49 protein-coding genes (1 of these 49 cut by a window edge) are annotated in these 57,671 nt (G+C 71.0%); 18 read left to right on the top strand and 31 right to left on the bottom strand.

What is annotated here, in order from left to right:
* The 4 genes in view from ACQEU1_RS03775 to ACQEU1_RS03760 are tightly spaced (at most 38 nt apart) and all read right to left on the bottom strand, a layout consistent with a single transcriptional unit that may run on beyond the window.
* Positions 1-97: the 5' portion of a TrkH family potassium uptake protein gene (locus ACQEU1_RS03775; RefSeq protein WP_433196232.1), read on the bottom strand. It extends 1,229 nt beyond the left edge of the window; only the first 97 of its 1,326 coding nucleotides appear in the window; the start codon lies at positions 95-97; its stop codon lies off the left edge, out of view.
* A gap of 20 nt (positions 98-117) precedes the next feature.
* The gene (locus ACQEU1_RS03770; RefSeq protein ID WP_433211298.1) at positions 118-1,329 is read right to left on the bottom strand and encodes a glycosyltransferase; all 1,212 of its coding nucleotides are present in this window, start codon (positions 1,327-1,329) and stop codon (positions 118-120) included.
* Entirely contained in the window at positions 1,329-1,913 is a 585-nt protein-coding gene (locus tag ACQEU1_RS03765) for a TetR family transcriptional regulator (RefSeq protein WP_433196230.1), read from the bottom strand. Before ACQEU1_RS03765 ends, ACQEU1_RS03770 begins: the two co-directional genes overlap by 1 nt.
* 38 nt (positions 1,914-1,951) lie before the next feature.
* The gene (locus ACQEU1_RS03760; protein ID WP_433196228.1) at positions 1,952-2,362 is read right to left on the bottom strand and encodes a hypothetical protein; all 411 of its coding nucleotides are present in this window, start codon (positions 2,360-2,362) and stop codon (positions 1,952-1,954) included.
* Between the two features lie 519 nt (positions 2,363-2,881).
* Between ACQEU1_RS03760 and ACQEU1_RS03755 the strand changes: the two genes are divergently transcribed.
* Positions 2,882-3,829 (top strand): hypothetical protein, encoded by a 948-nt coding sequence (locus ACQEU1_RS03755; protein ID WP_433196226.1) that lies wholly within the window; start codon positions 2,882-2,884, stop codon positions 3,827-3,829.
* Here the strand turns inward: ACQEU1_RS03755 and ACQEU1_RS03750 are convergent.
* The 4 genes from ACQEU1_RS03750 to ACQEU1_RS03735 form a co-directional block, all read right to left on the bottom strand.
* Complete coding sequence (locus ACQEU1_RS03750) at positions 3,817-4,596, bottom strand: ABC transporter permease (protein ID WP_433196224.1); 780 nt, start codon at positions 4,594-4,596, stop codon at positions 3,817-3,819. The two genes, ACQEU1_RS03755 and ACQEU1_RS03750, sit on opposite strands and share 13 nt — an antisense overlap.
* Entirely contained in the window at positions 4,593-5,504 is a 912-nt protein-coding gene (locus tag ACQEU1_RS03745) for an ABC transporter ATP-binding protein (RefSeq protein ID WP_433196222.1), read from the bottom strand. Before ACQEU1_RS03745 ends, ACQEU1_RS03750 begins: the two co-directional genes overlap by 4 nt.
* Positions 5,501-6,355 (bottom strand): SAM-dependent methyltransferase, encoded by an 855-nt coding sequence (locus ACQEU1_RS03740; protein WP_433196220.1) that lies wholly within the window; start codon positions 6,353-6,355, stop codon positions 5,501-5,503. The genes ACQEU1_RS03745 and ACQEU1_RS03740 overlap by 4 nt, the downstream gene beginning before the upstream one ends.
* A 164-nt stretch (positions 6,356-6,519) precedes the next feature.
* Positions 6,520-7,617 carry a hypothetical protein gene (locus tag ACQEU1_RS03735; RefSeq protein WP_433196218.1) on the bottom strand — a complete coding sequence of 366 codons (1,098 nt, stop codon included), beginning with the start codon at positions 7,615-7,617 and terminating at the stop codon, positions 6,520-6,522.
* A gap of 657 nt (positions 7,618-8,274) precedes the next feature.
* Here ACQEU1_RS03735 and ACQEU1_RS03730 point away from each other — a divergent pair.
* From ACQEU1_RS03730 to ACQEU1_RS03720, 3 genes are all read left to right on the top strand, one after another.
* The gene (locus ACQEU1_RS03730; RefSeq protein ID WP_433196216.1) at positions 8,275-8,667 is read left to right on the top strand and encodes a hypothetical protein; all 393 of its coding nucleotides are present in this window, start codon (positions 8,275-8,277) and stop codon (positions 8,665-8,667) included.
* Between the two features lie 406 nt (positions 8,668-9,073).
* Positions 9,074-9,523, top strand: coding sequence for a hypothetical protein (locus tag ACQEU1_RS03725; protein ID WP_433196214.1), 450 nt, complete (start codon positions 9,074-9,076; stop codon positions 9,521-9,523).
* A gap of 169 nt (positions 9,524-9,692) precedes the next feature.
* The gene (locus ACQEU1_RS03720; RefSeq protein ID WP_433196212.1) at positions 9,693-9,836 is read left to right on the top strand and encodes a hypothetical protein; all 144 of its coding nucleotides are present in this window, start codon (positions 9,693-9,695) and stop codon (positions 9,834-9,836) included.
* Positions 9,837-9,931: 95 nt separating this feature from the next.
* On the opposite strand, the gene ACQEU1_RS03715 is transcribed toward ACQEU1_RS03720, so the two are convergent.
* The 3 genes from ACQEU1_RS03715 to ACQEU1_RS03705 all read right to left on the bottom strand — a co-directional run bounded on the left by ACQEU1_RS03715 (position 9,932) and on the right by ACQEU1_RS03705 (position 12,828).
* On the bottom strand, positions 9,932-10,141 hold the full coding sequence (locus ACQEU1_RS03715) for a hypothetical protein (RefSeq protein WP_433196210.1): 210 nt from the start codon (positions 10,139-10,141) through the stop codon (positions 9,932-9,934).
* Positions 10,141-11,028 carry an RHS repeat-associated core domain-containing protein gene (locus tag ACQEU1_RS03710; RefSeq protein ID WP_433196208.1) on the bottom strand — a complete coding sequence of 296 codons (888 nt, stop codon included), beginning with the start codon at positions 11,026-11,028 and terminating at the stop codon, positions 10,141-10,143. The genes ACQEU1_RS03715 and ACQEU1_RS03710 overlap by 1 nt, the downstream gene beginning before the upstream one ends.
* Positions 11,029-11,175: 147 nt before the next feature.
* On the bottom strand, positions 11,176-12,828 hold the full coding sequence (locus tag ACQEU1_RS03705) for a hypothetical protein (protein ID WP_433196206.1): 1,653 nt from the start codon (positions 12,826-12,828) through the stop codon (positions 11,176-11,178).
* An 876-nt stretch (positions 12,829-13,704) separates the two neighbouring features.
* Here ACQEU1_RS03705 and ACQEU1_RS03700 point away from each other — a divergent pair.
* From ACQEU1_RS03700 to ACQEU1_RS03685, 4 genes are all read left to right on the top strand, one after another.
* On the top strand, positions 13,705-14,448 hold the full coding sequence (locus ACQEU1_RS03700; RefSeq protein ID WP_433196204.1) for a class I SAM-dependent methyltransferase: 744 nt from the start codon (positions 13,705-13,707) through the stop codon (positions 14,446-14,448).
* A 95-nt stretch (positions 14,449-14,543) separates the two neighbouring features.
* Positions 14,544-15,374, top strand: coding sequence for an SDR family oxidoreductase (locus tag ACQEU1_RS03695; protein WP_433196202.1), 831 nt, complete (start codon positions 14,544-14,546; stop codon positions 15,372-15,374).
* A gap of 58 nt (positions 15,375-15,432) precedes the next feature.
* The gene (locus ACQEU1_RS03690; protein ID WP_433196200.1) at positions 15,433-15,696 is read left to right on the top strand and encodes a GlsB/YeaQ/YmgE family stress response membrane protein; all 264 of its coding nucleotides are present in this window, start codon (positions 15,433-15,435) and stop codon (positions 15,694-15,696) included.
* Between the two features lie 148 nt (positions 15,697-15,844).
* Positions 15,845-16,804 (top strand): DMT family transporter, encoded by a 960-nt coding sequence (locus ACQEU1_RS03685; protein ID WP_433196198.1) that lies wholly within the window; start codon positions 15,845-15,847, stop codon positions 16,802-16,804.
* Positions 16,805-16,847: 43 nt separating this feature from the next.
* Here the strand turns inward: ACQEU1_RS03685 and ACQEU1_RS03680 are convergent, their stop codons facing one another.
* Genes ACQEU1_RS03680 through ACQEU1_RS03625 form a run of 12 tightly spaced genes read right to left on the bottom strand, consistent with a single transcriptional unit; the run spans position 16,848 to position 28,793 of the window.
* Positions 16,848-18,107: an aspartate aminotransferase family protein gene (locus ACQEU1_RS03680; RefSeq protein ID WP_433196196.1), complete on the bottom strand. Its 1,260-nt coding sequence runs from the start codon at positions 18,105-18,107 to the stop codon at positions 16,848-16,850.
* A 13-nt stretch (positions 18,108-18,120) separates the two neighbouring features.
* On the bottom strand, positions 18,121-18,915 hold the full coding sequence (locus ACQEU1_RS03675; protein ID WP_433196194.1) for an enoyl-CoA hydratase-related protein: 795 nt from the start codon (positions 18,913-18,915) through the stop codon (positions 18,121-18,123).
* 11 nt (positions 18,916-18,926) lie between these two features.
* Positions 18,927-19,415, bottom strand: a complete 489-nt coding sequence (locus ACQEU1_RS03670; RefSeq protein ID WP_433196192.1) for a flavin reductase family protein — start codon at positions 19,413-19,415, stop codon at positions 18,927-18,929.
* A gap of 21 nt (positions 19,416-19,436) precedes the next feature.
* The gene (locus ACQEU1_RS03665; RefSeq protein WP_433196190.1) at positions 19,437-20,771 is read right to left on the bottom strand and encodes a TrpB-like pyridoxal phosphate-dependent enzyme; all 1,335 of its coding nucleotides are present in this window, start codon (positions 20,769-20,771) and stop codon (positions 19,437-19,439) included.
* Positions 20,768-21,616, bottom strand: coding sequence for a 4'-phosphopantetheinyl transferase family protein (locus ACQEU1_RS03660; RefSeq protein ID WP_433196188.1), 849 nt, complete (start codon positions 21,614-21,616; stop codon positions 20,768-20,770). Before ACQEU1_RS03660 ends, ACQEU1_RS03665 begins: the two co-directional genes overlap by 4 nt.
* Positions 21,613-22,803 (bottom strand): acyl-CoA dehydrogenase family protein, encoded by a 1,191-nt coding sequence (locus ACQEU1_RS03655; protein WP_433196186.1) that lies wholly within the window; start codon positions 22,801-22,803, stop codon positions 21,613-21,615. Before ACQEU1_RS03655 ends, ACQEU1_RS03660 begins: the two co-directional genes overlap by 4 nt.
* Positions 22,800-23,060, bottom strand: coding sequence for a phosphopantetheine-binding protein (locus ACQEU1_RS03650; RefSeq protein ID WP_433196184.1), 261 nt, complete (start codon positions 23,058-23,060; stop codon positions 22,800-22,802). Before ACQEU1_RS03650 ends, ACQEU1_RS03655 begins: the two co-directional genes overlap by 4 nt.
* Before the next feature lie 13 nt (positions 23,061-23,073).
* Complete coding sequence (locus ACQEU1_RS03645; protein ID WP_433196182.1) at positions 23,074-24,378, bottom strand: type III PLP-dependent enzyme; 1,305 nt, start codon at positions 24,376-24,378, stop codon at positions 23,074-23,076.
* Entirely contained in the window at positions 24,375-25,856 is a 1,482-nt protein-coding gene (locus tag ACQEU1_RS03640) for a class I adenylate-forming enzyme family protein (protein ID WP_433196180.1), read from the bottom strand. The genes ACQEU1_RS03645 and ACQEU1_RS03640 overlap by 4 nt, the downstream gene beginning before the upstream one ends.
* A complete protein-coding gene (locus tag ACQEU1_RS03635) occupies positions 25,853-26,131 on the bottom strand; it encodes an acyl carrier protein (protein ID WP_433196178.1) in 279 nt (92 codons plus the stop codon). The genes ACQEU1_RS03640 and ACQEU1_RS03635 overlap by 4 nt, the downstream gene beginning before the upstream one ends.
* Complete coding sequence (locus ACQEU1_RS03630) at positions 26,131-27,801, bottom strand: amino acid adenylation domain-containing protein (protein WP_433196176.1); 1,671 nt, start codon at positions 27,799-27,801, stop codon at positions 26,131-26,133. Before ACQEU1_RS03630 ends, ACQEU1_RS03635 begins: the two co-directional genes overlap by 1 nt.
* The gene (locus ACQEU1_RS03625) at positions 27,798-28,793 is read right to left on the bottom strand and encodes a hypothetical protein (RefSeq protein ID WP_433196174.1); all 996 of its coding nucleotides are present in this window, start codon (positions 28,791-28,793) and stop codon (positions 27,798-27,800) included. The genes ACQEU1_RS03630 and ACQEU1_RS03625 overlap by 4 nt, the downstream gene beginning before the upstream one ends.
* Before the next feature lie 498 nt (positions 28,794-29,291).
* On the opposite strand from ACQEU1_RS03625, the gene ACQEU1_RS03620 reads away from it, so the two are divergent.
* Genes ACQEU1_RS03620 through ACQEU1_RS03600 form a run of 5 tightly spaced genes read left to right on the top strand, consistent with a single transcriptional unit; the run spans position 29,292 to position 34,021 of the window.
* Positions 29,292-30,590: a glutamate-5-semialdehyde dehydrogenase gene (locus ACQEU1_RS03620; protein ID WP_433196172.1), complete on the top strand. Its 1,299-nt coding sequence runs from the start codon at positions 29,292-29,294 to the stop codon at positions 30,588-30,590.
* Positions 30,587-30,865 carry an acyl carrier protein gene (locus tag ACQEU1_RS03615; protein WP_433196170.1) on the top strand — a complete coding sequence of 93 codons (279 nt, stop codon included), beginning with the start codon at positions 30,587-30,589 and terminating at the stop codon, positions 30,863-30,865. The genes ACQEU1_RS03620 and ACQEU1_RS03615 overlap by 4 nt, the downstream gene beginning before the upstream one ends.
* Positions 30,862-31,836, top strand: coding sequence for a hypothetical protein (locus ACQEU1_RS03610; RefSeq protein WP_433196168.1), 975 nt, complete (start codon positions 30,862-30,864; stop codon positions 31,834-31,836). Before ACQEU1_RS03615 ends, ACQEU1_RS03610 begins: the two co-directional genes overlap by 4 nt.
* A complete protein-coding gene (locus tag ACQEU1_RS03605) occupies positions 31,833-32,870 on the top strand; it encodes a saccharopine dehydrogenase (RefSeq protein ID WP_433196166.1) in 1,038 nt (345 codons plus the stop codon). Before ACQEU1_RS03610 ends, ACQEU1_RS03605 begins: the two co-directional genes overlap by 4 nt.
* Positions 32,867-34,021, top strand: a complete 1,155-nt coding sequence (locus tag ACQEU1_RS03600) for a saccharopine dehydrogenase family protein (RefSeq protein WP_433196164.1) — start codon at positions 32,867-32,869, stop codon at positions 34,019-34,021. Before ACQEU1_RS03605 ends, ACQEU1_RS03600 begins: the two co-directional genes overlap by 4 nt.
* A gap of 114 nt (positions 34,022-34,135) precedes the next feature.
* Here the strand turns inward: ACQEU1_RS03600 and ACQEU1_RS03595 are convergent, their stop codons facing one another.
* The 3 genes from ACQEU1_RS03595 to ACQEU1_RS03585 form a co-directional block, all read right to left on the bottom strand.
* Positions 34,136-34,564, bottom strand: coding sequence for a hypothetical protein (locus tag ACQEU1_RS03595; RefSeq protein WP_433196162.1), 429 nt, complete (start codon positions 34,562-34,564; stop codon positions 34,136-34,138).
* Between the two features lie 105 nt (positions 34,565-34,669).
* Complete coding sequence (locus ACQEU1_RS03590) at positions 34,670-37,510, bottom strand: hypothetical protein (protein WP_433196160.1); 2,841 nt, start codon at positions 37,508-37,510, stop codon at positions 34,670-34,672.
* A gap of 220 nt (positions 37,511-37,730) precedes the next feature.
* Positions 37,731-38,744, bottom strand: coding sequence for an aldo/keto reductase (locus ACQEU1_RS03585; protein ID WP_433196158.1), 1,014 nt, complete (start codon positions 38,742-38,744; stop codon positions 37,731-37,733).
* A 213-nt stretch (positions 38,745-38,957) separates the two neighbouring features.
* Between ACQEU1_RS03585 and ACQEU1_RS03580 the strand changes: the two genes are divergently transcribed.
* Entirely contained in the window at positions 38,958-39,719 is a 762-nt protein-coding gene (locus ACQEU1_RS03580; RefSeq protein WP_433196156.1) for an alpha/beta fold hydrolase, read from the top strand.
* 126 nt (positions 39,720-39,845) lie between these two features.
* Here ACQEU1_RS03580 and ACQEU1_RS03575 read toward each other — a convergent pair whose 3' ends face one another.
* The 4 genes from ACQEU1_RS03575 to ACQEU1_RS03560 are packed head-to-tail and all read right to left on the bottom strand — an operon-like array spanning position 39,846 to position 48,986.
* Positions 39,846-42,998: a DUF2961 domain-containing protein gene (locus ACQEU1_RS03575; protein WP_433196154.1), complete on the bottom strand. Its 3,153-nt coding sequence runs from the start codon at positions 42,996-42,998 to the stop codon at positions 39,846-39,848.
* An 11-nt stretch (positions 42,999-43,009) separates the two neighbouring features.
* Complete coding sequence (locus ACQEU1_RS03570; RefSeq protein ID WP_433196152.1) at positions 43,010-44,506, bottom strand: FG-GAP repeat domain-containing protein; 1,497 nt, start codon at positions 44,504-44,506, stop codon at positions 43,010-43,012.
* 25 nt (positions 44,507-44,531) lie between these two features.
* Entirely contained in the window at positions 44,532-46,067 is a 1,536-nt protein-coding gene (locus ACQEU1_RS03565) for an FG-GAP-like repeat-containing protein (protein WP_433196150.1), read from the bottom strand.
* Between the two features lie 24 nt (positions 46,068-46,091).
* Positions 46,092-48,986: a BTAD domain-containing putative transcriptional regulator gene (locus ACQEU1_RS03560; RefSeq protein ID WP_433196148.1), complete on the bottom strand. Its 2,895-nt coding sequence runs from the start codon at positions 48,984-48,986 to the stop codon at positions 46,092-46,094.
* Positions 48,987-49,352: 366 nt separating this feature from the next.
* Between ACQEU1_RS03560 and rph the strand changes: the two genes are divergently transcribed.
* From rph to mycP, 4 genes are all read left to right on the top strand, one after another.
* Entirely contained in the window at positions 49,353-51,947 is a 2,595-nt protein-coding gene (gene rph / locus ACQEU1_RS03555) for a rifamycin-inactivating phosphotransferase (RefSeq protein ID WP_433196146.1), read from the top strand.
* A gap of 791 nt (positions 51,948-52,738) precedes the next feature.
* Positions 52,739-53,059: a hypothetical protein gene (locus ACQEU1_RS03550; protein ID WP_433196144.1), complete on the top strand. Its 321-nt coding sequence runs from the start codon at positions 52,739-52,741 to the stop codon at positions 53,057-53,059.
* Positions 53,060-53,108: 49 nt separating this feature from the next.
* A complete protein-coding gene (locus tag ACQEU1_RS03545) occupies positions 53,109-55,625 on the top strand; it encodes a M48 family metalloprotease (RefSeq protein WP_433196142.1) in 2,517 nt (838 codons plus the stop codon).
* 207 nt (positions 55,626-55,832) lie between these two features.
* Positions 55,833-57,275 carry a type VII secretion-associated serine protease mycosin gene (gene mycP, locus ACQEU1_RS03540; RefSeq protein WP_433196140.1) on the top strand — a complete coding sequence of 481 codons (1,443 nt, stop codon included), beginning with the start codon at positions 55,833-55,835 and terminating at the stop codon, positions 57,273-57,275.
* Here mycP and ACQEU1_RS03535 read toward each other — a convergent pair.
* Entirely contained in the window at positions 57,214-57,648 is a 435-nt protein-coding gene (locus tag ACQEU1_RS03535) for an STAS domain-containing protein (protein WP_433196138.1), read from the bottom strand. The genes mycP and ACQEU1_RS03535 overlap by 62 nt on opposite strands.
* Positions 57,649-57,671 lie beyond the last annotated feature (23 nt).

Here is a 57,671-nt window from a genome sequence, read left to right as displayed (position 1 = left end):
CGGCGACGGGAAGCATCAGCAACGCCGTGCCGAGCACGACCGCGGCCAGGAAAGCGAGGACGACGAGGCGAGCCGGTTGCCGCCAGCCAGAGATCACCGTGACACCCTATCCGTCCACTACGGATGCACGACCGACTCCAGCGCCTCCACCGCGTCACCCACGCCGTTCTCGGCTCGGATCACCGCACCGAGCTCGGCGGCGGGCAGGTCGACCGCCGACCTGATTGCCGCCGCGAGGCCTTCCGCCGTCAGCTTCTGCTGCCGCAGTGGAGAAGGAGCAACCCCGACCTCGTGCATCCGCCGCGCCCAATGCGGCTGGTCCGCCACGAACGGGCACACCACCTGCGGCACGCCCGCCGCGAGCGCGGCCGCCGTCGTTCCGCCACCTCCGTGGTGCACCACGGCGTCCACGCGCGGGAACAGCCAGTCGTGCGGCACCTCGTCCACCACGAACACGTCCGGCGACGACGCCGCGGCGATCCCTCCCCACCCGGTCGCCAGCACCGCACGCACACCCGCGAGCCGCACCGCTTCCAGGACCAGTTCGCCCATCCGCTGGGCGTCCCGTCCCGCCATGCTGCCGAACCCGATGTACACGGCACCCGGCGCGACGAACTCCTCGAGATCACCGGGTGGAGTCCAGTCCGTTGGCAGGTACCAGAAGCCGGTGGTTCGCACGGTGTCCGGCCAGGCCGGGTCGACAGGGGTCACCGTCGAGCTGAACGCCTGCAACACCAAGGAGTGCGGTGCCGATCCACGCGGCAGGTCGAGCTGTTCGGCGCGCCAGGCGTTGATCACACCGGCGTAGCTGCGCAGGGTCGCCGACACCACGAGGTAGGTGGCGCGGTTGAGGAACTTCGGCAGCCGCGGCAACGGAACCATCGGGCACGGGAACGCCGAGGTGGGCACCCATCCCGGCTGCAGGGTGGCGAGCACGGCGGGCACTCCCAGCATGAGCGCCGCGTGGTGCGCGGGCACCGAAGGAGAGTGCACCACCACGTCGGCGCGGGAATCCCTTGCCACAAGCCCAACATCCCGCAAGACGTCGGCCATGAGTGGTTTGATCCGCTTCACCGTCCGAGCCGCGACGAGCTTGCCGCGCATCCCGCGATAGCCGAGCTCGATGGCCTCCTTGACCACCGGGTCGTTCATCAGCCGGTTCGGGCCCTTGTCCAGCGGCGCGAACTCGACGCCGTGTTCCGCCGCTTGGGCCGCGAACGACTCCGGGGCCGCGAGCAACGCCGAGTGCCCGCGTTCACGCAACGCCACCGCGAGCGCCAGGAAAGGCTGCACGTCACCACGTGTGCCATGGGTGACCAGCAACGCCATCATCGGACGTCGACATCGCGGAACGCCGAGAGCCAGCGGTCGTCCGCGAACAGGCCGTGTGTGAGCATCTCCAGGCCGGCACGGGCACCCCGCACCGCCGTCGCCGTCTCGGCCGGATCGCCGCCGAGCAGCCGGCCGACGTGGTCGCCCAGCAACAACGGCGCCAGCATCCACGACACGTAGGTCACCGCGCGGGCCCGTTCGTCGGCGGCCGGCCGCACCCACCCCTCGGTTTCGCCCGCGGCAAGCCACGCCTCGGTCCGCGTCACGATCTCGTCGAACAGAGCGGAGGCGCTCTCGGAGCCGTCGAGCAGCGCCCGCGCCAGGTAGCGCCGCGCGGGAGTGGCCGCGCTCAGCAGTTCGCCGAGATCGGCCTCGTCGCCGGACTTCATCGCGGCGAGCACGTGCTCGTCGCAGGCCTGGCGCAGCCCTTCCTTGGAACCGAAGTGGTGCAACACCAACGCAGCCGACACCCCGGCGTCACCGGCGATCGCCCGCACCGAGGTCCCCGCGATCCCGTCCGCCCCGAACCGCGCCAAGGCGGCGTCGCGGATGCGCGCACGTGCCGTGAGGTCTGAACGCATGTTCAGATTATTGAACAGTTGTTTAGTCCGGGTCAAGGTCACCGAACGGGCGTCAGCACCTGCGGGACGCGCTGCTTCGGCAGTTCCGGAACGTTGCGGTCGTACTCGCAGTCGTGCAGCGGTGCGGTGGCCGCGCGCAACGTGGACACGAGCAAGACTCCGGCGAACGCACACCCGCCGATCACCAGCGCGTCGTGCCCCGACTGCGCCGTGAAGGTCAGCTCGCCGAGGCGGCCGAGCACGAATCCCGAGTGCAGGCACCAGCACAGTGCGGCGGTGGCGAGCGTCGCCCAGGCGGTGCTGAGCACGGCCATCAGGTCGACGACCGCGACCATCGCCACCACGAACACCACCGGTTCATGACGCGCACCGGCGACGAGGAACGTCAGGGCGACGGCCAGTGCCGCCCCCAACGGGAACGCGAAGCCTCCGGGAACGGGTGTGCGCATACCTCCATTCCACCTGGCACCAAAGGAAAAGAGGAGAGCTCATGACGTTGTCCGAACGCGGGGCCGGCACATCCTTATGCGGTCTTTTCGGACGTGGAACCGGTCGACCCACCGCCGGGGTGTCAGGCGGCCGTTGAGCGGTCCGCGGACTCCTCCACCGTCTCCATGAACTCCTCGACGCCCTGTACGGAAAAGGCTCTTGAAGCCGTGCGAACCGGCGCGTTTTCATGGAACCACGAACGGCCTTCACTCCGAGCCGCCCTTCCCTTGGACGGACCATGTCTCTCCAGCGCGCTCTCGTGACCGCCGCGAAGGTCGAACGGATGGGTGACCTCGCCCGGCACGGCACCGTCTCGGGCGTCGACGCCGTCCTGCTCAGTCGCTACTACGAACGGTTCACCGACCACGCCGTGTCGGTGGCCCGCCTCTTTCCCCCTGCGCCCCAACGACCTACTCTGAGTACCGGTGTGCCGGGAAGTCTGGTCGGCGTGACTGCCTCTTCGTGCGAAGGAACAGGTCATGCCCACCAGAAGAGCTCTTGTCATCGGCACGGGTGTCGCGGCGCTGGCGACCACGTACCGCTTGCTGCGCAGTGACTGGGAAGTGACGCTCGCAGACGAACAGAACCCACGGCCCGCAGACGAGTTCCCGTTCCCGCTCACCGGCATCGGCTTCGAGGCCGCGGAACGCTTCGGCCTCCTGCCCGCACTCTCCGAACGCCGGCAACCTCCCTGCGCGCTCGTCCGGGTCGACGCGACCGGCTTGCCTCTCGCGGTACGGCCACGACCGGGCCGTCGCTCCCCCGTGCTCCGTCCACAGGATGTGATCGAGGTGCTGCACGAGGCGCTCGGCCCACTGCCGACCCGTTCCGCACCGATCTCGCTGACACCGGATTCCTGGGGCGTCACAGCGGAGTTCGCGAACCACGACGAGGACTGGTTCGACCTGGTCGTGGGTGCGGACGGTCCTGACTCCCAGGTCCGGCAGGCGCTGTTCGGTCCCGCACCCGCGCCCGTCGGCTGGTCGACGCTCTCCGACCGGATCGCGATGCGCCCGACCTGTGCCGTGGCGATGGACCTGGAGACCAGATCGGTGCGCCTGCATCCGTTGCACGACGGCAATGCGGCCGTGTCGTTCCGGTGGCCGGCCGGCATCGCGTGGCCGGACGCGTTCACCGACCTCGGCTGGCTCGTCCCTGAACTGCTGTCCCTTGTGGACGGTTCGCACCGGGTCAGGACACCTCAGGAACCACCGTCGCGGTGGACCCACCGCCGTGTCGTTCTGATCGGTTCGGCGGCCTGGGGCACGGACGCCACCGCCGCACTGTCCCTGGGCGCCGCGGAACTGCTCGGTGACGCCCTCGACATCTTCCCCGACGAGGACACCTCGCTGCGGTGGTGGGACCAGACCCTGAGGCCCTGCGCGCGGCGTGCCACCAAGCGCCTCGTGGCAGTTCACCGATCGTGATCCGCCTGCCGCCACCACATCGCCGTCGCCACCACACCGGCCGTGCCCACGAGCAGCACCAGGCCGTTGCCGACCAGACCCGGCGCAGGTTGGTCGGGACCGGCCAGCCCGCTCAGCACGGCGGGTACCGACCACGGGAAGAACTCGCCGTAACCGAGCGCGGCGACGATCTGGGCGCAGAACACCGCCATGATCATCACGCCGACTCCCGGCAGGTAACCACGCCCCACGCACGCTGCGAGCGCCACCGGTGTCGTCAGCACGATCGTCATGAGCGCGACCACCGCTACCCGCACCAGCCCGGTCAGGACCACTGCGGCGGACCAGCCGGGCAGGCCGAGCAGAGAACCGGTGGCCAGCCCCAGCAGGAACAGCTGCGTGGTCAGCACCAGACACCAGGCCGTCGTCACGGCGAACTTGGCCGCGACGATCACGACGCGCGACGTCGGCAAAGCCAGGAGGTCCTTCACCGTGTTCTGGCTGTACTCCCGGCCGAACGTCCAGACGGACACCATTCCGAACACGATCATTCCGCCGATCGCGGTGCTCTGCGACAGGAAGGCGAGGTAGGTCGGCCAGTCCGCCTGACCACCGGCCAGAGCCGCCTTGGTGCCGATCAGCCCGAGGGAACGGGCGCGGTCCTGGTCCTGCAGGATGAACATGAACATGCCGCCCACCAAGGCGACCACGGTGAACGCGACGGCCGTCATCCACGGCATGTGCGAGCGGCGTGCCTTCATCGCCTCCGTCACCAGCGCGGCGATCACGCGTTCACCACCCGCAGGAAGAACGCTTCCAGGTCGTCCTGCTCGACGAGCAGGCGGTACGGCGGACAACCGGCCTCGACCAGCGCGGTCACCACGGCCTCCGGCTCGCTGATCGCGCGAACGTCGGTCAGCACGAGCTGATCACCCTCAGACCTCGAGATGTCGAACCCCGCCGCGCGCAGGGCGTGCCCGGCCCGTTCGTGATCGCGGGCCGACACCACCAACCGCTGCTGGACTTGCTCGGCGAGCTGGTCCGCGGCGATCTCGCGGACCAGGCGTCCGTGGTCGATCACGCCAACGCGAGTGGCGAGCCGCGCGACCTCGGTGAGGATGTGGCTCGACAACACGACCGTGACGCCGTGCTCCTGGTTCAGTTCCCGCAGCAGGTCCCGGATCTCGACGACGCCGGCGGGGTCCAGGCCGTTGGCGGGTTCGTCGAGGATCAGCAGATCCGGCTGGTGCAGCAAGGCTTTCGCGAGCCCGAGCCGCTGAGCGTTGCCCAAGGACAGAGTGCGTGCTCGCTGACGCGCGTACGGCGTCAACCGCAGCCGGTCGATCACCTCGTCCACAGGTGCGCGACCGCGCAGTCCCCGCAAGCGCGCCGCGACCGTCAGGTTCTCCTCCACGGTGAGCTCCGGGTACGCCGCGGGCGTCTCCACCAGGTAGCCAACCCGCGACCAGACCGCATGCGCGCCCGGCCGCACCACGCCGCCCAGGACCGCAACGCTGCCCGCAGAAGGCCGGACCATGCCCAGCAACATCCGGATGGTCGTCGTCTTGCCCGCCCCGTTGAGCCCCAGCAACGCGTAGATCTCGCCTGAGGCGACGTGTAGCGACACGTCGTCGACCGCGGTCACCGCGCCGTAGCGCTTGGTCAGCCCGTTCGCCTCGATCACCGCAGAGCTCACGACTTGACCTTCACGCAGTACACGGTGCGTTCGATCTCGGACACCGGCAACGCGCGACCGGAAGGCTTCACGTAACGGCTGGAGAACTCCTCCGGCCCGAGCTGCTCGACCTGCTCCCAACCGCACGGCCGAAGGAAGTCCTCGACCTCGTCCGGCATGAGCCCGAACTTCCACATCCGACGCTTCGTCACGAACTCGCGGTGTCCCGCCTCCGCGCCGAACATCGCCCCGCCGTCCAGGAAGTCCTTGCGCAAGAACGTGAACACCAACTCGCTGCCGACCGGCGCCTCGGCCAGGAAGCCGAAGGTCGCCCGAACCGCTTCCTCCGTCAGGTACTGGGTGACCGCCTCCCACACGAAGAACACCGGCTCGTCCCCGCCGTACCCGTGCTCCGCGAGCGCGTTCGCGAGGTCCTGCCGCTCGAAGTCCACCGGCACCAGGGTCAACCCAGACGGCACAACCTTGAACAAGGCGACAAGACGATCGCGCTTCGCCTGCACGTTCGCCGGCAGGTCGACCTCGAACACCCTGCCGTCCCAGCTCCCACAACCGCGGGTGTCGAAGCCCGCACCGAGCACGACCGCCGTACGCGCGGCGGTGACGTCGAGGCGATCGTCGATGTACCGCTTGCGGCACAACATGCTCGCCCACAGGCCTGGGACCTTCTTCTCGGTGGCGGACACCAGGGCATCCCGCACCGGTCGCCAACGAGCGGCTGCCACCGCCAGCCGGCCGCTGGTGGGCAGAATGCGAGCCGCGAGTTCATCTCGCACCAAGGGATGTTTCTCGAACTGGTCCACAGCGGCGATGACCATCGGCCCGACGGCCGTACCTGTGACAGCGGTGTCCACGAAAGCTCCTCGAAGTCAGCGTCGATCACTTCGCCGACCAGGCTTCCCGGCACACCCTGCGCACAGATTACCGTCACTCCCCTGGTGCGGAACAAGGCTCTCCAGCGCCCCAGAAGCGGTCCGAGGAACTCGGTCGGCCAGGCCGGCTCGACGGACCTGTGCGTTCAGCTGATCGGGAAGCGCCCGCCCTCGGCGGTGATGACCCTCGCCGCCAGCGCCTCGAATTCGCGGCGAGTCCGTTTCCTGTGCTCGCCGCTGGTGTCTCCGAGCAGTAGCTCGGCCAGCTCGTCGAGCCCCCACGTGACGAGGACTCCGTGCCGCGCGAGATAGAGCCCCACCGCACGGACGTGGTTGAGGTCAGTGGTGTCGAGCCACGCGTACAGCAGGATCTGCCACAACCACCGCGAGACCCTGTCCGGGTCGGCCACCGACATCACGGTCTTGACGTCGACCAGCAACGTCTCGCTGCTCGTGCCCACCAGCAGGTCGCCATCAGCCCAGTTCGGCACGAAGGTTGGGGCAGCAACTCCGAGAGGAACACCTGGTCCGGGGTTGCCGGCAAGACGCCGGAACTCGTCGAGCGCGGTGTGCCGGGTCAGCTTGACCAGCTCGGCCACCGCCTGCTCGCTGGGCAGGGCACGCAGGTCCTCGGGACGGCCACCGGTGCGCAACACGCCGGCCAGGCGCTCGTCGACCTCGCCGGAACGGTAGATGCCCTCGCACGCGGAGATCACCCAAGCCGAGCGCGCCAGCCCGGCCTCGGCGCCGTCCGAGCCGAATTGCCCGACCGGAGCGTGCGCGGCCTGGTAGGCGCGGGTACGGGCGAGAAGATCGCGCAACGCGACACTCGCGGACTGCTCGGCGCCGCGGACGTCGCCAGTCCGCCCCAGGTCGAGCCAGCCGTCCGGGGTACGGCGCAAAGACAGCGCGCGGGCGCGGTGGTCAGCGTCGAGCTCCTGATGGCTCGGATACGCGGCGGCCTCCGCGTGCGCCTGAGCGAACGACAACCATCCAGCCCGGATCATGCCCAGCAGCGCGCCGTACGGCGGGGCGGGGTCGACCAGGTCCGCCAAGCGTTGACCGAAAGCTCCCCCGATGTCAGCCCAGTGGCGCCTGTCGGGCCGTCCGGCAGGCCGGACGAGGCCCTGGCCGGCGGCCTTGGCGGCGGCGGTGACCTGGCCGACGGCCTCGGGCGTGCCGGTGAACGTCACCGCACACCAGCGGCCCAGCTCGCCGCGGTTCAACTGACTGGTCAGGCTCACCGGTGCACCAGCCCCTGCATCCGGGTCGCTTGCTCCGCGCCTAGCACTCCGGGAATCTCGTGGGAGATCACGATGATTTGGCTCATCGCCTTGCGTTGCCCCCTTCTCTGCACTTACGGCAAATTGGCGCTGGTTTAAGCATTCTCCATGGCTGCGAGGTGCTCCCCAAGAACATCGCCAGGATTAGAGGCTCAGGCTGCAGCAGCGTGGTACGCCCAGGCGGTAGTCCCGTCGTAGGTTATCCAGTTGGCGAGACGCCCGTGGAAGATGCCGAGGAGGCGGTTGGTGAGGTGGCGCAGGGTGGCGTTGTGTCGCACGCCCTGGGCGCGTCGGCCGTCGTAACGGGCCCGTTGCCGGGTGAAATGTTCAACGCGCTCATCGGCTACGCAGAGTCCGTCCCCGTTCGACGCATACCCGGAAGCCCTCTAAACTGGTGCGGCCTGTAACAGTCGGCCCAACTAGCCGCCTGGAGGCTGCCGCGCCGAAACATTCCGCCTTCTGTCGCTTCATCTCTTGATGATTGGCACTCTAGCTATGCGGCGCGCGCCGCTCCGCGGACTCTCCGTACGCCTGAAGCTGGCTGCCGACACACACGTCCACCCCTCTGAGCTATTCGAGACGTTTGATGGTCTCATCCGAGTCGGTGACGGCCCTCGCGTGACCGCCGGACTCGCGCTCTACCTCAGCAGATCCAAGTCTCGATTGGTCATCATCGACAACTACATGAATGACGAGGTGGTTCGCTGGGCCGCTGCCCCTTCTGGAGATCCCAAGATCACCTTAATCGGCAAATCGTTCGATGCCACGGCAATGAGCGAGGCCAGTGCCATCGCGAGCAGCGGAAAGACTGTGACGTTGATCCGACATCGAGAGATAGACGATCGCTGGGCTGTAAGGGACGGAGACTGGCTACACTCAGGGCACTCGTTCAAAGACATAGGAAAGAAGCGATCGAGACTCAGCCCTATCACTAATCCTGCCGAGATCGCTGAGCACGAGGACATGCTCCTGGATCTAATCTCCACCGGAGAGAAGGTTCAACTTCCCTAGTTTTCTGGGCGCGCATACCGGTCAGCAGACTTCAAGCAGCTCGAAGTCTGCGCACTTGCGCACTCATCGTATGGGCCGAGCTCGACGCGAGGACATGTAGGGCACGTGCTGCCCGTCCCGTCAGGAGACACACTCCACGGAGTCGCATGGGTGCCAGGACCGCTGGAGTGGGACGGGCTTGCGTCCCCGTCCCACTCCAGCATGCCGACACTGTCTTCGCAGGCAGCTGCCCTGATAACCGCCGTCCTGGGCACCCGTCCCAACCGGCAGGCCCGTCGAGGAGCTGGGACAGGATGACTAACGCACATCAGTCCAGCTCAAGGCGTAGGGATAAAGAGCAACTCGGTCCTCGGACACCGAAATATCGCAAATTTGCGACGTCTACGTGGCAGGTGCTCAAGTCCACTTGAGCACCTGTTTTGCGTTCCCGTGCCACCTGCGGGTGGCGTTCGATGACCGTTTCCTACATCCGCCCGATCGTCCCGGACACGGCCCCAGGAAAAGCGCCGGACACCGCGTCCCGCGCCGCTGCGCAGCCTCTTCCACTCATCGCGGTCCCCGCGTCACACCACAGCGGCTGACGAACGTCCTGTACCGGATCGCCGCTGTCGACCACCGTGGACGAGCCACAGACCGCCACGTCACAGCAGCGCTGGACTGGAACGCGGGCACCCGCCTCAGCATCCACGAACACAACGGCCTGCTGGTCGTCAACGCCGACCCGCACGGCCTGTTCACCCCGACCAAACAGAGCTACCTCCGGCTACCCGCCGACGCACGACGCGTCGCGGGCGTGAGCGTGGGCGATCGGGTGCTCCTGACCGCCCACGTCGACCGTCAGACCGTGACGGTGTGATAGCGCACGAGCGGCGCACCGACCATGGCCGCCGCTATTCACCCTTGGCCTGGGCCACGTTGTGATCGTCTCCGGTCTGGTGACCGCCAGCATCTTTGCCGCGGTGCTGCTGCTCATCACCTGGTAGTTCGTACCTACAGGGGCTCGGCGGCGGATCCGGCACGCGCTGGTGGACGAGGCCGATCTCGCGTTCTATCCCGACAAGAACGTGAAGGCAGGGCTGGCGGCCCCGCGAATGCTGCACAACGACATGGGCTACCGGTACCTGTTCAGGGTCGAGGAAGAGCAGCTCGTGCGGCGATTCGGCACGTAGGCCTTGTTGGTATCCCTGGTCGAGCCTGATGCCGGCTGATCAATGGAGTTGGCCGGAGTCCCGCCGCCTGACGACGACGGGACTTCGGCCGGAAACTACTTTGCTCGGTCAGGGTTGGACGGGCGGCGACGCCACCAGCCCACAAGTGCGGCCAGGACCATGCAGCCGCCCAGCGTCCCCACGCCCGCGCCCATCCACGGAGCCCGGTCGTGCAGCAGGACGGTCGCCACGACCAGCGCGACGTACACCGCGCCTGCAACGAGCCAGAAGCGCACCCGCTGAGTCTTGGTCGCACGTTCGGTCATCAGAGAAATCCTTTCAGTCCTGCGACGAACTTGCCGGCACCGCCGGTGAAGCCGGTCGTGATCGCCGTCAAGCCGTCGTCGCGCACCTCCTGCGAGGTACCGCCGCCCAGTGCGGAACCTAGCCCGGCACCGGCGCCGGCACCCAACGCGGTCATGACGCCGCCTGCTGCGATGCAGCCCGCTCCCGCCGTCGCGGGACAGGTCGCGGCGAGTGCTCCGACCACGATGCCGCCGGCGAACCCACCGATCGCCGCGCCCCATGCGGAGCCCGTGCTGGCCCCGGTGGGATCGCTGTTGTTGATCGGGTCCCCCTGGGCGTAGTTGTACGGGTTGGGCTCGTGGCCGGTGGGGTCCGGTGACCGGAAACGCGCGAACGAGCTGTCGTAGACGCGGTACCCCATGAAGTAGGTACCCAGTCGGAGTTGGTACGTACCAACGTATCGGAACGGGTTCGAGCCGGCTGCGCTGCCGGTCGCGGTGACTGTTCCGTAGGGGGTGTACGCGTACTCGGCGGCCAGGTTGCCGGACGTGTCGACCAAGCCGATCACACTGCCTTGCTGGTCGGTGACGGCTCCGTACCGTGAGCCGGCGGCGTCCTTCAGTCCGACGAGCAACCCCTTGGTGTCACGGGTGAAACTGGATCGCTGGCCGTTGTCGACGGTCTCCGTGACGCCGAACGCCGTGTGCGTCAGCACGTGCGTGACCTGAGCTCCGGCCGCGGTTTCGGTGATGGTGCGGGGTTGTGTCTGGTTGATGGTGTCGTAGCGGACGTCGAGCACCTGGTTGGTGCCGGCGTGGCCGGTGAGCACCTGGTTGGTGGGGCTGAACGTGTAGCGCGTGTCCGGGTTGGTCGTGGAGGCGAGATTGCCGGCTCCGTCGAATGCCACCGCGGTGTCGCCGGCCTTCGTGTACTGGTCAGCGGCGTTGACGGTGTACGTGCGACCTTCTCCGCCGAGCAGGTTGGACGCGTTGTCGTAGCTGTAGCTCGCGCCGGATGCCGTTTTCAGGCGCCCGACGGCGTCGTAGGTGAAGTCCTAGGACGCCGACCGGGATCTGGTCCTGCTCTGGATCTTGTCGGTGTCCGCGCCATTCGGTTTGGTGTACCGGTTGGTCGCCTTGAGCAGTTCGGCCCCACCTGGCTTGGTGACCGTGATGGACGTCTGGCGGCCGGCGTTGTCGTAGCCGTCGGTCTGCACGGCGCCACCGGGGAACGTCGTCGTGGTGCGGCGATCTGCGTTGTCGTGGCCGAAGGTCGTGGTGCCGCCGCAGGCGTCCTGCAGCGTCTTGAGACGGTCGGCCTCGTCGTAGTCGAACCTGGTCACACCGGTGGGGGTGGTCAGAGTCTTGACGTTGCGGGCTTTGTCGTAGGAGTAGCTGACGACCTCGGTGCCGCGGGTCACCTTCTGCAGCTGGTTGCGAGGGTCGTAGTCGAGGGACCTCGTCGCGTCGGTGGTCTGTGTCCTGGTGATGTTGCCGTTGGCGTCATAGGTGTTGGTCTGCAACGTGGTGCCGTTGTGCTTGACCGTGGTGACGCGGTCGAGCCGGTCGTAGCCGTACTCGACGCGCTTGCCGTTGCCGTCGGTCTCGGCGGTGATCCGGGACAGCTCGTCGTAGGTGAACGTGGTGGGCTTGGCGGGCGAGGGCGGAACGACCTTCGTCAGGTTGCCGCGGTCGTCGTACTCGTATTTCGTCTCGGCGTTCTTCCCGTCGGTCGTGGACGCGACGAGCCCCATGCGTTCGGTGTAGCGGATCACCTGCAGGTCGGCGTTCAACCCGGTGGAGCGGACCTTCGTGACGTTGCCGTTGCGGTCGTGCTCCCGCGTCACCTGGTTGCCGGACGCGTCGGTGATCTGCGTGGGCAGGTGCGGGTGGCCGGAGTCGGTGTAGCCGACGACGGTCTGCGCGCCGGTGGCCAGCTTCGTGCCGATCAGGTTGTTCTGCGGGTCGTAGTCGTGGGTGGTGGAGTGCTCCAGGCCGTTGGTCGTGACGTTGACGTCGCTGTTGGCGGTCCAGGTGCTCGACTGCGTGTGCCCCAGTGCGTCGGTGGCCTTCGTCTGCCGGCCGGGAAGCTCGAACTCGTGGACGGAGCTGTGCTCGTTCGGATCGGTGACCTTGGTGGCGTTGACGCCGTGATCGAAGTACTTCGTCGCCGCACCCGTGCCGTCGGCAGTCGGCTCGGTCACCTTCGAGACGTCACCGAACTGGCCGTATTCCAGGCGCCACACGTTGTTGCGCGCGTCGGTGACGGAGACGAGCTTTCCGTTATCGGCGTCGTAGGCGAACTTCACCTTGTTGCCGGCGCGGTCGGTCAGCTCGGTGAGCTTTCCGTCCGCGTCGTAGGCGTAGTTGCCGAAGGTGAGGTTGGTCGGGTCGGTGATCGAGGCGTCGCGGCCTTGGGCGTCACGGTTGAACGTGGTGACGCGCCCCTGCGAATCGGTGATCGACGCGAGCGACCCGTCGGGACGGTAGCGGTTGGTGTTGGCGTTGCCGTTGCGGTCGGTCTGGCCCACGAACCAGCCGCTGCCGGTGAACAGCCACCGCTCCCCCGAGGAGTTGAACGTGACGACGTATCCGCCTTCCGGCGTCTTCGTGAGCGAGGCGTGGAAGTGCTCCGCGGGCGCGAAGGTGCCGTCCGCCTTCTCCGGGAACGAGACGCAGTATCCGTTGGGACCGTGCAGGATCCGCATGTTCCCCGTGGAGAAACCCGGGTCCTCGAGGCCGATCGGTACCGCTGTTGATCCAGTTCGGCAGGTCCTGCGCGTTGTAGAACCGGTTGAACGACATGTTCAACCCGGTCCCCTTCACCGTCAGCTCCCGATAGGACACGACGACGTTGAAGTTGTACAGGTTCACCAGCAACTCGAGCCGGTCGGAGATCGGGTGCCGCTCCATCGGATACCACGGCAGTACGCCGAGCTCGTCGTTCAGGCAGGTCGACCGCATGACGCCCGGAGCACGCGGCGGTTGCCACGTTCGCGCCGGCGGAGCCCCACCCACTGGCGTCCGGTTCACTTCCACCTGCCGAACACCTCCGGCAGGGTCCGCTGTCGCGGTGGAAGTAAGTCCACTTGCGACGATCGCAGTGATCGTGGCGATTCTGAACGCGCGCAGCACACAGCCGCGCAACAGTTTGCGCTTCAAGTCTGACCCCCAGGTCGAGCCGGCCGCCCCCGCGTCCGGCATCACCGGCATTGCCGGCGCAAGCTCAAGCTATCGACAGATCAACAACCATCCATGCCGCCAAGGGAAGCAGCCTTTCGGCCGAATGCCGTTAAACATCCTTGCGGCACCAATTCTTGACTGCATACGGACGCAGCGCGCAGGGCGCAATGCTGCTCGTGCCGTCGAGCGGCTTGGGAGCAACTCCCCCGCGTCAACGCGCCAGAACGGTCCCAACAGAGGACGGACGAGCCTGTTGATGAAGGTGCACGCTGCCCTGATGAGTGGGCGGACGGTCGCCGATGAACTCGTCAGGAACCCGCTCATAGCGGTCCCCACGTCGCGTCCGCCCGGATGGAGATGATCTCCTGGCGCCCTGGTTGATCACTGGGCAGTATGGGACCATGCCTGCCATTCCCGAGAGTTCTGCCGCCATCGCCGATGTAACCGTGGAGAACGACTACGACGGCTTCGCCGAGGCGTACACGGCCGAGAACGAGACCAGCCTCCTCAACGCCTACTACGTGCGGCCCGCGATCGTGGACCTGGCCGGCGACGTGGCCGGTCGACGCATTCTCGACGCCGGCTGCGGTGCTGGTCCTGTGTCCGCGGCGCTTCGTGATCGGGGAGCCGTCGTGAGCGGCTTCGACCGCAGCGCCAAGATGGTGGAGCTGGCACGGCAGCGGCTCGGCGACGACGTGGACCTGCGGGTCGCCGACATAACAGGTCCGTTGCCGTACCCCGACGGCGCGTTCGACGACGCCGTCGCCGCTTTGGTGCTGCACTACCTGGAGGACTGGAGCGCGCCTCTGGCTGAGCTGCGGCGGGTGCTGAAGCCCGGTGGCCGGCTGATCGTGGTCGTCAACCACCCCGTCCTCCTCAAGATGGTGCATCGCGAGACTGACTACTTCGCGACCACCAAGTGGTCCGAGGAGTACGACTTCAACGGCCAGAAGGCCGTGCTCACCTACTGGCACCGGCCGCTGCACGCGATGACCGATGCCTTCACCGCGGCAGGCTTCCGCACCGCCGTCATCAGCGAGCCGCCTCCGGCGCCGGAGGCCCACGAACTGTTTCCCGACGAGATGGCGAGTTTCCCCTCCGGGGCCTTCCTGAGCTTCATGTTCTTCGTCCTGGAGGCCGCCTGACTACGGCGTGGCACAGGCATGGCCTCAAGGTCGCGGCATGCTCGGGCGCGGTGACGGGGTCGATCGGAGGCCTCGCGGGCGCGATACTTCCTTTCATGGCAGCGAAAGCGGGCGCGGTCGTGACCGGGGCCGGGCGTGGTGTGGGCAGGCTGGTCGCGCGGATGCTGGTCGACCGCGGGTACACGGTGCTGGTCACCGACGTCGACGAGGCCACCGCGATCGCGACGGCCGCCGAGATCGGTGCGGTCGCTCGGGTGCTCGACGTGCGCGATGACGCGGCCGTGCAGGCGGTCCGCGACGAGATCGTGGCCAGAGCGGGCCGGCTCGACGTCTGGGTCAACAACGCCGGGGTCCTGGTCACCGGGCCGGCTTGGGAGCAGGACGCCGCCACCCGCAGGCTGATGGTCGAGGTCAACACCCTCGGGACTATCAACGGGACTGTCGCCGCGATCCAGGCCATGCGCGGGCGCGGTGGCGGGCACGTCGTCAACGTCGTGTCGCTCGCGGGCATCACCGCTGTCGTCGGCGAAGCGGTGTACGCGGCCTCCAAGCACGCGGCCACCGGCTTCAGTCTCAGCACCCTCGCCGACCTGCGCCAGGCCGGGGTCGGGGACGTCCACATCTCGTGCGTCTGCCCGGACGGCATCTGGACGCCGATGCTGCACGACAAGCTCGACGACCCGGCCGCCGCGCTCTCGTTCTCCGGAACCCTGCTGCGGCCCGCCGACGTCGCCACCGCCGTCGCCGCCGTGCTCGACCGGCCGAAGCCCGTCACCACGCTCCCGAAATGGCGTGGCGCGCTGGCCCGGCTCGCCGACGCGTTCCCGCGCTTCGGGCTGCGCGCGATTCCGTTCATGGTGGCGCAGGGCCGTCGCAAGCAGCGCAGGCTCGCGGGTGTGATCCACAAGACTGGTCACGGCGGTTGAGCGGCTGAATGGTCGGGTAGACCTGGTGAGCAAGCCATTCGACTTACAGGAGGCTGACGTGATCGGGTTCATCGTGGCCGGACTGATCATCGGCGCGCTCGCCCGACTGATCAAGCCCGGCAAGCAGAACCTCGGCATCGTGGCGACGCTGCTGCTGGGGCTGGTCGGTTCCGTCATCGGCGGCACGATCGCCAACCTGCTCGGCACCGGAGACATCTTCGAGCTCAACGTGCTGGGCTTCATCGTTTCCGTGATCGCCTCGGTGCTGCTCATCGGTGTCGCGGAGGGCATCGCGGGCCGCAACCGCTCGAGCGTGCGGTAACCACCGACTGTTTCCACGGCCCCGGTCACCACTCAGGTGATCGGGGCCGTTCGCTGTCCACGTCTGCCCGAAAGGACGAATGCCAGGTCGTTTGGTGCCCGGCGGATCCGTGCAACCTCTCCCAACGGACTCAGGGGGAGGACTCGTCATGACCTTCGGCCGTGGTTCGGGCGCGGTGGCGCTCGGGGCCGGTGTCAGCGCAGGACTCGTCTGGGGTCTGGCGTTCGTGCTGCCGGACCTGCTGACCGGGTGGTCGGCGGTGGCGGTGACAGCGGGCCGGTACCTCGCGTACGGCGTGCTGTCGCTGGGATTGTTCGTGATCGGCGGCGCCGCGGTGCGGCGGATCGCGCGGCGGCACTGGGCGCCCGCCCTCGGTTTCGGCATCGCGGGCAACGCCGGGTACTACCTGCTGCTGGTCATCGGCATCCAGACGGTCGGCGCCCCGGTCACGAACATGGTCATCGGCTGCATCCCGGTGGCGATGGCGCTGGTGGGCAACTGGGTGTCCCGGTTGTGCCCCTGGCGCAGTCTGGCCTTGCCCGTGGCCCTGGTGGCGGTCGGCCTGGTGGTGGTGAACGGCCTGGAGATCTCCGGCGCGCAGGCCACCGAACCGACATCGGTGGCGACGAAGGTGTTCGGGCTGCTCGCCTGTGCCGCCGCGGTGGCGTTGTGGACGTGGTACGGCATCGCGAACGCCAGGTTCATGGCGGAGAACCCCGACGTGCCCGCCGGGCAGTGGGCCACCGTGGTCGGTGTCGCGACCGGTGCGGTCACGGTGGTGGCCCTGCCGCTGGCCGCGGTGACGGGGCAGCTGAGCGTCGCTCCCGGCGGCACGGGGGTCGCCGGGTTCGTGGTCGTCGCGATCGTGCTCGGCGTGCTGGTGTCGTGGGTGGCGACGTGGCTGTGGAACGCCGCTTCGGCGAAGCTCTCCCCCACTGTCGCCGGGATGCTCGTGAACGTGGAGACGTTGTCCGGCTACACCTACGTCTACGCGGCCCGGCAGGAGTGGCCACCGCTGGGGCAGGTGCTGGGGTTCGCGCTCATCATGGTCGGCGTGGTGCTCGTCATCCGCGTGCAGCAACGGGCCGCCGAGCCGGTACCGGCATGACGACGGGGGGCGTGCCCGGCGGCACGCCCCCCGTCGTGGTGGATCAGCCCGCGAACGAGGCGACCCTGGTGGGCAGCACGGCCTTCATCGACCGGTCGAGCCTGGCGACCAGCTCCTCGCAGTCCTCGGCCGTGATCACCAGCGGCGGTGTGAGGACGACCGTGCTGCCGGCGGTGGACAGCAGCAGGCCTTCCTCCCGGCAGCGCAGACGCAGCGCGGCCACCGCCGCGGCGTCCGCGTCGAGGTCGACGCCGATCATGAGTCCCCTGGCGCGCACCGCACGCACACCGTCCAAAGAGGACAGTGTCCGTTCCAGCTGCTCGCCCCGTTCCCGCACGTTGGCCAGCACGCCGCCGTCCGCCAGTTCGTCGAGGACGGCCAGCCCCGCGGCGGCGGCCACCGGGTTGCCGTCTCCGGTGGAACCGTGCGGCAGCACGACATCCGGCCGTGCGGTGGCCGCGGCCAGCACGTCGGCGGTGGTGGCGATGGCGGCCAGCGGGACGTAGCCGGAGCTGATCCCCTTGCTCAGCAACAGCATGTCCGGCTGCAGCCCGAGCTCCCCGGTGACGGTGAGCGCACCGGTGCGGCCGAACCCGGTGGACACCTCGTCGACGATGAAGTGGATGCCGTGTTCCCGGCACAGGCGTTGCACCTCGGCCAGGTAGCCGGGTGGCGCCTCCACCACACCGGTGCCCAGCACCGGTTCCAGCACGATCGCGGTGACCCGGCCGGGGCCGATCCGCTCGACCTCGGTGCGCAGGTGGTCCATGTCCCACGGCCGCACGTGGTGCACGCCCGGCGTGAGCGGTCCGTGCAGCGCGTGCACGTCCGGCTCGCCGGTGATCGCCGTGGCCAGGCCGCCGATGCCGTGGTACCCGTCGAGGTGGGCGATCACGTGCGTCCGCTCGGGGTCGCCGCCGACGATGCGGGTGAAGCGCGACAGGAACACGGCGCCCTCCACGGCCTGGGCGCCCGTGGTGCACAAACGGACGTGCCGCAGGTGTTCGGGCAGCACGGCGACGAGGCGTTCGGCGTAGCGCAGGGTGGTCTCGGCCGGCTGGTCGTGCCGGATCGACTGGGCGACGGGCAGCGTCGCGAGCTGGCGGGCCACGGCCTCGGCGACGGCCCGGTTGCCGTACCCGAGGCTCGCGTTCCACAGCGCCGAACGCGCGTCGAGGTACTCCCGGCCGCTCGCGTCGGTGACGCGGCAGCCCTCACCGGACACGAGCGCCCGGCCCCGCACCTCCTCCGGCGAGGTGTCGCGGGTCAGTGCGCTGAACCACAGCGCGGTGGTCTCGCTCATCGTTCCTCCTGGGTCAACGTGACGACTTGAGCGCGTCGGCGAGCAGGCCGGGCAGTTCCGGGGACGGCAGGAACGCCGCGTTCCACAGCGCGACGTGGCGCAGTCCGTCGGCGACGGGCAGGTCCCTGGTGCGGTCGAGCACGGCCTTGACTCCCGCGACGGCGGCGGGCGGGTTCCCGGCGATCTGCCGGGCGGTGGCGAGGGCGTCCTCCCGGAGCGCCCCGGCGTCGGGCGCGACCCTGGTGACGAGCCGCAGTGCCAGGGCCTCGTCCGCGCCGACGTCGCGGCCGGTGAGGGCGAGCTCCCTGGTCGCCGCAGTGCCGATGACGTGCGGCAGTCGCTGCAGGCTGCCGAGGTCGGCGACGATGCCGATGCGCACCTCGCGCAGCGAGAAGGACGCCGAGGCCGAGGCGAGCCGGATGTCGCACGCCGAGGCGAGGTCGAGCCCCGCGCCGACGCACGGCCCGTGGACGGCGGCGATCCACGGCAGCCGGCTGCGGTTCACCGCTCCGATGGCGTCCTGCATCGAGGTCGCCTCGGCGAGCAGCCGCGCGGGCAGGTCTGCCTGACGAGTGAGCCTGCGGTGGTGCGGGAGGTACCACCGCAGGTCGAGCCCGGCGCTGAAGCACTCCCCCGCGCCCCGCAGCACGACGGCCCGCACGTCCGCGCCGGCGTCGAGCGCGGCGACCACCGCGGGCAGCTCCGTCCACACCAGACCGCCCATGACGTTGCCGTCTCCGGTGCCGGTGAGCACCACCTCGGCGACACCGCCGCCGAGGTCGTCCACCGAGAACGTCCGGAAGTCCACTGGCACCCCTCCTAGTTGAGCGCGCGGAACGCCCGCTGGTGCAGCACGAGCGGTGGGCTGGCGGGGTCGGTCTCGTGCCACAGCGGCATGCCGACCAGCAGCACGTGGTCGCCGTAGACGAGCTCGTCGCGCAGGTCGCAGACCATCGCCGCGGCGGCCTCGGCCAGCACCGGCACGCCGCGCACGACGTGGGTCGGCACGTCCTGGAAGCGGTCGGCCTGCGCCCCCGTGGCGAAGCGGCCGCACAGGTCGGCCTGCCGCGAGCACAGGACGCTCACGCCGAACAGGCGCGATCTGCGGATGGCGTCGAGGGTGCCGCTGCACGTGGCCAGCGAGACCAGCAGCGTCGGTGGCTTCACCGACAACGAGATCATCGCGTTGACGGTGCACCCCACGGGTGTGGCGCCGTCGCCGGTGGTGATGACCGTGACGCCGGTGGGCCACTGGGTCATGAAGTCGCGGAACTCGGTGCCGGCGGCGAGCCGGTCCTGGGTGCGCATGACGTCCTCCTCCAGCGGGCGTCAGACGCCGGCCGTCTGGTGTTCTGGTTGCGGCGGCAGGTGTTCCAGCGACCGCTCGATGTCCTCGTCGGTGACCACGACCTCCTCGTCGACCTGACCGTCCAGGTAGGACCGGTAGGAGCTCATGTCGAACAGGCCGTGCCCGCTGAGCGAGAAGAGGATCACCGGCGAGGTGCCGTCGCGGTCGGCCTTGGCGGCCTCGACGATGGCGCCGTGCACGGCGTGCGCGCTCTCGGGCGCGGGGACCAGTCCCTCGCTGCGGGCGAACAGCACCGCGGACTCGAACACATCGCGCTGCTGGTAGGCCGTCGCCTCGATCATGCCCCGCTCGTACAGGGCGCTGACCACCTTGGCGGTCGCGTGGTAGCGCAGCCCGCCCGCGTGCATCCGGGGTGGCGTGAACCGCGAGCCCAGCGTGTACATCTTCTGCAGCGGGTTCTGCTCGGAGCTGTCGGTGAAGTCGTACGCGTACCGGCCCCTGGTGAGCTTCGGGCACGCCGCAGGCTCCACCGACACGCACCGGACACGCCCCTGGTCCGGCCGCAGGAACGGGAAGGCGAGCCCGCCGAAGTTGCTGCCCGCCCCGAGCCCCGCGACGACGACGTCGGCCCGTTCCCCGAACTCGGTCAGCTGGTCGATCGCCTCCAGCCCCATGACCGTGTTGTGCAGCAACGAGTACGTCTCACCGCTGCCCGCGCAGAACCGCGTGCCGGGCTGCCGGGTGGCCTCCATCGCCTCGGCCAGCGCGATGGACAACGTGCCCGCGTGCTCGTGCGCGAACCGCCGCCCCGCCGCGGTGCCACCACTCGGGCTCGCGATCACCTCGGCGCCCAGCATCTCCATGATCGTGCGCCGGTGCGGCTTGTTCTCGAGGCTGGTGCGGACCATGTAGACCACGCACTCCAGTCCGAACATGTGGCACGCCGTGGCGACCGCCGTCCCCCACTGCCCCGCGCCCGTGGCGACGGCGAGCCGCTTGGCCCCGGCCGCCTTGTAGTAGTGGGCCTGGGCGATGGCGGTGTTGAGCTTGTGGCTGCCGGACGGGTTGCCGCCCTCGTACTTGTAGTAGACGCGGGCGCGGGTGCCCAACGCCCGTTCGAGCTCGGTGGCACGGCGCAGCGGCGTGACGCGCCACTGGGCGTAGCGCCGGGCGACCTCCTCGGGGATCGGCACCCACCGCTCGCGCGTGACCTCCTGCCGGATGAGGCTGAGCGGCACCTGAGGGTCGAGCCGCGCGTCGGCCGGGCGTGTGGGCGGGGGCAGGTCCGGGGGTAGCTCGAAGTCGAGGTCTGCCAGGACGTTGTACCAGGCTGCGGGCGGGGTGGGCGTGGTCACCGTGGCTCCTCGGGGTGGGCGGTCGGGCCTGGCCGGACGGCGAGGGCCAGGGCGCAGGTCAGGTCGTGGGGCCTAGGCGGGCCTGGGGCGTCGGGTCGGCTGGGGGCGTGGCCGAGCGCACCAGCCGGGCCGAAGGCACCAGGCGAGTCGAGGGCGCGGGCCGGGCCGAGCGCACCAGGTGGGTCGAGGGTGCGGGCAGGGCCGGCGTCCACCAGGTGCCACTGCACGCGGCGCCAGCGGCCCTGACGCGCGTCGGGGTGCACGGGGATCCGCCACGGCAGGTCGGCGAGCCCCATCCCGGTGGCCTTCACGCAGGCCTCCTGCACGGCCCAGACGCGGCTGAACGCGTGCGGTGCGTCGGACCGGGCCAGCACGTCGTCCGCGTGAGGGCCGCAGCAGCGGCGGACCAGGCCGCGGTGGAGCCGCTCAGGCGGTTCGGCGACGTCGACGCCGATCTCGCCGCCGGTCCACACGGCCGCGGCCGTGTGGTGGTCGGTGTGCGAGATGGACACGTCGACTCCCGGCAGCAGCAACGGTTTCCCCCTGCCGGTGGCCCGCAGCGGGCGAGCCGCCGCGCGGGGGCCGAGCACCCTGGCCACGAGCTGCCTCAACAGTGACCTTCCGCGCAGGAACTCGTTGGCGCGCAACGGACCCATGTCTTCGGCGGCGGCGTGTTCGGTGGCGTCGGCGAAGCGGGTGGCGGTGGCGTGTGCCGGGAGGACCGCCACGTGCGCGGGCGGCAGCCCCGGTCCGACGGGCACCGTCAGGACGGACAGGTCCAGGCCGGGCTCGGCCGCGTTCGGTGAAGCCGGTCCGGGCGGGACGAGGCCGGTGGACGCCGTCACAGCGCCAGCCCCACCGCGCGGTCGACGAGCACCAGCGCGCCGTTCGCCCCGAGCAGCCTGTCGTTGGCGTAGTTCAGCGACGCCGACCGCAGGTCGCGGAACAGGCGTTCCAGCGGCATCGGCGCGTCGCGCAGGTAGCCGTGCCGCAGGCCGACCACCTCGACCAGGGTGTTCACGACGGCGAACGAGCGCTCGGCGGCGTGCACCTTGAGGCCGTTGAGGCGCAGCTGCACGTCGGGGGCCTCCGGGTCGGGGGCGAGGCCGGTGTCGCGCACCACCTGTGCGATCAGCGCGGCGGTGGTGTCGAGGTCGAGCCGCACCCTGGCCAGGCGGGCGCGCAGCAGGTCCGAGTCGAGCGGGAACTGCTTGCGGCCGGCGGGGCTGCGCACCAGTTCGAGCACCGCCCGCAACGCGCCGCGGGCCGCGCCGAGCCAGCACGCCGCCCAGGCGATGTGGCCGACCGGCACGAACGTGCGCAGTGCCACCTCGCGGAACCCTCCCGCGCCACCGACGATCGCGCTCTCGGGCACGGCGCCGGACAGGTGCAGCGGGCCGCTGTGCGTGCCGCGCATTCCCATGGGATCCCACGAGAAGCCCTCGGCGTGCCGCACCGTCAGCCGCGAGCGGTCGGCGTAGACGAGCGACACCTCGGCCGGCTGTGCCGACTCGGAGTCCTTCATGGTGATCAGGAAGCCGTCGGCGTCCGAACCGCCGGTGACGATCGGCGCGTCGCGGTCCAGGTGCACCAGGCCGCCCTCACGGTGCAGCGGGGCGTGGGCGCTGAGCAGGTGGCCGCCCTTGACCTTCTCGCTGGTCACCGAGGCGACGTACACCTCGCCCGCGGCCAGCCGCGGCAGCAGGTCCGCCCGCAGCTCGGGACCGGCGTGCACGGCCAGTGCCGCGACCTGCTGGCAGTGCATCGCCCAGATCATGCCGGTGGACAGGCACTCGCCGGACAGCTCGGCGGCGACGCGCACGAGGTCGTCCAGTCCGCCGCCGAGGCCGCCGTGCGCCGTCGGCACGAGCAGGCCCATCAACCCGCTGCGCCGCAACGCTTCCAGAGGTGCCGTGGGGAACGAGGCGTCGGCGTCCACCCGCCGGGCGTGTTCGCGCAGCACCGGCAGCACGGACTCGACCCGTTCGCTGATCTCCTGCTGTGCGGCCGGTCGTGCCTCCGTGGTCGTCACGACGTGCCCACGGCCGAGTCGTCCGCGGCCGTGCCCACGGCGTGGCGGAGGCTTTCGGCGGTGGCGAAGGTGTCGCCGGTCATCATCTCGTCCGGCAGCACGACGCCCAGCTCGTCCTCCAGGTCGAACAGCAGCTCCACGGCCTGCATCGAGTCCAGGCCGAACTTCTTGAGCGGCGCGTCCCGCGGCAGCTCCGCGTCCTCTGGCAGGTTCTTGAGGTGCCGGCGCAGCACCACGTCGAAGTCGTTCTCGTTCAAGGCTTTCGTCCTTTCATCCACAGTGGACAGGGAGTCGCACGAGGCGCAGGCGGGACACGTCGAGCACGGCGTCGCCGCGCACCACCACCTCGGCCGGAGGGGAGTGCCCGAGGAACCCGAGCAGGCTCGCGGTGAGGCCGTAGGCGCCCACGTTGGGCACGACGACGAGGTCACCGGGCCGCACGGCGGGCATCCGCAGGCCGCGGCCGAGGGTGTCCAGCGGTGTGCAGAGCGGGCCGACCAACGTCGCGGTCACCTCACCCGGCTCCCCCGCGCCCACGGGCACGACGTCAGGCGCCAGCCGCGGCAGCCGACGCAGACCGGACATGCCACCGAGGTGGTTGACGCCGGTGTCCAGCACGACGAACAGCTCTCCCTTGGAGCGCTTGACGTCCACGACCCGCGCGACCAGGACACCGGAGTCGCCGACGAGGTGGCGGCCCGACTCGAACGCGATCACCGGCTCGCCGTCGCGCCAGCCGGGCAGCCGCCGGTCCAGCAGGCCGGTGAGCCGCGCGGCCAGGCCGGGGAACCGGGGCCGCTCACCCCGGTGCGCGTAGGGAGCGCCGAACCCGCCGCCGAGGTCGACCTCCTCCAGCCGCCCGAGCCGGCCGGCCACCGTCGCGGCGAGGTCCACGGCCACCTCGAACTGACGTGCCAGCGCGTCCTCGTCGACGAAGTTGCTGCCCATGTACAGGTGCAGTCCGGTGACGGTCGCGGCGGCGTGGCCCAGGAACGCCCCGGGATCGGCGGCGACCCACGACGCGTCCGCGCCGAACTGCGAGGCCGTGCCGGTCATGGTCAGGCCGGTGCCCGCCACGCCCTCGTCCGCGTTGACCCGCAGCAGGCACTTCGCCTCGGTCCCGTGCCGCGCCGCGTGCTCGCCGACCGCGCGCAGGTCCGTCGGCGAGTCGACGGAGAACCGGGTCACCCCGCGGGCGAACGCGTGCTCCAGCACGGCGGCGGACTTGCCCGGCCCGGTGAGCAGGACCTGTTCCGGGGGCACGCCCGCGGCCAGCGCCGCGTCCACCTCGCCGTCCGAGCTGACCTCGGCCCTGCACCCGAGGCGGGCGAGTGCTCCGACGACCGCCGGGTGGGGGTTGGCCTTGAGGGAGTAGTAGAGGATCGACGGGTCCGGGAGGGCGCGGCGCAGGTCGGCGTGCGCGGCTTCGACGGCGTCGAGGTCGTAGACGTAGGCGGGGGTGCCGGCCAGGTCGGCGACCTGCCGCGCGAGGTTCGTGGTGTGCGGGTCGGCGCCTGTCGTGGCACCGGCGGCAGGTGTGGCCCGTGTCGCGCTGCCGTTGTCCACCGCGGTCATCGCGCACCGCCCTCGCGCGCCAGCAGCTCCGCCAGCCCCTTCTTGTCCACCTTGCCGTTGACGCTGAGCGGCAGGGCGTCGAGCACCACCACCTGGCTCGGCAGCTTCTGCTCCTCCAGCCGGTCTTCCAGCTGTTCCACCAGGTACCGCACAACGAGGTCGCCCGCGACCGCCAGCCGTGCCCCCGAGGAGTCGTCCGGCGGCAGCAGAGCGGCCAGCTCCACGCCCGGCACGTCCAGTGCCGCCGCCTCGATCTCCAGGCAGCTCACCCGGATGCCGCGCTGCTTGTAGATGTCGTCGTCGCGGCCGATGAAGTAGAGGTGGCCGTCCTCGTCGAAGCGGCAGCGGTCGCCGGTGTGCAGCACCGGCTGGCCGAACGCGTCGCGGCGGAACCTGCGCGCGGTGAGGTCCGGTGCGCGCCAGTAGCCGGCCATCACGTTGGGGCCGCGCACGACCAGTTCGCCGATCTCGCCCGCGGGCAGGCGGCGGCCGTCCTCGTCGGCGGCGTAGGCCTCGGTGCCCGGCAGCGGCAGGCCGCACGAGCCGGGCCTGGTCAGGTCGGCGTTCGGCTCGGCGATGGACACGCGCTTGCACTCGGTCAGCCCGAACATCGCCACGACGTCGAGTCCCGGCACGGCCTCCCGCAGCCGCACGGAAGCCGTGACCGGCAGTGCGGCGCCGGTGTTGGTGACCATCCGCAGCCGCTCGGGCGGGCGGCCGGCGCGGCCCACGAGACGGCCCAGGGTGGAGGCGAGGCTCGGGACGAGCGGGAACACGGTGGTCTCGTGCTCCACCAGCCGCTTCAGCAGCGTGGGGCCGGCGTCCCCGTCGTCGCCGACCACCAGGCACGCTCCCGACCAGCAGGACAGGAACATCTGGTACTGGCCGTAGTCGAACGACAGGGGCAGGGGGCAGAACACGACGTCGTCGGCGCGGTAGCCGAGGCGCGACTGGATGGCGGACACGGCGAACAGCACCTGGGCGTGGGTCGAGATGACCGCCTTGGGCATGGACGTGCTGCCGGACGTGTAGATCAGCGCCACCGGGTCGGTGCCCGCGCACGCGTCGGCGGGCGGTGACCCGGACGGCGTGGCGGGCAACTCCGCCAGCCGGTGCACGGGTACGTCGGCGGTGAGGCGCCCGGCGGCCTCGTCGGTGGCCAGGACGAGCCTCGGCTCGCTGTCACCGAGGATGTGGTCGAGGTGGTACGGGCGGATGCGGTCGCTGAGCACCACGTGCAGCGCGCCGAGGCGGGAGCACGCGTGCACGAGCGCGGTCGTCTCGATCGCGTGCGGCGCGAGGAGCAGCACGCGGTCACCGCGCACGACACCCTTGCCGCGCAACCACTCCGCGTAGGCCACGGACCGGGAGCGCAGGGCCCGGTAGGTCCAGGTCTGCTCACCGCGGCGCACGGCGGGCGCGTCGGGGGTCAGCTCCGCCCGCCGGTCGAGCAGGTGGTGCAGCAGGAACGCCGTCATCGGACCGCCTCCGGAGTCGCGCCGGCGACGGTGGTCGCGAGCAGGTCGGTGAGCGAGTCGAGCGAGTCGAACGCCTCGGGGACGATGAGGTCCGCGGGCACCTCCACGCCCAGGTCGGTCTCCAGGCGCTCCAGCACGGTCACGACCGCGATCGAGTCGAACCCAGGCAGGTCGAACAACGAGCGCGCCGACCGCGGGGCGCCCGGCGGTGTGCCGAGCACCTCGGCCACCGCGTGCGCGGCCAGGTCGGCCAGTTCGTGTCTCGGAGGCCGCATCAGACTTCCTTCCCGATGGTGGTGACGAGGGCGGGCAGGTCGGCGCGGGCGACCTTGCCGGTGCTGGTGCGGGGCAGGTCCGGCACGAGGTGCACGGCGCCGGGCACCATGTAGCCGGGCAGCCTGGCCCGGCAGTGCGCGAGGACGTCCGCGCCGGTGAGGGCGTCGCGGTCCGGCCGGGGCACGACCAGCGCGTGCAGCCGGTGGGTCAGCTCGGGGTCGGGAACGGCGACGACCACCACCTCGGCCACGTCCGGGTGGGTGCCGGCGGCGGCCTCCACGTCCCCCAGCTCGACCCGGTAACCCCGCGTCTTGACCAGTCCGTCGCGGCGGCCCAGCAGGTGCAGCAGGCCGTCGGCGTCGCGCCGCGCGATGTCGCCGGTGCGGTAGCAGCGCCGCCGTCCGCCGGGCGTGGGCAACTCGACGGTCGCACCGGCCGTGAGGTCCGGCCGCCCGAGGTAGCCGGGGGTCACGCAGTCGCCCGCCACCACCAGTTCGCCTTCGGCCACGCCGTCGAACGACGCCGTGCCGTCCTGGCCGAGCAGTCCGATGAGGGCGCCGCCGACAGGCCGGCCGACGGGCACGCGGCTGTCCGGGTCGGGCGGGCCGTCCAGCACGTGGCTGGTGATGACGTTGGTCTCGATCGGGCCGTAGAGGTTGGCGACGGCCGTGTGCGGGAGCGCGCGCATCAGCTCGGCGAGCGCGGCGGCGCGGAACTCCTCCCCCGCGTACAGCAGGCGCCGCAACGCGGGCAGGCCGTCGGTGCGCAGCGTCGAACGCCGCAGCAACGCGGTCAGCGCCGACGGCACCGCGTACAGGTGGGTGATCGCCCGCTCGGCAAGAAACCGTTGCAGCGCTTGGGGGAACAGCGCGTGCCGCTCCGGCACGGGATGCAGCTCGGCGCCCGCGCCCAGGCCGACGTAGACGTCGTAGACGGGCAGGTCGAAGTGCAGCGGCGCGTGCACCGCCACCCGGTCGCCCGGTGCCAGCGGGAACGCGGTGGCCGCCCAGTCGACGAACGCGGCGGCGTTGCGGTGGGTGATCACGACGCCCTTGGGGGTGCCGGTGGAGCCGGAGGTGTAGAGGACGTAGGCCTCGTCGTCGGGGTGGAGCGCCGGGAAGCCGGTGGTGGGGACGCTGGAGGCCGGGGAGTCGGAGGCCGGGGAGCCAGTGGCCGGGACGTCGGAGACCGAGGAGTCGAAGGCCGGGAAGCCGGTGGCGGGGACGTCGGAGGCCGGAGAGTCGGAGGCTGGGGAGTCGGAGGCCGGCGAGTCGGAGGCCGGGGAGCCTGGCTCGAAGGCGACCGGGCCGCCCGCGCCGTCGACCGGCACCACGGGCACACCCAGGTCGTCGCCCCCGATCGCGACGGCACACCCGGAGTCCGCCACCACGAACCGCCGCCGCTCCACCGGAGCCGAGGGGTCCACCGGCACGTAAGCGCACCCGGCCCGCAGCACGGCGAGCATCGCGACCACCGTGCCCGGCTGCTTGGTGCTGACCACGGCGACCCGGCCACCGGGCGCGACCCGCTGCGACAGCGCCGACGCCAGACCGTCGACGGCGTGGACCAGCGAGCGGTAGGAGGTCGTCGCGCCGGTGGCGTCGACGAGGGCGGTGGCGTCCGGTGTCCGCCGGGCGGCGTCCAGGACGCGGTCGAGCACGGTGGTCATGCCGCGCTCCCCGTCGTCTCCACGACCCAGCGGGCGACCGCGGTCTCGTGCTCGGCCGCTGTCCGGACGGCGTCGAGCACCGAGCGCGGCGCCGCCCTGCCCGCGTGGACGCGGCGGGTGGCCACGTAGGCCATCTCGGACGCCTTGCGCCACGCGGGGACCAGCTCGGCCTCGAAGCGGGCGGGCAGGTCCTCCAGGCCGATGCGCCGCAGCTCGGCGCGCACGTCGACCAGCCACAGGCGGTGCAACGACCTGTCCCGCACGAGCAGCCAGACCTGCAGGGCCAGGTTGTCCACCGCCTCCCGGTCGAGGTCGGCGTGGCCGTCGGACAGCCGGGCGAACGAGCCGTCGCGGTGCGCGGCGAGGATCCCCTCCGCGTTGGTGCGGACCTGGTGCGGCACGTCCACGGGTGTGGGCTCGCCGACCCGGTCGAGCACGGCCCACGAACCGCCGCCGAGGGCGAGCGCCACGTCCGCCAGGCCGATCTTGGTCGTCACGGGTGCGGCGCGTCCGTAGGCGGTGGCGTTGTCGTAGGGGTCCACGACGTGCAGCACCGGTTCACCGAGAGAGTCCATGCCCTCCACGACGAAGCCGTGCGCCATGTGTTCGTTGCGGTGGTACGGCAGCCACGGCATGTGGAAGGCGTCGCCGACGACCAGCACGGCCCTGCCCGCGCGCAGTTCGGTGTGCCAGGCCTGGACGGCCGCCGCGACGTCGCCGCCGACGTCGCGCCAGCGGGGCAGGAAACCGGTCCGGGTGGCGAGCCACGGGTCCTGGTCGCGGGACGGCAGGTTCAGCCGGGGAGGCCCGGCGGAGTCCTCGATCAGGCAGAACTTCCAGCGCGACGCGAACGGTGTCCGGACGTCGTCGGCCCCCGCCTGCGCCAGCAGCAGCGCGAGGTCGTCGGAGACGCAGTCCAGGAAGGGTGAGTCGACCCGGTTCAACAAAGCCGCGCAGGGTGCGAACGCGAGCGATTGGACAAATGCGACCACGCAATTCTCCCCTAGAACGAATAACAAACCGTTTCAAACGAACGCGTTCGAGCGGCGTGCACGAATACGTGTACACGCGGCCAAAACGACCCAAACCACAGGTTTCCCCAGACCGGATGTGAGGACCGCTCGCTGTTTGACGGCGCCCGCCCAGGCCTCCCCGATTACCGCAGACAGGTCATTCGTACTGCCGCGCCAGAGGGCACGCAAGTGCGGCAATTTTGGTGGAACAGGTTTACTTTCGAGTGCGAGACCAGCGGCGACACGCTTCAGCGGCTCAAACGCCACCAGTCGGACCAACGCGCCGACCGGCTGGCGCAATCGGGCGAGGACCAGACGAACGAGCACGGCCCGAGAATTGATCCAGAGGGGTCACACTTTTCTTCGTCCTGTTCGGACGTTCGACTTCCGGCCATTTTCGGCGATCGAGTTGTGAAAGGATCGCAGTTCTGCTTCCGTGAGGACCGTCGACATTTAATCGCGGAACCGGACGGTGTCATGATCGAAACCATTGTGTCGAACGCGCGTCGAGCCCGCGGCACGGCTCCGCCGGTGGGCGACCCGGCGTACGCGTTCTTCGCGGACGCGGTGCGAAGACGACTCGTGGAGTGCTGGGACGAGGTGCTGGCGGCCAACGGGGCGGACGTGCGCTCCGCCCGTGACGCGGGCCTGTCACCGTCCATGGTGGAGCGGATGGGACTGACCACGGCGCACCGCGACGCCCTCGTCGAACTGACCCGGCGCGTCGGGGAGGACCTGCCGGCGGTGACCGCTCCGGGGCCAGAGGTGCGGGGCGCCGGGCGCAGCAGGGCCCGCTCGGTGGCCAGGCCGCTGGGCGTGCTGCTGATGGTCTACGAGTCACGCCCGATGGTGACGCTGGACAGCGCCGTGCTCGCGGTGTGCACGGGCAACGCCGTGCTCCTGCGCGGAGGCAGCGAATGCCGCGGCTGCAACGCCGTGCTGGCCGGGATCATCGCGTGGGCGTTGCGGGAGTCCGGGCTGCCGGAGCACCTGGCGCAGGTGCTGCTGGACACCGACCGGGCCGGTCTGCGCGAGCTGATGAGGCGGGACGACGCGATCGACGTCCTGCTGCCCCGCGGCGGCGCGGGGCTCGTGTCCTACTGCCGCACCGCCTCCCGGATCCCGGTGATCGCGGGCGGGGCGGGCGTCAACCACCTGTACGCGCACGAGTCGGCCGACCCGGACGAGGCCGTCCGCCTGGTCCTCGACAGCAAGCTGCCCGACCCGGCCGGCTGCACCGCCCTGGAGATGCTGCTGCTGGACGAGGGCCTGGCCGACGGCTTCTTCGCCGCGTTGAGCGACCGGCTGCACGAACCGGACGTGCGCGAGCTCGTCCTGTGCACACCCGCCGAGGTGTCGGAACGGCTCCCCGAGAAGCTCACCGAGGTGCTGGAAGTGCGGGCGCTGGCGGACAACGACGACGGCCGCGAGTTCCTCGACACCACGCTCGGCGTGCGGGTCGTGTCCGGTGTGGACGAAGCCGTGCGGCACGTGCGGCGGTTCGGCACCGGGCACACGGAAGGGGTCGTGGCGCGCTCGGCGGAGGTGGCCGAGCACTTCACCGCACGCGTCGACGCGGCCGCTGTCGTGGTCAACGGCTCGTTGCGGCTGCACGACGGACCCACGATGGGCACGGGTCCGGAGATCGCGATCAGCACCGGCCGGCTGCACGTGCGCGGCCCGGTCGGCCTGTCCGCCCTGCTCACCAGGAGCTGGGTGGTCGACGGAGGCGGGACCGTCCGGTTCCGCCACGACCCGCAGGGGGAGGACCGATGACGGACGCGCGCGACGAGGTCAACGCGGCGGTGAAGAAGATGGTGGTGGCCGAGTCACGGCTCACGATCGACCCGGCCACGGTGGGCGACGCCGAGCCGTTGAACGGCGAGGTGCTGCGGGTGACCTCGGTCGGCTTCCTGTCCATGTTGATCCGGCTGGAGGACGAGCTGGGCGTGACGCTGCCGGACGACCTGTTCGCGGGCCGCAGCTTCCACACCGTGGCCGACCTGGTGGACGTGGTGACGCCCACCTGCACGGGTCAGAGGGCCGGATGAGCGCGCCCGCCACCTCGGAGGAGGCTGGCACGCGGGCGTTGAGCTGCTACACCGCGAACCTCGCCCGCTACCTGCTGCGCGACGCCCCGGACGCGCTCGACGCCATCGCCGGATCGGTGCACCTTGCCGTGCGGGTGGACGAGGACTCGCTCGCGATGTCGCACCACGCCGCACCGCTGCACGAGATGCCACCGGACGGGACGCTGGCGCACGCGTCGGCGGCGACCGGCGAAGCCGCGTTGGCCGCTGTCTGCGAGGAGCTGGAGCGGCACGGCCAGGTCGTCGTCGCGGCCTCCAGCGCGGCGCTGCCGTGGTCGGTCGCCCGTCCCGAGGACAGCGCACCGCACCTGCTGCTGGTCGACGGCCGCGACCACCGCGGGTGGCACGTGGTGGACGACTTCGCCGCCCTGCTCCCGGAAGGTCGGCAGGAACCGTTCGAGGGACGGCTGGACGACGCCGCGCTGGTCTCCGCGATGACGCCTGCCGGGTCACGGCCGGAACACCGGTTGCGCGACGAGCACCTGTTCGGCGTGCCCGTGCCACCACCGCCCGCCGACCGCTACCGGTGGTTCGTGCTCGATCCCACCGGGCACCGCTCCCCCGGCCTACCGGACGGCTGGCGGACCGGCGCGGACGCCATCGGGGCGCTCGGCGAGTTCTGGGGCGCGCTGGGCGAGCACCCCGGCCGCGCGAGGTTCCTGGACGACGTGTGGGCCGCCTCCCAGCACCACACGTTCCGCTATGCGCGGCTGCTGCACACCAGGCACCCCTCCGACCAGGACGCGGAGACGTTCCGGACCGCCTGCGCCGCGTGGCGCGACCTCCCGATGGCGCTGCACTTCGCGGTGCGCTCCGCCGAACGGGGCCGGTCGAGGCCCGCTGTCGTGAAAGCGACGTTCGGCCACCTGCTCGCCGTGGAAAGCGCTGCCCGGCGAGTGATCGGGAACTACGGCTACCTTTCCGAGACATGACGGTTGAACTGTGGATGCGCAGCGAGGTGCGGGCGACCGAACGCCGTGCGCCGATCACGCCCGCCGACGCCGCCTCGCTCGTGCGCGAAGGCTTCGTCGTGACCATCGAGGAGTCCGCGCAACGCGTGCACCCGATCGAGGACTACGCCGCCGCGGGCTGCTCCGTGGCCGAGGCGGGCAGCTGGGTCGACGCGCCGCAGGACACCGTGGTGATCGGGTTGAAGGAGCTGCCGGAGGACCCACCCGAGTTGCGGCACCGGCACATCTTCTTCGGGCACGCCTACAAGCAGCAGGAAGGCGCGGAGCGGCTGCTGCGGCGGTTCGACGCGGGCGGCGGCGTGCTGCTCGACCTGGAGTACCTGACCGACGACTCCGGCCGGCGGCTCGCGGCGTTCGGTTACTGGGCGGGGTACGTGGGGGCGGCGCTGGCGGTGCTGCACCACCGCGGTGTGCTCGCGGCGCCGCTGCAGCCGACGTCCGTGCCCGATCTGGACGCGTTGCTGGCGGGCGGCGACCCGATGAGCGCTGTGGTGGTCGGCGCGCTGGGGCGGTGTGGCCGCGGCGCCGAACGGGCGTTGACGGCCGCGGGCCTCGACCCGACGCTCTGGGACCTCGCCGAGACGCGTGACCTGGACCGGCCCGCGCTGCTGCGGCACGAGGTCATGGTCAACGCCGTCCTCACGTCCTCCCCCGTGCCGCCGTTCCTGCGGCCCGAGGACCTGGACGCTCCAGAGCGCGCGCTGCGGACCGTGTGCGACGTGACGTGCGACGTCGGCTCGCCGTTCAACGTCCTGCCGATCTACGACACCACGACGAGCTGGGAGCAGCCCGCACGGGCGCTGCGCGACGCACCGCCGTTGGACCTCATCGCGATCGACAACCTCCCGTCGCTGGTGCCGCTGGAGGCCACCGACGCGTTCTCCGCGGACCTGCTGCCGCTGCTGCGAGACCTGCCGCAGGCGACCTCGCCCTGGCACCGTGCCGAACGGCTGTTCCACGACACCGTCACCTCGATGAAGGAGACGTCCCGATGACGGACCTCGTCCCGCCCACCGGCCGGGTGCACTGGATCGGCACCGGCCTGTCCACCGGCAGCGGCCTGAACGTGCTCGCGGAGTCGCACGACGTGCTGCTCTGGGCGCGCACCGAGGAGAAGGCCGAGCGGTGCCTGGCCCGGCTCGGCCTGACCGGGAAGGCGGGCGTGCGGCGGTTCGGCCACGACGCGCTGGCCGCCGAACTGCGCGCGGGCGACGTGGTCGTGTCGATGCTGCCCGCCCCCGAACACCCGGTGCTGGTGCGGCTGTGCCTGGAGCGGGGCGCGCACTTCGCGTGCTCCAGCTACGCCTCCGACGAGCTCGTCACGCTCGGGCAGGACGCCGCGGACCGCGGTGTGGTCGTGCTGGCCGAGGCGGGTCTCGACCCCGGCATCGACCACCTGTACGCGCACCTGCTCGTGGAGCGTGCGAAGGAGGAGATCGGCGCGGACACCCCGGCGTCGGCGGTGTTCACGTCCTACTGCGGTGGCCTGCCGGCCGAGCCGAACGAGTTCCGCTACCGCTTCAGCTGGGCGCCGCGCAGCGTGCTCACCGCGCTGCGCACACCCGCCCGGTACGTGGAGGACGGCGGCGAGCACGTCGCCGAGCGGCCGTGGGAGGCGACCAGGACGCAGGTCGTCGGCGGCGAGGCGTTCGAGGTGTACCCCAACCGCGACAGCGTGCCGTTCATCGAGCAGTACCAGGTGCCCCCGGCGTGGCGGCTGGAGTCGTTCGTCCGGGGCACCCTGCGGCTGGCGGGCTGGCGCGAGGCCTGGTCGGAGGTGTTCGCCGTGGTGCGGGACGGCGACGACGACGCCGTCTCCGCACTGGCGGGCGAGCTGGCCGAGAAGTACCCCATGGGTGACGACGACCTCGACCGGGTCGTGCTCGCCGTGACCCTGGCCCTGGAGACCGGGGACGGACGGCGCTGGTCGGGCGAGTACGTGCTCGACCTGGTGGGAGACCGGGAGGAGACGGCGATGGCGCGGACGGTGTCGGTGACGCTGGCGTGCGGTGTGGCCGACGTCCTGGCGGGCCGCACGCAACCGGGCCTGAACCGCGCGACGGCCGGATCCGCCGCACGCTGGCTGGGCTTCCTGTCCGAGCACGGCGTGCGGAGCGAGCTGAGGGTGCCTTCGCAGGACGCGTGACGCCTCGTCGCCGGCCGGCGCAACGGCACCGCCGCGCCGGCCGAGCCGCCGGCCTGCGTCGCCTCCGCGCCGTGATCGCGGAGCTCGATCGAGCCGAGACGGCGACGAGGAAGGTCAGTCGACGCAGTCGGCGGTCTTCACGCACGGCCTGCTGACCAGCAGCTTGCCCTTCTCGTCGGTGAGGTCGAGCCGGACGCGAAAGGCGCCGCCGACGACGTCGACCGGCACGTTCACGGTGTCGCTGTAGACCTTGTTGCACGCGCCCGGCCACCACGGCGGCCGATGCTCGCGGCCGCTGTTGTCGAAGGCGAACGGCCGCAGCTCGCGGCAGTAGCCGGCCTTGATCGAGAAGTCGACGTCCACGGAACGCGCGTGCCAGCGCAGGGTGCCCACGGCGTAGCTGGCTCCGTAGTCGAGCCTGAACTTGGTGCTGGGGTCGGCCGCGTGCGCGGCCGGGGCGGCGAACATCGAGGCCACGATCGCCGCGACGGCCACCATCGCGCCCGATCGCGTGGCGTGGCGGATGGGATTCTCGAGCACCACCGTTGTTCTCCTTCGTTGAACGGCATCTGGCGCACCAGGTGTACGCCGTTCTCGTTGTCCGGCGCCGGAAGTGCTGCCGCCTGACATCAACGAGCTGACAACGGGTCAGGCCGGGCAGGGTCGCTCGTAGGACAGGCCGGGGAAGTAGCGCTCCCACTCGGCCTCGGTGATCGCGGTCGTGACGTGGTCGCAGGCGTGCGCGACGGTCTCCGCGACGTCGGTGCCCAGCAGGCGGACCGACCTGTCCCAGCCTCCGCTGATCAGAGTGCGGCCGTCGGGGCTGAAGACCACGACCTCCACCGCGTCCCAGTGGCCGGAGAGGGTGTCCGGACCGGTCACGTGGCGGGGATCGGTCACGTTCCACAGGCGCGCGGTGCGGTCGTCTCCCGCGGTGGCCAGAGTGTTGCCGTCCGGGCTGAAGGCCACCGAGTAGACGCTGTCCTCGTGGCCGTTGAGGGTGGCGACCGGTGCCGGCTCGCGGGGGTTCGAGACGTCCCACAGGCGGGTGGCGCGGTCGTCGCCGACCGTGGCCAGGGTGGCGCCGTCGGGGCTGAACGCCAGCTCGTACACCCCGCCGTCGTGGCCCTCGGCGGTGGCGAGCGCCGTCGGCCGGCGGGGATCGGCGACGTCGAACAGCCGGATGCCCTGCCCGTCGCCGACCGCGGCCAGGGTGGCGCCGTCCGGGCTGAACCCGGCGTCGTAGAGGACGTCGGCGAACCCGTCGAGCACGGCCGCCTCGGTGGGCTGGTTCGGGTTAGAGACGTCCCACAGCCGCACCGTGCGGTCCCAGCCGGCGGACACCAGCGTGCGGCCGTCCGGGCTGAACTCGACGGCGTGGACGTTCTCGGTGTGGCCGGTCAGGACGGCGGCCCGCACCGGGTTGCGCGGGTCGGTGATGTTCCAGAGCCGCACGCTGCGGTCGAACCCCGACGTCGCCAGGGTGCGGCCGTCCGGGCTGAACGCCACCCCGTAGATCTCCTCGGTGTGGCCGGTCAGGACGGCGATCTCCACCGGCCGGCGCGGGTCGGTGACGTCCCACAGCCGCGCGGTCCGGTCCTCGCTGCCCGTCGCCATCGTGCGGCCGTCCGGGCTGAGCGCGAGGGACAGGACCTCGGCGTCCTGCCGGACCACCGCGAGCGGGAGCGTGCTGAGCAGGCCGTCGCTGGTGTGAGCCGACGGCGCCAGCCGGTACGCGGCCAGGGCCAGCTGCACGGCCAGCTGCGGGTTGGCGGGGTAGAGGTCGGCGGCCTCCTCCGCGACGACCTGGGCGCGGGCGGTGTTGCGCTGCTCAGCGGCCCTGCGCTGGGCGTACGCGGCGACGAACGTCGCGGTGACGGCGAGCAGGGACACCACGCTGAGCAGCACGACGAGCCTGCGGAGCCGGCGGCTGCCGGCGATTTCGGCGGACCGGCTGGCGGTGAGGAAGTCGCGTTCGCGCGGTGCCAGCGCGGCGTCGTGCCCCGCCGCCCACTCGAGCGTCATCGCGAGCCGCATGCCCCGGAACAGAGCGCCGCTGTCCTTGCTCTCCGACTCCCAGGCGTCGGCGGCGGTGGTGAGCCTGCGGTGCAGGCGCAGGCTCTCGCGGTCCTCGTGCAACCAGCCGTGCAGCCGCGGCCACGCCCGGATCAACGCCTCGTGCGTGATCTCGACCCCGTCGCCGTCCCTGGCCAGCAGGCGCGCGGCGGTGAAGGCCTCGAGCACCTCCGCCAGGCCGGGAGCGTCGCCGAGCTCGCCGACGGTCAGCCGTCTTTTCGTGTCCTCCGTGCCCTCCCCCAGCGCGACCAGTCTTCCGAACAACGTCCTGGCCAGCGTCCGCTGTGCCTCGTCCAGGCCCGCGAACACGGTCTCCGCGGTGCGGCTCAACGCGCCGTCGAGCCCGCCCGCCTGCTGGAACCCGGTGACCGAAAGCCGGGAACCGCTGCGGCGCGCCCACACCTCCAGCAGCACGTGCGACAGCAGCGGCAGCACCCCCGGCCTGCCGTGCGCCTGCGTGATCAGGTCCGCCACCAGCGGGTTCTCCACGGTGAGCTGCAGCTGCCTGGCGGGCGCCACGATGGCCTGGCGCAGTTCTTCGGCGGTCATCGGCCCGGCGAGGACCTGGCCGTCCGGCAGGGCGTCGGCCAGCGCCGGGTGGGCGGAGCAGTGCGCGAAGAAGTCCGACCGCACGCCGAGCAGGACGCGGCACCGGCTGCCCGGCGCGTTCGCCGCGACAGCGAGCGCGGCGATGAACCGGGCCCGCTCGTCCTCGTCGTCGCAGAGCGTGAAGACCTCCTCGAACTGGTCGACGACGATCACCACCTCCTCGCCGGCCGACACCTGCGCGACGAGCCGGTGCAACGCCCGGTCGTCGCGCCACCCGTCCATCACCGCCGCCGCGGTCACGCCGAGCTTGGCCGCGAGCAGGACCGAGCACCGTTCGACCGGATGCGTCCCCGGGGTGAACAGCAGCGCCGTCTTCCCCTGCGCGGTGACCGAGGGGAGCACGCCCGCCCGCAGCACCGACGACTTGCCCGACCCGGAGGCGCCGAACAGCAGCACCAGCCGTTGCGGCTTGCCGACGATCTCGGCCACCAGCCGCTCGCGCCCGAAGAACAGGTGCGCGTCGTCCGGCCCGAACGCGCGCAGTCCCACGTAGGGCGCGCCGCTGACGTCCTCGGCAGTCATCGGCGCGCGCCCCTCGTTGAGCTCGGCCGCGAGCGCGTGCCAGCGCCGTTCCCACTCGGCGGCGTCGCCCTCGCAGGCCCGCACGTACGCCAGCACCACGGCCAAGCTGGGCAGCTTCCGCCCGCTCGCGGCCTCCGACAGCGTTGTCGACGAGTAGTGCGCGGTGCCGCCCATGGCGCGGTAGGACGGGGTGCCCGCCTTCGTGCGCAGCAGTCTCAGGTCGGCGGCGAAGTCCACGAGCGGCGAGCCGTCACGGACCAGTTCACGTTCACCCCGCGGCACGGTCGATCATCCCCTCGACGAGACGGCCGCGCGCCACGCTTGAAGGCCTCGAGAAACGTCGCCACGTCGACGCCACTAAAGCACAGGCGGCCCACTGAGGTTGAGCGCGAGGTAGCCGAACGGTGACGGACAGCAACACGGATGCGCGACGGCCAACGAGGGCTGGAGCAGCTGGTCGCCGCCGCCGGCCGGGTCGGCCGGCGGGTGGCCTCTCAGGACGTCAGCGGCGGCGCAGTGCCGGCTGTTCGAGTTGTGGCGGCACGTACGCCACGTCGATCGGACCGACATCGGTACCGGGCGCGACGATCTCGTCGATGCGGTCCAGCACGTCGTCGCCGAGAACAGTGCCGGCTCCCGCGAGCAGGTCGTCGAGCTGCTGCGGCGTGCGGGGGCCGATGATCGCCGAGGTGACGGCCGGGTGAGCGGTGACGAACCCCAGCGCGAGGTGGGGCAACGACATCCCGGCGTCCCCCGCCACCGCGGCGAGTTCTTCGACGGCGTCGAGCTTGCGTTCGTCGGTCATGTGCCGGCGGGCCCAGTGCAGACGCCCGGCGGACGGGGTTTCGGTGCCACCGCGGCGAAGTCTGCCGGACAGCAGCCCCATCGACAGCGGGCTCCACACCAGGACGCCGAGCCCGTGGCGCTGGCAGACAGGAAGGATCTCGCGCTCCACTCCCCTGTTGAGGATCGAGTAGTGCGGTTGCTCGCTGCGGAACCGGGCGAGCCCCCGCCGTTCCGAGACCCACTGGGCTTCGACGATGTCCGACGGCGGCAGGTTGGAGTGGCCGATCGCGCGGACCTTGCCCGCCCGCAGCAGATCGGTCAACGCCCCCAGCGTCTCCTCGACATCGGTGCCGGGCTCGGGGTGGTGCACCTGGTAGAGGTCGATGTGGTCCACACCGAGGCGCCGCAGGGAGCCCTCGACGGCCGAGACGATCCAGCGCCGCGAACTGCCGCGCCGGTTGGGATCCGGACCCATCGGGCCGTTGAACTTGGTGGCGAGCACGACGTCGTCGCGACGCCCCCGCAGAGCCTCGCCGAGGATCCGTTCGGTCTCTCCGTCGCCGCCGTAGACGTCGGCGGTGTCGATCGTGTTGATGCCCTGGTCGAGTGCACTGTGAACGATGCGCACGCACTCGTCGCGGTCGGGATTGCCGTACGGGCCGAACATCATCGTGCCCAGCGTGTAGACGCTGACCTGGATGCCGGTGCGGCCAAGGGGACGTGTGTACAAGCGGATTCCTCGGGGACGGCAGGGCCGGCGATCATCGGTCCTCTGCAGCGGTGGCGCCGGGTGTTTCCGGCGACGAGCACCACGATGTCCGAAGTAGCGGACAAGGAACGTCCGCTACTTCGTCCGTCACGTCGCCAAACGTGACACTGTTCCGTGTTTGCCGAAGGACTGTCGGGCTACCTCCTGTGCACTTGGAACGACCAGGAGGCGACGATGAGTGCTGTTGGACAGCTTCGGTCATTGGCACGCGAGCACGTCGCCGTGGCGGCCCTGACGATCCCCCGCCTGCTGCGCCACCGCGTGTGGCGCGACGCGAACCCCCAGGAAGGCGCGGGGCTGGGGGTGGTGCTGGTGCCCGGTTTCGGGGCGAGCGACGTCAGCCTCAGCTTCGCCACCACCTGGTTGCGCGACCGCGGTTACGAGCCGACCGGTGCGGGCGTCGGGTTCAACGTCGGGTGCACCTCCGAACTGGTGGACCGCGTCGAACAGCGGCTGGAGGAGCACGTCGAGGCCACCGGTGGGCCCGTGGTGCTGCTGGGTCAGAGCCGGGGCGGCGGGCTCGCGCGCCTGGCCGCCGCACGCCGTCCCGACCTCGTGCGCGGGCTGGTGATGCTGGGCAGCCCCGTGCTCGACCCGCTGGGCGCCCACCCGCACGTGCTGCTCGCCGCCAGGGCGCTGACGCGGCTGTCCTCGATCGGCGTGCCCGGCCTGATGGACGGCGACTGCCTGTCGGGCGCCTGCTTCGAGGACAACGTCGCGGCGGCCACCGCACCGCTGGAGGTGCCCGCGCTGTCGGTGTACTCCAAGTCCGACGGCATCGTGCCGTGGCGGCTGAGCCTCGACCCGTACGCCGAGTGCGTGGAGGTGCACAGCACGCACACCGGCATGGGGCTCGACCCCGACGTGTACCTCGCGCTGCGGCCGCGGCTGGCCGAGTGGGCCGCCGAACGGTTCGACCTGCGCGAAGCCGGCTGACGACCAGCCCGTGGATCTTCAACACGGGTGCCGCGGTCGACTGCGTCGCCGTCGCGCGCCACTGACGCCAGGACGGGAGGGTTCCTCGGCTGGGGTACGAGGGAACCCTCCCGTCGCGCGGGCCCGTCAGACCGACGGGCGAGGCAGTTCCGCTCCGAACGCGAACTGGTCGTGCCACTTCACGCCGTCGCCCGCGAAGCCGGAGCCGGTGGAGGTGGCCACGTAGACGTCCGCCGAGGTGCCGCGGGTGAACGTGACGACGTCCGCCCTGCCGTCACCGGTGAAGTCCGCGACGCCGGGCACCTCGTCGCCCACCGCGAAGTGCTCGTGCCACACCGCGGCCTGGCCGAACGCCGTCCCGGTCGACCGCGCCACGGTCACCTTGCCGCCGGCGAACAGCACCGCGTCGGCCCGGCCGTCCCCGTCCACGTCGCCCAGCGCGGGGCGGCCGGGGAGGTTGGCGTGCCAGCGGATGCCGTCGCCGGCGAACGACGTGCCGGTGGAGGTCGCCGCGTACGCCGCGCCGCCGGTGAACGTGACGATGTCGTCGCGCCCGTCGCCGTTGACGTCCCCGACCACCGGGGTCTCCGTGCCGACGGCGAAGTGGTCGTGCCACTTCTCGGAGGTGCCGGCGAACGACGAACCCGTCGACAGCGCCACGAACACGTCGCCGCGGTCGCCTCGGGTGAACGTGACGATGTCGTCGCGGCCGTCGCCGTTGAAGTCGCCGACGAGCGGGATCTCGTCGTCGGCCGCGAAGAAACCGTGCCACTGCCAGGCGTCCTGCACGAACCGCGTGCCGTCGGACAGCGACACGTACACCCTCGGGTTCTGGCCGCGGGTGAACGTCACGACATCGGCCCTGCCGTCGCCGTCGAAGTCGCCGGTCAGCGGGATCTCCGCGCCTACCGCGAAGTTGTCGTGCCACTTCGCCGAGGTGCCCACGAACTTCGAGCCGTCCGACTTCGCCACGAACACGTCCGCGGCGTCGCCACGGGTGAACGTCGCGACGTCCGCCTTGCCGTCGCCGTCCACATCGGACACCGGAGCCTGCTTCACGGTCGCCGGCACCACGGCCGACGGCGTGCTCGCGTTGCCCGCCGCGTCGACCGCGACGACCCGGTAGTACCAGGTCTGGCCGACGGAGAGCGCGGTGTGCCGGAACGTGGTGGTGCGGCTGGTGCCCAGCAACGTCTGCGGCGTGATCGGCACGGACGCCGACCGCGAGCCGTAGACCCGGTACGCGTCCACGCCGACGTCGTCGCCCGCGGGTTTCCACGCGAGGCCCAGGGAACGGGCCCGCGTGCCGGCGAGCGAGACCTGAGGCGCGGACGGTGCGGTCGTGTCGGCGGCCGCGGCCACGACGGAGTCCACCGAGTACGCCGACGCCGTCCACGGGCCTGTCGGCCGCAGCGTCACGGTGACCTGCGCCTTGTCCGTGGCGGGCAACGTGAACGAGTCCTCCAGCCAGCGCGAGGTGCCGTTGCGCAACGGCTGGTTCCAGGTGCCCGCAACAGTTCCGTCCACGAGCACCTCCGCCCGTGCCGGCGCCGCCTGGTCGCTCGTGCGGCGCAGCACGACGCCCCGGTTGCCCGGTGCGACGGCGATCCGGAACGACACCGCGCCCGTGCTCGTGCGGACGTCGTCGCGCACCGGGACGTCGTTGTCGTCGCCCTCGAACTGCGCGGTCAGCACCGCCTGCGTGCCACCCGACTCGGTCCAGCCGTGGGCCGAACGGCTTGCGGCGTCACCGGCGTCGACGACGTCCGTGCGCCGGACCGACGGCTCGGGCCGCGTGTAGAGGTACGCGGTCGAGGCGTAGTCGGCGACGAACAGGTTGGCCGGGCCGTGCTCGATGCCGAACCTCAACGCACTGGAGTACCCGATCGCGTCGGCCAGCAGCAGCCGGTAGACGCTGTCGCACTCCCGCACGCACCCGTTGGTCTCCTTCTGGTGCGCGGTGTTGCCGTTGAACGGGGCGCTGAACAGCCCGCGGTGGAAGTACCAGCCCGCCTCGTAGAAGTCCTCCGTGCCGGTGCCGTGCCAGGACGGCGCCGGCGAGGAGTCGACGTGCACGCGCTCGTCGCCCTCCAGGTACTCGCGCGGGTGCCCGGCCGGGTCGAGGCCGCGCATCGTCTGCGTGACGCCGACGAGCTTGCCGCGCCCGCCCGCGTCGGCGACCGTCCAGTCCTGGCCGTCGACCGTGCGGCCCGCCCGCGACTGGGTGGTGAAGTGCCCGGACGACTCGGTCCAAGCCTTGGGCGCCGACGTCACCTCGGAGGTCACCGCCACGGCCGGTCCGGGGTTGACCAGCTCGACCAGCGCGGTGGACCGGTACGGCATGGGCCACCAGCTGGTGTGCCACTGGCCGTCCATCGCGAACATGAGCGAGCGCACGGCGGCCTGCCCCAGCCCGCTGCCGAAGAACTCGCCCACCGGACTGTCCACTGTGGTCCGGCCGTCGAACGTGATCCTCAGCCGCAGCGCGTTGTCGTACGCGGGCAGCTTCAGCCGCAGCGCGTCGATGCTGCCGGGACCGGCCAGCTGCGCGAGCGTCGCACGGCCCCCGGCCGGTACCGTCACGGTCTTCGTGGCGGTCGTCGCGCCCGGCGCGGCGGGCTTCGGGTCACGGGTACCGGACGCGCGCAACGTGGCCAGCACGTCCTCCGCGCGGTCGGCCTTGTCGAACGTCGTCACGCCGTCGGCGGACGCGAAGTCGCGGTACGCCACGTGGTAGAAGTTCGGGTTGTTCTGGACCGTGATCTTCATGGACTCCCGGTACGGCAGGGGAACCTTGACGTAGACCCCGCCCGAGCTCTGGTCGGCGTTCGCGACCAGCGGGTACGCGAACGGCGCGCCTTCCTTGCCGTCGACCAGCTCCTGCAGGGAGCGCTGCACAACGGTCCTGCCGTCGAGCTCGACGCGGATCCAGCCGGTGCCGGTCACGTCGCCCTCCCGGCCGCCGGTGGCCTGGGTGAACCAGATCGACGCGACCTCGCCGGGGCCGCTGCGCTCGGCGAGCACGCAGCCGTTGTCCTGGCGCAGGCACGAGAACGCGCCGCTGAAGCCGTCGCCGTTGCTGCCGTCGCGGGCGAAGCTGGAGAACTGCTTGGTGTGCGTGGAGTTCAGTTGCGGGAGCTGGTCCAGCCTGCGGTAGGTGTCCCAGCCGACCGGCCCGTTGTCCTGCGCCGGTGCCGCCTGTGCGGCGGGGAGGGCGAGCGCACTCGCCGCGAGGATGATCGCGGCGAGTGCGGAGCCCCCGGTTGAACGGGAGTTCATCGGTGTGCCTTTCAGGCGCCGGGAGGGCTGACGTAGCCGGAGACCGGCCGGTTGGCGTTCGCCGTCGCGGTGCGCGGGTCGATCGTCGTCTGGTGCACGTACCGCGAGCCGGGGCCGGAGTTGCCGTCGACCGTGGTGATGGTGCCGTTGCCGTTGACCGCCACGACGACCGAGACGTGCCCGCCGACGCCGCTGCCCGGCGCGCCGTAGACGACCCAGTCGCCCACCTGCGGGTTGCCGACCTGGCCCGCCGGACGCGGCTTCCAGGTGCCCTGCTGCTGGCCCCAGCTGCCGAGCGAGGTCGCGACGTACTGGCCGCGCGGCACGCCCTTGATGCCGGCCCGTTCCCAGACCCAGGTCGCGAACATGGCGCACCAGGCGGTGCCGCCGCCGTTGCACGGCCCGTACTTGTTGCAGTTCGGCTCGGCGACGCCGATCTCGCCCTTGGCGATGTCCGCGATCGTGGTCCGCAGCCCGCCGGCGCCACCGAGCAGGAACGTCGCGATGTCGGACTTCTTGTCGCCGTTGAAGTCGCCGATGCGCGGCACCTCGGCGCCGACCGCGAACCGGTCGTGCCACTTCGCGCTCGTGCCGACGAAGGCGGAGCCGGTGGAGGTCGCCACGAACACGTCCGCCGCGGTGCCGCGGGTGAACGTCGCGATGTCCGCCCTGCCGTCCCCGTTGAAGTCACCGACCTCCGGGATCTCGGTGCCGAAGGCGAAGCTGTCGTGCCACTTCCAGCTGTCCTGCACGAACTTGGTGCCGTCGGAGAACGAGACGTAGACGTCGGCCGCGTCGCCGCGGGTGAACGTGACGATGTCGTCCTTGCCGTCACCGTCGAAGTCACCGGAGTCGACGATCTCGCCGTTGATGCCGAACCGCTCGTGCCACTTCTGGCTCGTGCCGCTGAACCCGCTGCCGGTGGACAGCGCCACGTACACGTCACCGGTCGCGCCGCGGGTGAACGTCGCGATGTCGTCCTTGCCGTCACCGTTGAAGTCGCCGGCCAGCGGGACCTCGTTGCCGATGGAGAACCAGTCGTGCCACTTCACCGACGTGCCGGAGAAACCGGAGCCGGTGGACAGCGCGACGAACACGTCGCCGGTGTTGCCCTGGGTGAAGGTGGCGATGTCGTCCTTGCCGTCACCGTTGAAGTCGCCGACGAGCGGCGTCTCGGTGCCGAAGCCGAAGTTGTCGTGCCACTTCACGCTGGTGCCGGCGAAGCCGTTGCCGTTGGACAGCGCGACGTAGACGTCACCGCGGTCGCCTCTGGTGAACGTGACGACGTCGTCCCTGCCGTCACCGTTGAAGTCACCGGTGAGCGGGATCTCGTTGCCCACGCCGAAGAAGTCGTGCCACCTCCAGCTGTCCTGGACGAACCTGCCGCCGTCCGACAGCGACACGTAGACGTCGCCCGTCGGGTCGTCGGCGTGGGCCGGCAGGGCGGTGGTGACGGTCAGCGCCGCCAGCCCGCTCAGCGCGGTCGCGAGGAGTTTCCTGCGATACATGTCTTTTCCCCCAAGGAGTTCGGTGTCAGACGAGCGCGGGTGCCGGGATCTCGGCGCCCATCGCGAACCAGTCGTGCCACTTCACGCTGTCGCCCGCGAAGCCGGAGCCGGTGGACAGCGCCACGTAGACGTCGGCGGCGGTGCCGCGGGTGAACGTGACGACGTCGTCCTTGCCGTCCCCGTTGAAGTCACCGACACCCGGCGTCTCGGTGCCGATGGCGAAGTGGTCGTGCCACTTGACGCCGTCGCCGACGAACTTGGTGCCGTCGGACAGGGCGACGAACGCGTCCCCGGCCGCGCCGCGGGTGAACGTGACGACGTCGTCCTTGCCGTCACCGTTGAAGTCGCCGATGAGCGGGATCTCGCCGTTGAAGGAGAACTTGTCGTGCCACTTCACCGAGGTGCCGGCGAAACCGGAGCCGGTGGAGGTCGCGACGTAGACGTCGCCCGCGTCACTGCGGGTGAAGGTGGCGATGTCGTCCTTGCCGTCGCCGTTGAAGTCGCCCACGGCCGGGATCTCGCCGTTCGCGGCGAACCAGTCGTGCCACTTCACGCTCGTGCCCGAGAAGCCGGTGCCGGTGGACAGCGCCACGAAGACGTCCGCCGCGCTGCCGCGGGTGAACGTGACGATGTCGTCCTTGCCGTCGCCGTTGAAGTCACCGACGGCGGGGACCTCGTCGTTGAAGGCGAAGTTGTCGTGCCACTTCACCGACGTGCCGGCGAAACCGCTGCCGGTGGACAGCGCCACGAACACGTCCGCGGTGGTACCGCGGGTGAACGTCGCGACGTCGGCCTTGCCGTCGCCGTTGAAGTCACCGGTCAGCGGGATCTCGTTGTTGAAGGCGAAGTTGTCGTGCCACTTCACGCTCGTGCCGGAGAACCCGGTGCCCGTGGAGGCCGCGACGTAGACGTCGGCCGACGTGCCGCGGGTGAACGTGGCGACGTCCGCCTTGCCGTCACCGGTGAAGTCCGTCCTGCCGCCGCCGAGGATCAGCTCCTGCGGGTTCGGCAGCGGGCCGCCGGTGTCGAAGCGGTAGAGGTTGTTGTCCCGCATGACCTTGATGACCTTGTCGGCGTACGCCGGGTCGGTCGCGTAGGTCCGCGCGATCTCGCGGATGTAGCGGTCGGGGTCGTTGCGGTACGGCAGGGCGTGCGCGTAGGCCGAGTTCGTGCTCAGGTTGCGGCCGTGGTCGCGGAACGAGTCCCGCATGGACGCGAACACCCGGAAGTACGCCCTGGTGCCACCGCAGTTGCCGCCGGGGCATTCGGTCGTGGGGAGCTGCTTGCACCCGATCGCGATCGGTCCCGGCCGGTCGGGCGCCGCGCACTTCGAGCCGTGGAAGTTGAGGTAGTTGCGGGACAGCCCACTCGCGCCCCAGTTCGACTCCAGTGCGGACTGGGCGATGCTCACGGACGCGGGAATGCCGTACTCGGCCTTCTCCGCCTGCGCGTGCCCCGCCGCCTCGTTGATGTAAGCGGCGTCGGCCTGGGCCGGCGCCACCGACACCACAGTGATCGGCAGCGCGGCCACCAGGCCCACCACCAGTGCTTTCCATCTCATGGGCACGAAGTTAGGCAGGAGCTCTCAGAGAATTCTGCGAAGATCCTGCGGGCCGCACAGAGGCGGTGCCGTCTCCGCCGCTTCCCTGCTGCCGTGCCGTACGAACAACGCCCTCGCCTCGTCCTCCGCCCGGCCTGCCTCGGCCGGGCGGCCGAGCGCGCGGTACGCCTGCGCGAGATCGCGCAGGGACCGGGCACGCCACAGGGGCAGCGACAGCGCGTCCCACCACTGCAGCGACAGGTCGAGCAGCCGGCAGGCCTCCTCCGGCCGGTTCCGCGCGAGCTCCAGTTCCCCGAGCGTGCGCAGCAGCAGCGCCTGGCCGAACCCGTCCTGCAGCCCGCGGCACGTGCCGAGCGCCTCCTCCAACGCGTCGTGCGCGTCGTCCGGATGTCCCTGCCGGATCCGCGCCTTCGCCCACGCCTGCACGGCGTACGCCGCCATGTGCCGGTCGCCGATCTCTCGCAACGTGCGCAGCGCACGGGCCGAGAGCCGTTCCGCGGTGCCGAACGCCCCGGCGCCCCGGTGCGCGATCGCCAGTGACCGTTCGACCAGGGCGGCCTCGCGCTGCTCGCCGAGCCTCCGGTACGTCTCGCGGGCCCAGTCCAGCGCTCCGACCGCCTCGGGCAGCCGTCCGAGCTCGGTCAGCGTCTTGCCCCTGCCGTGCTGGGCGCGGGCCGTCCACGCCTCGTCGGTGAGGTCCGGCAGCGCCCCGGTGACGAGGTCCAGCGCGTCGGCGAGGTCACCGCGCTCGCGCAGCACCTCGCCCAGGACCACCCTGGTCGTGGTGATCGCCCCCTCGTCCCCGGCCTCGGCGTACTTCGCCATCGCCTGCTCGTAGTGGTGGACGGCCTCGTCGAGCCGGTCCTGCTCGCGGCGCAGCCACCCGAACCCGGCCAGCAGCCGGGCCTCGCCCGCGACGTCGCCCGCCTTCCCCGCCGCCTCCAGTGCCACGGTGTGGGTGCGCCACCGCAGGCTGAACCGGTTGTCGGCGGCGAGCTTCGACGCGCACACGTCGACCGTCAGCGTCACCGCGACGGCGGCGAGGCCGAGCTCGCAGGCCCGTTCGACGGTGTGCACCATCGCGGCCTCGCTCGCGTCGAACCACGCCTGCGGGTCCGCCACGGCCGAGGTGTCGGCGAGCAGCCGGGACCAGCCGTGCGCCACCCGTTCGGTCGCCCGCAGCAGGTCCCCGGCCTCGTCCTCGGCCTCGGCGAGCTCCCAGCCGAACGTCCTGGTCAGGTCGTGCAGCCGGTAGAGCCCGGCGCCCGCGACGTCGAGCAGCCGCGCGCGGACCAGTTCGTCGAGCACGTCCTCGGCGTCGAGCAGCCCGACTCCGAGCAGGGCCGCGCCGAACCACGGCTCGAAGTCCTGCACGCCGAACCACCCGAGCCTGCGCACGCCGGCCCTGCCCCGCTCCGACAGCCCCGCGTAGCTCAGGGCGAGACCGCCGCGAACCTCCAGGTCCCCGATGGACAGCTCGTCGAGCAACCGGTGCTGCTCGCGCAGCCGGGTCGCGAGCCGCGCCAGCGACCAGTCCTCCCGCGAGACCAGCCGGGCGCCCGCGATCCGCACCGCGAGCGGCAGGTGACCGCACAGACGCGCGATCTCGGCCGCACGACCCGGTTCGGCGGCCACCCTCCCAGCGCCGACGATCCGCTCCAGCAACGCGAGCGACTCGCCCTCGCCGAGCGTGCCCAGCTCGACGTGCGCGGCTCCCTCCAGCGCGCTCGGCCGCGAGCGGCTCGTCAGCACGCACGCGCACGTCGGCGAGCCCGGCAGCAACGGCCGCACCTGCCGTTCGTCGGCCACGTCGTCGAGCACCACCAGCACGCGCCGTCCCGCCACGAGCGTGCGGTAGAGCACGATCCGTTCGTCCACACCGCGCGGCATCGACGCATCGGACACGCCCAGCGCGTGCAGGAACCGCACGATCACCTCGCCCGGTTCGACCCGCGTGCCGTGCGCGCCCCGCAGTGACGCGTACAGCTGGCCGTCCGGATAGCGCTCGCGCACCCGATGTGCCGCCCGCACGGCGAGGGTGCTCTTGCCCGCCCCCGCCTGGCCGGAGATCGCGACCACCGGCACGACGCCGCCACCGGTCCCGGTCAACCGGCGGCACAGCCCGGCCAGTTCGTCGTCGCGGCCCGCGAAGTCGGCGATGTCCGGCGGCAGCTGCGCCGGCGTCACGACCGCGGGCTGCCCTGCCAGCACCTTCTGGTGGGCCTCGCGCAGCTCCCGGCCGGGATCGACGCCCAGCTCGTCGGCGAGGATCCGGCGGCCCTCGTCGTAGCAGGCGAGCGCCTCGGCCTGCCTGCCCAGCCCGCACAGCACGAGCACCACCTGCGCCCGCAGCCGTTCCCGCAACGGGTTGGCCGCGACCAGCCCCAGCAGCTCGGCCACGGGCGGCAGGTCGTGCCCCGTCGTCCTGGCGGCACCGAGGTGGTCCTCCAGCACGGCGAGCCGCAGGTCGGCGAGCCGCGCACGTTCCCCGTCGGCCCACTCCCCGGTCGCGCCGCCCAGCGCACCGCCCCGCCACAACGCGAGCGCGGCGCGGAACTCCGCGGCGGCCTCCGCGTGCCGCTGCTCCCCGAGCGCCCGCCGGCCCTTCGCCGCGCGGTCGCCGAACTCCCAGGCGTCCACCTGCTCCGGTGGCACGTCCAGCAGGTAGCCGCCGCCGCGACGCACGATCACGTCACCGGCGAGCGCCCTCCGCAGCGCGGACACGTTCGTGTGCAACGCCGCCCGCGCGTTGCGCGGTGGTCTCCTCCCCCACACCGCCTCGACGATGTCGTCGACCTGCACGACCTCGCCCACGGCCGTCGCCAGCACGGCGAGCATCGTCGCCGGCCTCGCTCCTCCCAGTTCCACCCTGTCCGATCCGGCACGCACTTCCACCGGCCCCAGCACCCGGAATCGCATGCTTCCCGCTCCTCGACATCTCCCCAAGATGCCCCCAGGCACGTTCGAGAAGCTAACACCGCGAACGTTGTCCGTCAGGGAAAAACGGCAGCTCACAAAGGGGGATCGGACAAAGGACCCCGGAGCGGACAACGCCGTGGCGCTCGGCGGGAGCGCCGCATCCTGGATGAATTCGGGGAGCGCCTTCCCGGCGCCACCGCCTGGGGCGTCGAACGCGAACCCGTGACGGGAGGACGACCCTCTTCCCACTTCAACGTATAGCGCACCCCTGGGCTTGCGGCAAGACCCCGTCCGTCGCGCAGAATCTGGCGCCTGACGCGAGACTCGCAGGTGCGGGTAAGACGGTGACTTGGGGGAATTGACCGGATGAGCGGCTACGTGCTCGGTTTCGGAGACATCGACAGCACGCGGATCTCACTGTGCGGCAGCAAGGGAGCGCATCTGGGAGAACTGTCCCGGCTCGACGACGTCCAGGTGCCTCCGGGCTTCTGCGTGACGACGGAGGCGTTCGACAGGGCTCTGCTCGACGCGCCGGCGGCCACCGCGTTGCTGGACGGGCTGGAAGGTCTCGCCGCGGACGACCTGGCCGGGATTCGCGTGCGCAGCGCGGAGGTGCGGCGGGAGATCGAACGCCTCGCGGTTCCGGCCGACGTCGCGGCCGACGTCACGGAGGCACTGGTCGTGCTCGGCGAGCGCACCGCCTGCGCGGTCCGGTCGAGCGCGACCGCCGAGGACCTGCCCTCCGCCTCGTTCGCGGGCCAGCAGGACACGTACCTCAACGTCGTGGGAACGGCCGAGGTGCTGCGGCACATCAGCAGGTGCTGGGCCTCGTTGTTCACCGAGCGCGCGGTGACCTACCGGCTGCGCAACGGGTTCGGCCAGCGCGGGGTGCGGATGGCCGTGGTCGTGCAGCGGATGGCGTTCCCCGAGTCGGCCGGGGTGCTCTTCACGGCCGATCCGGTGACGTCGAACCGCAGGATCGCCTGTGCGGAGGCGGTCTTCGGGCTCGGCGAGGCCTTCGTGTCGGGCCTGGTGAACGCCGACGTCTACCGCGTCCTCGGCGAGGAGGTCGTCGAGAAGACGATCGCCACCAAGCACCTGGCCCTGCGTGCCGTGCCCGAGGGCGGCACGCGCGAGGAGGAGGTCGAACCCGCGCGGCAACGGCAGCCGGCGCTGACGGACGCGCAGGTGGTGCGCCTGACCCGGATCGGCCGCAGGATCGAGGAGCACTTCGGCGGGCCCCAGGACATCGAGTGGTGCCTGGCCGGCGAGGAGTTCCAGATCGTCCAGAGCAGGCCGATCACCACGCTCTTCCCCGTCCCGGAGACCGCTGACGGCGGCAACCACGTCTACGTCTCCGTCGGCCACCAGCAGATGATGACCGACGCCATGAAACCGCTGGGCCTCTCCGTCTGGCAGCTGACGACCCCCAGGCCGATGGCGGTGGCCGCCGGACGCCTGTTCGTCGACGTCACCCCGATCCTCGCCGCACCGCGGAGCCGTGCGGCGTTCCTGGACGTCGCCGGCAAGTCCGATCCGCTGATGGGCGACGCGCTGCGCACCGTGCTGAACCGCACCGGCTTCGTCCAGGAGAGCACGGAAGCGGGACCGCCGATCCCCGGGGTGGCGCAGGCCGCGATCGACACCGACCCGGACCTCGTCACCGAACTGATCGGCAACGCCGAGGCGTCGCTCGCCGCGCTGGAGCAGGCGATCCGGGGCAGGTCCGGACCAGACCTGCTCGAGTTCGTCCTCGCGGACTTCGAGGAGCTCCGCCGGATCCTCTTCGACTCGCGCAGCAACCAGGTGATCACGGCAGGCATGCAGGCGACCTGGTGGCTCAACGAGAACCTCCTCGACTGGCTGGGCGAGAAGAACGCCGCGGACTCCCTCTCGCTGTCCGCACCGCACAACGTCACCTCCGAGATGGGGCTCGCGCTGCTCGACGTCGCGGACGCCATCAGGCCGCACCCCGAGGTCGTCGCGTTCCTCCAGCACGCCGGCGACGACTTCCTCGACGAACTGCCCCGGTTCCCAGGCGGTGTCGAGGCACGCGACGCCGTCCTCGCCTACCTCGGCAGGTACGGCATGCGCTGCGGTGGCGAGATCGACATCACCAGGACCCGCTGGAGTGAAAGCCCTTCCGCGCTGCTGCCCATGATCCTCACGAACGTCCGGAACTTCACGCAGGGCGCCGCCACCCGCCGCTTCGACCAGGGCAGGCAGGAGGCGTGGCAGAAGGAGCAGGAGGTGCTCGAACGCCTGCTGCTGCTCCCCGACGGCGACCAGAAGGCCGCCGACACCAAGCGCATGATCGACCGTGTGCGCACGTTCATCGGCTACCGCGAGTACCCGAAGTACGGGATGATCAGCCGCTACTTCGTCTACAAGAAGGCGTTGCTGGCGGAAGCCGGGCGCCTCGCCGCCGCGGGCCTGCTCGAGTCCGAAGAGGACTGCTACTTCCTGACGTTGCAAGAACTCCACGACCTGACGCTCACCGGCCGCCGCTACGACGAGGTGATCCGCGAACGCAGGGACGCCTTCCGCTCGTACGAGTCCCTCACTCCGCCGCGCGTGCTCACCTCGGACGGCGAAACCATCAACGGCCAATACCGCCGCGACGACCTGCCGTCCGGCGCCCTGTCCGGCCTGGCCGTCTCGGGCGGCGTGGTCGAAGGCAGGGCGCGGGTCGTCCTGAACGTCGCGGACGCCGACCTCGAACCGGGCGACATCCTCGTCACCGCCTACACCGACCCGAGCTGGTCACCGTTGTTCGTACAGATCGCCGGGTTGGTCGCAGAGGTCGGCGGGATGATGACCCACGGCGCGGTCATCGCCAGGGAGTACGGCCTGCCCGCGGTGGTCGGGGTCGAGCAGGCCACCCGGACGATCCAGGACGGTCAGCGGATCAGGGTGAACGGGACCGAAGGGTTCGTCGAGATCCTCGGCACCGCCCCCTGACGGAGAGCCTCCGGCGTCCGCGCGGCAACGGTTCGCACGCGGGAGCGGACAGAAAGAGGTCAATTGGAGCTCCGGCTTCTTGACCCGCACAACGCCTACTCGTGGCGGTGCGCCCGCTGACGTTCCGCACGGCAGAAGGCGACAATTGAGGCGCCCGGTGGAGATGTCTCCACCGGGCGGTCTCGTCTTCCTCCGCGCATGCTGCTTGATCGCGGACCGCTGATGTCTGGCGGCGAAGTCAGTCGGCCGGCAGCGGTTCGGTCGAGCCCTCCGCCAACGCCTGCCCCACCTTGCCCGTGGTGCCCCCTGACCAGTTCGCCGGAAGGGACTCCAGTTCCTCGGGCGGCATCTCGCTCACCCGCCTGCCCGCGCTGCACGGTCGTCGGCACCTTGGCCATCAGGTCGTCTTCCATCCCCGGCATGCTGACCGATTTTCGACCTATAGTTGGGTTTGGGCAACGATTTCGGGCGCCATTGATCTTCAGCTGAACGGGTGATCTGCGCGCGCATTCTTGAACCGCCCACCAGCCGACGTCCGTTGGACGATGTAGTCGCCCGGAAGTTGGTGTCTTTTCATGTGCGTGAGGACCTGGCGTGTCTGCGCGTCCGTTTTATTCCTCTTGATGACGGTAGTCGGTTGCACGACCCCCGGAACGCCGAAAGCGGCCCCTGACACGAGCAGTCCCGCAGCGTCGGCGCGAGACACGGCTCCGCCGCCCGCCCCGTCGAGCGAACCGGCTCCTCCTGTTGCCTCGCCTGGCAAATCCACTCCGGCCAAACCTCCCGGCGGGATGCCGCGCGACCTGGTCGGCAGGTGGTCCGGCGGCGAGGGGTCGCAGACCGGCTACACGCTCACGTTCGCGGCGGACGGTCGTTACGAGCTGTCGCACAACGTCAGGACCGGAATCCCGCAATTCGTCGAACGCGGACTGGCGGGCGGAACGGCGAACGAGGTCGTGCTGCGGCCGGTCGACGTCGTCGGCCAGGTTTCCCGGACCGAACGAACGGCGCAGTGGTCGGTTCAGAAGGTCGGGGAGATCGAGGGGTACAACGTGGAGTTGCTGGTGCTCGTCGACATCTACGGCGAGTTCAGTTATGCGAAAGACGAATGACCGTGCCGAAAGGCTTGACCGAACCGAGTCCGGCCACCCGGTGCTGACGGTGGACGTTCCGCGGCCGGACGTGCTGGCCTTTCCCGCCGCGACGACGGCGCGGTTCCTCGTGCTCGTCGTCGCGATGCTCGCCGCCGGGCTCTTCGCCGGCAGTGCCACCTACAACGTCGACGCCGTCGGCGGTGCGGCGTGGAGCTCCGCGATCGGCGAGTGCGCGAGCACGTCGGCGGCGACGTCGAACGACGCCGCCGCGCAGGAAGCCGCGTTCCTCCGGTGCGCCGCGCCGATCGAACGCGAGCGGGCCGCGTTCGCCGTCGGCGCGGTGCTGGTGCTCGTGATCGCCGCGCTGGTCGTGTTGTTCGCGGGGCCCGCGGTGACCACGCGACGGCGTGAGCTGACACCGCTCGGTCCCGGCCTCGCGGCGACCGAGCACCGGATGCGTGAGCTGGCACGCCAGATGGGCCTGCGCACGCCGCCCGCCCTGGTGTCCGGACCGTTGGTGCGCGGTGCCTTCTGCTTCGGGCGGCCGGGGCACTACCGGATCGCGCTGCCCATCGGGCTCGCGATCAAGCCGGGGCATCCCGCCTTCGACCCGGTCCTCCGGCACGAGCTGGCCCATCTCGTGCACCACGACGTGGCGATGTCGAGGCTGGCGCGGGCGGTCTGGTACGTGCTCACCCCGATGTTGCTGGTGCCCGTAGTGCTCAGCGTGGTGTCGGCCGACTTCTCCGTGCTGCCCGACTACCTCTGGCGGGCCGCGTTGCTGGCGCTCGCGGTGGACCTCGCCAGGCGCGCGCTGCTGCGGTCGCGTGAGCACGACGCCGATCTGCGGGCGGCGATGGCCGGCGGTGCGCAGGCGCTCGCGGACCTGTTCGCGGCCAGGGTTCCCGATGCTCCACGACGGTCCCGCTGGCGATCGAGCCATCCGGAGGTGGCGTCCCGGCTCCAGGTCGTCCTCGACCCGAGTCGCGCCACCGCGGTCACCTTCGCGGACGGCTTCACCGTCGCGTTCTTCACCGGACTCGTGCTTCCCCTGGTAGGGGGACTGGTCGTCTCCGCCGCACTGGACAGCCAGCTGCTGCACGTCGCCCGCGTCGCCGTCGCGATCGGCATGGCTCCGTTGCTCGCGGCGACCCTCGCCATCGCGCTGTGGCGTCAGGCGTGCGTCGGACGCGTCACCGGTGTCGCGCCCCGGCCGGGAGTGGTGGCACTCGGGACCTTCGTCGGTGTGGTGGCCGGGCAGGCGGCTTCGCTGGCCGGCACCGCGCTGGAGGGAACCGACAGGTTCGGCCGCGTGGTGCCGGTGCTGGCCGCGGGTCTGGTCGTCGCGGGAGCCACGGCAGTGGTCGCGGGGCTCGGCGAACTCTGGGCCCGCGCCGGCGGCCGGTTCCGCGGCGCCAGGGCGAACTGGGTTCCGGCGGTCGTTCTCGGCACGGCGTTGTTCGGTGTCGCGCTGTGGTTCTGCGAGCAGGTGCGGGTGGTTCTCGGAGCGGGAACGTGGGCGCTCGTCGGCCCGGCACTGCTGATGTGGGCGGAAAGTCCCGTTCCCGTTGTGGCAGCGGTGTTCTTCGCCTCCGTCACCTGGTGGACACTGTGGACGGTGCGCCGCGGCGAGACGACGCCCGCGTGGCTCGCCCCGCCGAGAACGTGGCCGGCGTCAGGCCCGAGCGTTCAGCACGCGGTGGGCACGGGGGCGGTGGTCGGTCTCACCGGCGTGATCGTGCTCGCCGCGTTCCGGGCGCTCACCCCGGCGGGGGACGCCGCCGGTCTGCTCACCACGTACCTGTGGCTCGCCGGTGCTCTCGCGGCGGCCGCCGGACTGGTCGCCGCCGTGCTGTTCGGCGGCCCGGGACACGGCGCCGCCCTGCTGGCGGGCCCTGTCGCCGCCGCGGTGCTCGGCATCGGTGTCCTCGTCGTCAACACCGCCCGAGGCGGAGCGCTCACACCGGGCTTCGCGACCCAGGTGCTGTGGTACGTGCTCGCCTCGGGGTTCCTGGTCTCCACGACCACGGCGGCGATCGGTGCGCTCGCGCCGCCCGTGCGCAGCGGACCGCCGCCGTGGATCGTGCTGGTCGCCGTCTCGATGCTGCTCGCCGCCGGAACCGCCACCGGTGTCCTCGCAGGACTTCACGTCCCGCCGGCGGCGGACACCGGTGGCGTGCAAACGCAGGACGACCAGGCCTGGGTCGAAGGGGAAGCTGTCCAGGACTACAAGACCCGCCGCGCACCGGATCTCCTGCAACGGCGCTTCGCGATCGACACCGAGGTGCTGAAGATCGAAAAGGAACCCGACAGACGCCTCAGGGCGAAGCGGATGCGCGCCGAGATCATCGAACCCCTGCGGCAGGTCCTGAGCGACGCCGAGTCGTACCGGCCGCCCAACGACGTCGTCCGCGAGGTGCACGGCCACTGCGTCACCGGACTGCGGCTCAGGGTCGAGTCGTACGAAGCCTATGCGGTCGCGTGGGAGCTGAGGGACGACAGCCGCACGAAGGCCGCGAGCGAGACGCTCGTGGCCAGCAAGGCGGAGCTGGACCTGTGGGCGAAGAGCGTGCTGACGCTGTAGACGGGTGCCACCGCGGTCAGCCTGACCTCATGGGCGGAACGTGGCCGCCGCATCGCTGCCGTCGTCAGCCGCGTCGCTGCGCGAAACCGCCCACCTGAAGCAGGTTTCAGGTGGGGGCGCCCCGATTTTTGCGGCTTCGGACCTTCCGTGGTGGACTTCGGTCATCACCGATCGGGGGGTCGGTGGGTGAGGACCGGGGGGTCACAGGTGAAGATCGTTACCACGGGGTTCCGCCGTGCCACGGCGACGGCGATCACCGCGTTGTTGCTTCTGACAGGAGCGGTCCCGGCGGCTTCCGCACAACCGTCGTCCGCCGTCCAGCCGAACTCGGTGCCGCCGGCGCTACCGCCCGGCACCCAGCCGCCGCGCGACACGGGCGGGCCGGACGTGCCGTACACACCGACAGGCAAGGGCTGCGTCGAGTCCGACACCAAGAACGAGCTGATCGAGTACATGCCGTGGGGCCAGGTCCACCTGAACCTCCAGCAGGCACACCGGTTCGCGACCGGCAAGGGCGTCAAGATCGCGATCATCGACACGGGCGTCGACCCGCGCAACCCGCGCTTCGGCGGCCGGGTCGTGCCCAGCGGTGAGTACGTCAGCGGGAACCGGAACGGCGCGGACGACTGCGACGGCCACGGCACCGAGGTGGCGGGCGTCGCCGCGGCGGCCAGGACCGAGGGCGACTTCGTCGGCGCGGCACCGGAAGCGACGATCCTCGCGATCCGCCAGACCAGCGACCGCTTCGAGTTCAAGGGTGACGCCACCAGGGACAAGCGGACGTCCGCCGGCAAGGTCTCGACGCTGGCGCAGGCCGTCGTGCGCGCCGCCGACCAGGGCGCCGGCGTCGTCAACATCTCCCTGACGAACTGCGGCACCCCCAAGGACTTCAGCCAGGACGACCGGGCGCTGCAAGCCGCGATCCGGTACGCGGTCGACGTCAAGAACACCGTTATCGTGACGGCGGCCGGCAACCTCGACAGCAAAGCCGGGTGTCCGCTGCAGAACAACAACCTCGACCCGGCGATCGTCAACTCGGTCTCGTCGCCAGCGTGGTTCGCCGACGACGTGCTGTCGGTGGCGTCGATGGCGCGTTCCGGCGAGGTGTCGGGCTTCAGCGTCTGGGGCCCGTGGGTCAGCATCGCCGCACCCGGCGAGGAGATCATCTCCGTCGACCCCAAGGGCACCGGCCTGACCAACGCCAACGTGAAGGCCGACGGCGTGGGGAAGATCCAGGGGACGAGTTTCGCCGCACCTTACGTCGCGGGTATCACCGCGCTGGTGCGCGAGCGGTTCCCAGACCTCAAGGCGCGCCAGGTGATGGACCGGCTCAAGGCCACCGCGCTGCACCCCGGCAACACGTCCGGCAGGGACCACCGGATCGGCTTCGGCATGGTGAACCCGGTGGCCGCCCTGACCGCCGTGCTGCCCGCCGAGTCCACGGGTTTCACCAGTCTGCCACCCAGAGACCTGGTCACGACCGTCACCGCGCCGCCGGACCGCGACTGGCCGCCGATCATCGTGGCCCTGAGCGGCATCAGCGTCGGCTTCGGACTGCTGATGCTGACGCTGCTCGTCCTCAACTCGATCAACCGCAGACGTCGCGCCCAACTCGGAGGACAGCGGGACTCGGCTGCGGCCACCAGCTGAGCAAGGCCCACAAAGCGTCGGGCACGTTCTCGAACACGTCCAGCACGAGGTCGCAGCTGGTGACCTGAAGCGGTTCCATCACCGCGTGCTGGTCCGCCACCAGCGCCAGCCTGACCCCGGCCGACTGGGCGGACTCGTCGGTGCTGATCAACGACTCGATCCCGGTGGCGGCGAGGAACGTGACCGCGCGCAGATCCGCGATCACGCCGGGAGGAGCGAGCGCCACCTGGTCGAGCACCGCCGCTCGGACCAGCCGGGCGCCGGCGTGGTCCATCTCGCCCGCCACGACCACCACGGGCAGGGCGCCGTCGAGGCTGTGATGACTGGTGTGGACGGACAGCGACACTGATTCCTCGCGCCGGCGGGCGTACATGAGCCGCCTTCCCTGCCGACTCC

It is taken from the genome of Lentzea sp. CA-135723, from assembly GCF_050936595.1.
Lineage (GTDB): Bacteria > Actinomycetota > Actinomycetes > Mycobacteriales > Pseudonocardiaceae > Lentzea.
Note: the sequence above shows the minus strand (reverse complement) of the source record. Positions and strands in the feature narration are given on the sequence as shown.

Coding starts and splice junctions, on each gene's coding strand:
- ACQEU1_RS03770 (WP_433211298.1), bottom strand. CDS start 1,329: ATGGCGTTGCTGGTCACCCATGGCACACGTGGTGACGTGCAGCCTTTC.
- ACQEU1_RS03765 (WP_433196230.1), bottom strand. CDS start 1,913: ATGCGTTCAGACCTCACGGCACGTGCGCGCATCCGCGACGCCGCCTTG.
- ACQEU1_RS03760 (WP_433196228.1), bottom strand. CDS start 2,362: ATGCGCACACCCGTTCCCGGAGGCTTCGCGTTCCCGTTGGGGGCGGCA.
- ACQEU1_RS03755 (WP_433196226.1), top strand. CDS start 2,882: ATGCCCACCAGAAGAGCTCTTGTCATCGGCACGGGTGTCGCGGCGCTG.
- ACQEU1_RS03715 (WP_433196210.1), bottom strand. CDS start 10,141: ATGACCGAACGTGCGACCAAGACTCAGCGGGTGCGCTTCTGGCTCGTT.
- ACQEU1_RS03705 (WP_433196206.1), bottom strand. CDS start 12,828: ATGCGGATCCTGCACGGTCCCAACGGATACTGCGTCTCGTTCCCGGAG.
- ACQEU1_RS03700 (WP_433196204.1), top strand. CDS start 13,705: ATGCCTGCCATTCCCGAGAGTTCTGCCGCCATCGCCGATGTAACCGTG.
- ACQEU1_RS03695 (WP_433196202.1), top strand. CDS start 14,544: ATGGCAGCGAAAGCGGGCGCGGTCGTGACCGGGGCCGGGCGTGGTGTG.
- ACQEU1_RS03685 (WP_433196198.1), top strand. CDS start 15,845: ATGACCTTCGGCCGTGGTTCGGGCGCGGTGGCGCTCGGGGCCGGTGTC.
- ACQEU1_RS03680 (WP_433196196.1), bottom strand. CDS start 18,107: ATGAGCGAGACCACCGCGCTGTGGTTCAGCGCACTGACCCGCGACACC.
- ACQEU1_RS03670 (WP_433196192.1), bottom strand. CDS start 19,415: ATGCGCACCCAGGACCGGCTCGCCGCCGGCACCGAGTTCCGCGACTTC.
- ACQEU1_RS03645 (WP_433196182.1), bottom strand. CDS start 24,378: ATGACCGCGGTGGACAACGGCAGCGCGACACGGGCCACACCTGCCGCC.
- ACQEU1_RS03640 (WP_433196180.1), bottom strand. CDS start 25,856: ATGACGGCGTTCCTGCTGCACCACCTGCTCGACCGGCGGGCGGAGCTG.
- ACQEU1_RS03635 (WP_433196178.1), bottom strand. CDS start 26,131: ATGCGGCCTCCGAGACACGAACTGGCCGACCTGGCCGCGCACGCGGTG.
- ACQEU1_RS03630 (WP_433196176.1), bottom strand. CDS start 27,801: ATGACCACCGTGCTCGACCGCGTCCTGGACGCCGCCCGGCGGACACCG.
- ACQEU1_RS03620 (WP_433196172.1), top strand. CDS start 29,292: ATGATCGAAACCATTGTGTCGAACGCGCGTCGAGCCCGCGGCACGGCT.
- ACQEU1_RS03615 (WP_433196170.1), top strand. CDS start 30,587: ATGACGGACGCGCGCGACGAGGTCAACGCGGCGGTGAAGAAGATGGTG.
- ACQEU1_RS03610 (WP_433196168.1), top strand. CDS start 30,862: ATGAGCGCGCCCGCCACCTCGGAGGAGGCTGGCACGCGGGCGTTGAGC.
- ACQEU1_RS03605 (WP_433196166.1), top strand. CDS start 31,833: ATGACGGTTGAACTGTGGATGCGCAGCGAGGTGCGGGCGACCGAACGC.
- ACQEU1_RS03600 (WP_433196164.1), top strand. CDS start 32,867: ATGACGGACCTCGTCCCGCCCACCGGCCGGGTGCACTGGATCGGCACC.
- ACQEU1_RS03580 (WP_433196156.1), top strand. CDS start 38,958: ATGAGTGCTGTTGGACAGCTTCGGTCATTGGCACGCGAGCACGTCGCC.
- ACQEU1_RS03575 (WP_433196154.1), bottom strand. CDS start 42,998: ATGAACTCCCGTTCAACCGGGGGCTCCGCACTCGCCGCGATCATCCTC.
- ACQEU1_RS03570 (WP_433196152.1), bottom strand. CDS start 44,506: ATGTATCGCAGGAAACTCCTCGCGACCGCGCTGAGCGGGCTGGCGGCG.
- ACQEU1_RS03565 (WP_433196150.1), bottom strand. CDS start 46,067: ATGAGATGGAAAGCACTGGTGGTGGGCCTGGTGGCCGCGCTGCCGATC.
- ACQEU1_RS03560 (WP_433196148.1), bottom strand. CDS start 48,986: ATGCGATTCCGGGTGCTGGGGCCGGTGGAAGTGCGTGCCGGATCGGAC.
- rph (WP_433196146.1), top strand. CDS start 49,353: ATGAGCGGCTACGTGCTCGGTTTCGGAGACATCGACAGCACGCGGATC.
- ACQEU1_RS03550 (WP_433196144.1), top strand. CDS start 52,739: ATGCCGCGCGACCTGGTCGGCAGGTGGTCCGGCGGCGAGGGGTCGCAG.
- ACQEU1_RS03535 (WP_433196138.1), bottom strand. CDS start 57,648: ATGTACGCCCGCCGGCGCGAGGAATCAGTGTCGCTGTCCGTCCACACC.